The organism is Enterobacter sp. EC_50 (assembly GCF_019584525.1).
Taxonomy (GTDB): domain Bacteria; phylum Pseudomonadota; class Gammaproteobacteria; order Enterobacterales; family Enterobacteriaceae; genus Enterobacter; species Enterobacter roggenkampii.
In genome coordinates this window covers 113316-170986 of the sequence record NZ_VDAF01000003.1, presented here as the reverse complement: position 1 = coordinate 170986, position 57671 = coordinate 113316, and the positions used below count along the sequence as shown (strand labels likewise).

The following is a 57671-nucleotide window of genomic DNA, read 5'->3' as shown; positions in this document are numbered from 1 at the left end:
GGCTGGCGTACAGCTGGATCTGGAAGAAAATAATCGCAAACAGCGTGACGTTAATCAGCCCGAACGCATAATTGCTGATCTTCTCAAGGCTTGCCAGCCAGATACACAATAATCCCGCCAGCGTACCAACGGCCTCAATCCATGACAGGTCATAGCCACCTGCACCAATCGGTATATGAACCAGAATGTTCTGTGTGCTAAAAAAATCCATCTTTTCCCCGGGGCGTAGTCAATTAAGTACGTAGTGTAGCCGCAAAATCCAGCATGCGGTTAAGCGGAATTAACGCGCCTTCACGCAGGCCAGCATCCACGTGGATTTCATGCGCCGCACCACCGGTTTCTAACCCTTCGGCAATCGCTTTCAGGCCGTTCATCGCCATCCACGGGCAATGCGCACAGCTGCGGCACGTTGCCCCCTCGCCTGCGGTAGGCGCTTCGAGAAGCTCTTTCTCCGGCACGGCCTGCTGCATCTTGTAGAAGATACCGCGATCGGTCGCCACGATAAGCTGCTTGTGAGGCAACGTTCTGGCCGCGTTAATAAGCTGGCTGGTTGAACCCACCGCATCCGCCATGCCGACAATCGACTGCGGAGATTCAGGGTGCACAAGAATGGCGGCGTCAGGATAAAGCGCCTTCATGCGCGCCAGCGCCTGCGTCTTGAACTCATCATGAACGATACAGGCGCCCTGCCAGCAGAGTACGTCAGCCCCCGTCTGCTTCTGAACATAGTTGCCGAGATGGCGATCAGGCGCCCAGATAATCTTCTCACCCAGGCTGTCCAGATGTTCAATCAGCTCAACGGCGATGCTTGACGTGACCACCCAGTCTGCCCGCGCTTTCACTGCTGCCGACGTGTTCGCGTAAACCACCACGGTCCGGTCAGGGTGGGCATCACAGAAGGCCGTGAATTCGTCAATCGGACAGCCGAGATCCAGGGAACACTCCGCGTTAAGCGTGGGCATCAGAATGGTTTTTTCCGGGCTCAGGATCTTTGCCGTTTCGCCCATAAAACGCACGCCGGCCACCAGCAGCGTGGAAGCGGGATGTCGTGCACCGAAGCGCGCCATCTCCAGTGAGTCAGAAATGCAGCCGCCGGTCTCTTCCGCCAGCTGCTGAATTTCCGGGTCGGTGTAGTAATGGGCCACCATCACCGCGTCGCGCTCTTTAAGAAGACGTTTAATCTTCTCGCGGTAGAACTGCTTTTCGTCCTGGCTCAGCGGGACAGGCTTAGGCGGAAACGGATAGATTGCGGCTTCAGGATCAAACATCACACTCATTATGGCTTCTCGTTTTACGGGCTTAACAATATTGCCTTTCATTTGCCTGACATAGCAAAACGCGTGGCAATTGTGTTTTGTATACTAAACAAGATAGCGAATCTGGCGTGAAAAGTCACCGGGAATAGATGGGCGGAGCATTTGTTGTACCGCAGATAGCAAAAAGGCGCCTTTAGGGCGCCTTTCTACACTGGTGGGTCGTGCAGGATTCGAACCTGCGACCAATTGATTAAAAGTCAACTGCTCTACCAACTGAGCTAACGACCCCTTGCGGGATTTTTTTCTTCGAAGTGGTGGGTCGTGCAGGATTCGAACCTGCGACCAATTGATTAAAAGTCAACTGCTCTACCAACTGAGCTAACGACCCATTCGGGTGCTGACTTCGAAGATTTTTACTCGGTACCACTTTAAGTGGTGGGTCGTGCAGGATTCGAACCTGCGACCAATTGATTAAAAGTCAACTGCTCTACCAACTGAGCTAACGACCCGAGTGGTGGGTGATGACGGGCTCGAACCGCCGACCCCCTCCGTGTAAAGGAGATGCTCTACCAACTGAGCTAATCACCCACTCTGTACTGCCGGAACTGCGTTAAGTGGTGGGTCGTGCAGGATTCGAACCTGCGACCAATTGATTAAAAGTCAACTGCTCTACCAACTGAGCTAACGACCCACTTTTATGCTGCTTTCACGTTGTTTGATATCCCGTGGCAACGGCGGCATATATTACTGATTTAAGAATTCTGCGCAACAAAAATTTCGATGAAGATCACTTAACTGCTTAGTAATCATGCTGCACGACCAGAAATAACGCGATTTCTGGTCATGCTATAATCATCCCATCGAATTCAGACGTTTTTGCGCCTGCTTAGCACCTTCGGTACCCGGGAATTTTGCGACCACCTGCTGATAAACCGCTTTGGCTTTCGCCGTGTCGCCTTTGTCCTGCATGATCACGCCAACCTTATACATCGCATCTGGCGCTTTCGGCGATTTTGGGTAATTTTTCACCACTGAGGCAAAATAAAACGCCGCATCGTCCTTTTTACCCTTGTTGTAATTCAACTGACCGAGCCAGTAATTGGCATTTGGCTGATAAGTGGAATCAGGGTATTTCTTAACAAAGCTCTGAAACGCAGCAATCGCGTCATCCTGACGAGATTGATCCTGCACCAGGGCAATGGCCGCATTGTAGTCCGTATTCGCGTCACCGCTCTGTACAGGCGCGCCTGTTGAGGCAGACGTATCAGCAGATGGCGCTGGCGTAGACGTCGCCGCACCGCTCTGATCGCCTGCGGCTGGTTGCGCTGCTGCACCACCACCGCTGCTCAGGCTATCTATCTGCAACAAGATTTGCTTCTGACGTTCCACAACCTGATTAAGCTGATACTGGCTTTCCTGAATCTGACCGCGGAGAGAGTCAATATCATTCTGGTTATCGGAAAGTTGTTGCTGGAGTTGGGTTAAAAGCTGGCTGTGAGCGTTAGAAATACGCTCGAGTTGAGTGACCCGGTCTTCTACCGAGCCTGAGCCGACACTACTGATTGGTGCCTGAGCAAAAGCGGCCCAGGGGGCCGCTATTCCAACCAGTAACGACAGACTCAACAGATGATGTCTGAAGTTACTGCTCATGCAATTCTCTTAGTAAACCAGTACGGCACGACGGTTTTTGGAGTAAGCCGCTTCGTCGTGACCCAGTACTGCAGGTTTTTCTTTACCGTAAGAAACGATGGAGATCTGGTCAGCAGAAACGCCTTTACCCTGCAGGTACATTTTAACAGCGTTAGCACGACGTTCACCCAGGGAGATGTTGTACTCTGGGGTACCACGTTCGTCCGCGTGACCTTCTACGGTGACTTTGTAAGATGGGTTGCTACGCAGGAAGTTAGCGTGCGCATCCAGCATCGCAGCGAAGTCAGAACGGATGTCGTATTTATCCAGATCGAAGTAAACGATGTTGTTCTGCTGCAGCTGCTGCATCTGAAGACGCGCCTGCTCTTCAGAAGACATGTTGCCATTGCCGTTCGCGTCCATACCGGTGCCGGCACCCATCATGCCTTCGCCGCTCTGGTCATTGCTGGCGTTCTTGTTAGAAGAACACGCTGCGATTGCCATTACAGGCAGAGCGATCATCAGCCCCTTCAGCACTTTGTTCAGTTGCATTTCTATGATTCCTTTAGTAATCAATTAATTATTATTTACAGATACGGCGACCAGGCAGGTGATTTTACCTGTCCATCAGTTGCCGGAATACGCGCTTTGAAACGCCCATCTGTAGAAACCAGATTCAGCACAGATCCCATCCCCTGAGAAGAGCTGTAGATTACCATAGTGCCGTTAGGTGCCAGACTTGGCGTTTCATCCAGGAACGTTGACGACAGAACTTGCACGCCACCCGCTACCAGATCTTGTTTGGCAATGTGCTGCTGCCCGCCGTTGGAGCTGACCATTACCATAAATTTACCGTCGCTGCTCACGTCTGAGTTCTGGTTCTGAGAACCTTCCCAGGTAATACGCTGCGGAGCACCGCCGTTAATATTGACTTTGTAGATTTGTGGACGGCCGGCCTGGTCAGAGGTAAACGCCAGGTTTTGACTGTCCGGGAACCATGAAGGTTCGGTGTTGTTGCTGCGACCGTCGGTCACCTGACGGATCTGGCCAGAGCCAATGTCCATCACGTACAGGTTCAGGCTACCGGTTTTAGACAACGCAAACGCCAGTTTAGAGCCGTCTGGAGAGAACGAAGGCGCACCGTTGTGACGTGGGAAAGACGCCACCTGACGAACCGCACCGTTTGCCAGCGTCTGGATAACCAGCGCAGAACGGCCGCTTTCGAAGGTCACATACGCCAGCTTAGAACCGTCCGGAGACCAGGCTGGAGACATCAGTGGCTGCGAAGAGCGTTTCACCAGGAACTGGTTGTAGCCATCGTAATCAGATACGCGCAGCTCATACGGGAATTGACCACCGTTGGTCTGCACCACGTACGCGATACGGGTACGGAACGCACCTTTAATGCCGGTCAGTTTTTCAAATACCGCATCGCTGGCAGCGTGTGCCGCGTAGCGCAGGTACTGCTTAGTGACCTTGTAAGAGTTCTGGGCCAGAACGGTACCTGGTGCACCGCCGGTATCCACCAGCTGCCAGGCCACGTTGTAAGAACCGTCCGGATTAGGGGTAACCTGACCCACAACCACGGCATCAATACCCAGTGCAGACCATGCTGCAGGCTGAACTTCCTGCGCGCTACCCGGCTGCTGAGGCAGGCGAGAACGATCTAACGGGTTGAATTTACCGCTGTTACGCAGGTCAGCCGCCACGATGCCACCGGCATCTTCAGGTGCAGCGCCAGGACCGGCCCACTGGAACGGAACAACACCGATTGGGCGTGCCGAGTCCACCCCCTGGGTGATCTCGATACGTACTTCTGCGTGCAGTACTGCTGCCCACAGCATTAAAAAACTAAATGCTACACGTAATGCCTGCTTCATCATATCTCCCTTATCCGGGTAACCTTACCCACGATAATTTAGCAGAATGTTAACAAACTCAAATAGACAAAACTACCCGCACCCTGTGACTAAACCTGGTCTATTTTTCCCCGTTTGCACGGGGAAAATGTAACTTAAGGTTTGAAGTCCAGCGGCGCATTTTTGAAGACTTCGTAGACTGCCTGCGAAGGCGGTTTAGGCATCTTCGCCTGACGCGCTGCAGCCAGGGCCGCAGTACATAAAGCCGGGTCGCCACCTTCAGACTTAATATCCAGCAGCATGCCGTCCGGAGCCAGTTTTATACGCAACGTACACGTTTTACCGGTATAGGAAGACGCATCATAGAATCGGCTTTCAATAGCGGATTTAATCTGCGCGGCATAACCGTTGATTTCAGCCCCTGTCGCACCGTTACTCTTAGTGTTACCACTTCCGGTCGGCGCTGCGTTGTTTCCTTTCGCCCCACCGCCCGTTTTCGGCGCATTCTTACCGGAGCTCAAATCGCCCAGCAGATCGTCAACCCCTGCGGCAGCAGCGGCTTTTTCAGCGGCGGCAGCCTTTTTAGCAGCCGCTTTTTCAGCTGCAGCTTTCTTATCGGCAGCGGCCTTCTCAGCTGCAGCTTTTTTGTCAGCAGCGGCTTTTTCGGCAGCTGCGGCTTTTTCTGCCGCGGCTTTTTCTGCCGCGGCTTTTTCTGCTGCTGCTTTCTCTGCAGCAGCCGCTTTCTTCGCGGCCTCGGCAGCAGCTTTCTTCTCTGCTTCCTGAGCGGCCTTCTTCGCGGCTTCCGCTTCTGCTTTCTTCTGAGCATCAGCTGCGGCTTTCTTCGCGGCTTCGGCTTCCGCTTTCTTCTGAGCATCAGCGGCCGCTTTCTTCGCCGCTTCGGCTTCCGCTTTCTTCTGGGCGTCAGCAGCCGCTTTCTTCGCCGCTTCTGCCGCTAATTTCGCCTGGGCATCAGCCTGTGCTTTCGCGTCCGCTGCGGCTTTTGCTACCGCCTCTTCCGCCTGCTTTTGCTGTTCCTGTGCTTTTTTCGCGGCCTCTTCGGCTTGTTTCTGCTGCTCTGCCTGCGCTTTCGCGGCTTCCTGCGCCTGCAAACGTTCTTTTTCAAGCTGCTTCAGACGTTCCTGCTCGGCAGCCTGCTTTTCACGCAGTTCTTCCGCTTGCTGTTGCGCCTGTTTTTCACGCTGCTCTTCAGCCCGTTTTGCACTCGCCTTCTGCTGCTGTTGGCGATTATAGTTCTGTACTACCGCACCGGGATCCACCATGACGGCGTCAATGGAAGATCCTCCACCGCCGCCGGCTGATGCATCAATATGCTCGTCGAACGAACTCCAGATCAGCGCTGCAAAGAGAATAACGTGCAGCACTGCGGAGACGATTATCGCTCGCTTAAGCTTGTCGTTCTGTTCGGTTGCCTTTGACACTATCGGTTCCCAAAAACTACGCGGATGATCAAATAGGTTGGGTCATTAAGCCAACTGACTTAACACCCGCACTATGTAGCAAGTTCAGCGCTTTAATAATTTCATCGTAGGGTACGTCTTTCGCGCCACCGATTAAGAAGACCGTTTTCGGATTTGACTCCAGGCGACGCTGCGCTTCGGCAATAACCTGCTCAGGTGGCAGCTGATCCATACGATCTTTTTCTACCACGACGCTGTATTGCCCTACGCCGGAAACCTCAATGATAACCGGAGGATCGTCATTGGTGCTCACAGCCTGTGATTCTGTCGCATCCGGCAGATCCACTTCCACGCTCTGGGTAATGATTGGCGCTGTTGCCATGAAGATCAGCAGCAGTACCAGCAGGACGTCCAGCAGTGGAACGATATTGATTTCGGACTTGAGCTCGCGACGACCTCGTCCACGCGATCTGGCCATGGTTTACCCCTTGTTGCTCTCGGTGCTGGTAAACGCCTGACGGTGCAGAATCGCAGTGAACTCTTCCATAAAGTTGTCGTAGTTCAGTTCCAGTTTGTTCACGCGCTGGTTCAGACGGTTGTAAGCCATAACCGCAGGAATTGCCGCAAACAGACCGATAGCGGTCGCAATCAGTGCTTCAGCGATACCCGGTGCAACCATCTGCAACGTGGCCTGCTTCACCGCGCCCAGCGCGATAAAGGCGTGCATGATCCCCCACACGGTACCAAACAGACCGATATACGGGCTGATGGAACCGACAGTACCGAGGAAAGGAATATGCGTTTCAAGGTTTTCCAGCTCGCGGTTCATGGAAATGCGCATCGCGCGCGAGGCACCTTCCACCACCGCTTCAGGCGCATGATTGTTTGCACGATGCAGACGGGCGAACTCTTTGAAGCCGCTATAGAAAATTTGCTCGGAGCCGGTCAGATTTTCACGACGTCCCTGGCTCTCCTGGTACAGACGAGAAAGCTCAATGCCCGACCAGAACTTATCTTCAAACGCTTCAGCCTCACGGCCAGCGGCATTGAGGATACGCGTTCTCTGGATGATGATGGCCCAGGATGCGATTGAAAAACCAATCAAAATCAACATGATAAGTTTAACCAGAAGGCTTGCCTTCAGGAACAAATCAAGGATATTCATGTCAGTCACTGCTTAAACTCCGCGACAATAGACTTAGGAAGCGCACGAGGCTTCATTATGGTTGGATCAACACAAACAATCAGCACTTCAGCTGAGTTCAGTACGGTATTCTCTGCGTTGACTATCCGCTGCGTGAAAACCAGTGAGGTCCCGCGCATTGATGTAATTTCAGTTTGGACTTCGAGCATATCGTCGAGTCTGGCAGGCGCAAAATACTCAAGCGTCATCTTGCGTACCACGAAGGCAACTCGCTCAGCCAACAGCACCTGTTGACTAAAGTGATGATGGCGCAGCATCTCTGTGCGTGCCCGTTCATAAAAAGCAACGTAGCTGGCGTGGTAAACCACACCACCGGCATCGGTATCTTCGTAATAGACACGAACCGGCCATCGAAACAGCGTTGTATTCACTTTACATCCCAGTAATGCAACAAAAGTTAGAGCTTTTAAACTTCGCTACTATACGCGCGGGAAAGATGGTTTGGAATGGGGGAAAGTAAACGGAGAGTAAATTTTTATGGGCTCGGGTAAGCCCATAACGTTAACGGACATTTCTTATTCAGAAGAAGAAGAAAATCAAACCGGCGAGTAGAACCAGATCGGCGATCGGCGGGCAAAAAATTCCCTGCCAGTGAACGGCTTTCGGACGAAAGCCCACGCCGTGGATCACACCTGCGCACACCGCCCACATGATGAGGAAGCCGTGCCAGATTTCAAGCTCGCTGGTTTTCGCTGCAAAGCGCGAAGGGTCCCAGAAGATACAGCCTGCCAGCAGTAATGCCATCACTAAAGAAAGCGCCCGTAACGGGCGCTTATCCATTACCGCGTAAAGTTTCGCGATAATATTCATCAGTGTTTTTCTTCACCCGCTTTGGTCGCTTCAACGTGCTCAAGCGCCAGGGCAGTGATGACACCAAATGCACAGGCAAGAAGCGTCCCTAAAATCCATGCGAAATACCACATATTCAGCTCCTTACTTAATACATAGAGTGGGTATTGCTTTCGATATGTTCTTTCGTGATGCGGCCGAACATTTTCCAGTAACACCAGATGGTGTAGGCCAGAACAATCGGAACGAACACGCAAGCAACATACGTCATCAGGTTCAGCGTCATATGGCTGGACGTTGCATCCCACATGGTCAGGCTAGCATTCAGCATGGTGCTGGATGGCATGACGAATGGGAACATCGCAATACCCGCCGTCAGGATGATGCATGCCAGAGTCAGTGAAGAGAACACGAACGCCAGCGCGCCTTTTTCCAGACGAGACGTCAACATGGTCAGCAGCGGCAGCAGCACGCCCAGCGCCGGGATCGCCCACAGCACAGGGGTAGTGTTGAAGTTCACCAGCCATGCTCCCGCCTGACGCGCCACTTCTTTGGTCAGCGGGTTAGACGGTGCGGTGTGGTTAATGGCAGACGTCACCACGTAGCCATCAATGCCGTACACCACCCACACACCGGCCAGCGCGAAGCAGACCAGCGTAACCAGCGCAGCAACCTGAGCCGTCGCGCGGGAGCGCAGATGCAGCTCGCCCACGGTACGCATCTGCAGGTAGGTTGCGCCCTGAGTGATGATCATCGCCACGCTGACGACACCGGCCAGCAGACCAAACGGATTCAGCAGCTGGAAGAAGTTACCGGTGTAGTAAAGACGCATGTACTCGTCCAGGTGGAACGGTACGCCCTGCAGCAGGTTACCGAACGCCACGCCGATCACCAGCGGTGGAACGAAGCTACCAATGAAGATGCCCCAGTCCCACATGTTGCGCCAGCGGGTATCTTCAATCTTCGAACGGTAGTCGAAACCGACCGGACGGAAGAATAAAGAGGCCAGCACCAGAATCATCGCCACATAGAAACCGGAGAACGCAGCCGCGTAGACCATCGGCCAGGCAGCGAACAGCGCGCCGCCTGCGGTGATCAGCCACACCTGGTTACCGTCCCAGTGCGGGGCGATGGAATTGATCATGATTCGACGCTCGGTGTCATTACGACCGAGGAAACGGGTGAGCATCCCCACCCCCATGTCGAAACCATCCGTGACGGCGAAACCGATCAGCAGAACGCCAACCAGCAGCCACCAGATAAAACGCAATACTTCATAATCGATCATTTGATGACTCCTGTCTTAGCGTGCCGGCTGAGTAGTCGCAGTGGACTGCTCGTAGTGATAGCGACCGGTTTTCAGGCTGCTTGGGCCAAGGCGCGCGAACTTGAACATCAGGAACAGTTCAGCCACCAGGAACAGGGTGTACAGACCACAAATCAGCAGCATGGAGAAGATCAGGTCGCCTGCGGTCAGGGACGAGTTCGCTACCGCCGTTGGCAGCACCTCACCGATCGCCCATGGCTGACGGCCATATTCCGCCACAAACCAGCCGGACTCAATCGCGATCCACGGCAGTGGAATACCGTACAGCGCGGTGCGCAGCAGCCATTTTTTCTCGCCGATGCGGTTGCGAATCACGGACCAGAAGGACGCCGCAATGATCAGCAGCATGATGATGCCGCAGCCCACCATGATACGGAATGCGAAGTACAGTGGCGCAACGCGTGGAATTGAGTCTTTGGTTGCCATCTGGATCTGCGCTTCCGTCGCATCAGAAACGTTCGGGGTATAACGCTTCAGCAGCAGACCGTAACCCAGATCTTTCTTCACGTCGTTAAACTGATCGCGAACGGCCTGGTCGGTAGAACCGGCACGCAGCTGTTCCAGCAGCGAGTAGGCTTTCATACCGTTACGGATACGCTCTTCGTGCTGCACCATCAGCTCTTTCAGACCCGTCACCTGCTTATCAACAGAACGGGTGGCGATGATACCCAGCGCGTAAGGGATTTGAATAGCGAAGCGGTTTTCCTGCGCGTCCTGATCGGGAATACCGAACAGCGTAAAGGCAGCAGGTGCCGGCTGGGTTTCCCATTCGGCTTCGATAGCGGCCAGTTTGGTTTTCTGCACGTCGCCCATTTCGTAACCGGATTCATCACCCAGAACAATAACAGAGAGAATCGCAGCCATACCGAAACTTGCAGCGATAGCAAAGGAGCGCTTGGCGAACGCGAAGTCACGACCGCGCAGCATGTAGTAAGAACTGATACCCAGTACAAACATCGCGCCGCACACATAGCCAGAAGCGACGGTGTGAACGAATTTAACCTGAGCAACCGGGTTCAGGACCAGCTCGGCAAAGCTGACCATCTCCATACGCATGGTTTCGAAGTTGAAATCAGACGCGATAGGGTTCTGCATCCAGCCGTTCGCGACCAGGATCCACAGCGCGGACAGGTTCGAACCTAATGCCACCAGCCAGGTCACCGCCATATGCTGGACTTTACCCAGACGGTCCCAACCGAAGAAGAACAGACCTACAAAGGTGGATTCAAGGAAGAATGCCATCAGACCTTCAATGGCCAGCGGCGCACCGAAGATATCCCCTACATAGTGGGAATAGTAAGACCAGTTAGTCCCGAACTGGAACTCCATGGTCAGACCGGTTGCCACGCCCAGTGCGAAGTTGATACCAAACAACTTGCCCCAGAACTTGGTCATATCTTTATAAATCTGTTTGCCGGAGAGAACGTATACCGTTTCCATGATGGCCAGCAGGAACGCCATACCGAGCGTCAGTGGCACAAACAGGAAGTGGTACATCGCGGTCAAGGCAAACTGTAAGCGCGACAGTTCGACTATATCTAACATCATGACTCCTTGCTCATCGCATGAAGACTCCGAGAGTGAACCCCGTTAGAAAGAGATCCACACGCATGCCCCAATACAAATTATTCGCATCCTTGTCGTCGTTATTACCCTGAAGGAGGATAAAAACGATGACGTGAGGTTACAAATACGTTAATAAAAAACTCAAATTGATACCGCAAATATAATACGCTGCAAAACCCTTACAATAAACAGGTTTTTATTGAATCACATTTACGTTTTTCGACGGTGATCAATTTATAGCAAAATTACCACTTTTCGGCCATTTTGATCGGGAACAATTTAGCGCTTTTCAGCACCTTTTTCCAAGGATTAAACTTTGATTTAAATCAAAAACAAACCTTGATGTTAACTATGTTTAATCGTGGTGAGAATGGTAAAAACCATGTTAATGATATGTGCATGTAAAGATGTGATTGGTTATCGAAGACGAAAAAAAATATAAACAGAAGTGATTTTAATTAACGCGAAACAAAAGCCTCATTTCGATGCGCGGCAAACAATAAAGCATAGTCGGGCCGGGTTATTTTTCCACGGCATTTATGCAACCCTTCGCAATTACATTTATTTTACTTTTGTCACCCCATAACTTAACACTGCGGCGTGACTATTTAATGAAAAAGGCCGCAAACAGTGCAGCCTTTTAATGATATCAGCGATTCTCAGGCAAGAAGAAGGCTAAAGGTTCGCGACTGTCCCGGTCTGAACGCCCCGACAATCCCTTCGTCTTCACCGTGGTCCATCAGCCGTTCATTCATGTCCGTTTCGCAGCACCGCTTCACCGCCGGATTGACGGATAGCGTCGCGTCACATGCACTGGACTGTGAAGGGTTGAACAGACGAAGAATGAGCTCATCACGATCTTCCGCTTTTTTGATCGCACTGAGTACGCATCCCGTTGGCGAAAGCGCTAACAGGCTGTAACTTTCCGGCATGGTCAACGACGCGCGATTCAGCTTCATTGCATCCCAGGGGATCTTGTTATAACACTGCACCGGCGTTAACCACGATTGAGCCTGCTGCGCGACACCCGCGTTTTCCGGCGTGCCGCTGAAGCTGAAGAGGCTAAAGCGACAGCTTAGCGGACCACGCACCTGAGCGTCCGGGACCGGCATTTTGATACCGGATGGTCTGCCGGGGCGCAGGAGCAGATCTTCTTTGCCGAGTACCCCCACGCCGCGCAGCAAGGTCAGAGCAAATGCCTTTTGTTCATCGCCCACGACTTCAAATTCACGCAGCCCCTCGGTAAATAGCGCAAGCCCGTTTCGTTTTTCCTGCAGGACGGCGTAGTTGAGTAAATTCCAGACGGGAACCGGCGCTTCTTTCCACCCCTCCTCCTGCCAGTTTTGCATCGCCGCGTCCTGCACCGGACGAGAGATCGTGCCAAACTGCGTATCCGCTAACACCTCCCGGGTCGCAAACGGCGTTGGGATGAGCACGCGAACGCGGTGGTCGTCGGCCTGATTATCCAGTCGCACCGCCACGTCAATGCGTCTGCTGTTGCGGCTTAGCGTAATTTCAAATTCAGCGCCGAGGTAGCCGTTTCGCTGGCGCGCCGCGCGTTCCGCCAGGTTCGCCGGAACGGCGATTCGATGGCGGATAACTGCCCTGCTCTGCCAGCCTTCATGCGTAACCTCAAATTCATGCTCGCCCTGCGCGGAAGTGAGTCTCCACTCTTCCCGCGAAGGCGAGTAGTCGTACTCATCGCCATCATCCGAGCTCTCTTCGATTTCCAGCACGCGGTCATAAATAAGCCCGGTTTCTTTATCGCGCAGGCGCAGCGAACCATCGTCATTTACGTCAATCTGCCAGAAGGCGTTTTCAAGTAAGGAGGCGGTATTTTCCCCCGGAGAGAGCACCTTCCCGGCCACGTTAGGTTCGATAAACAGCGTACGGTAGCCCATCGACGGCAATATCTGGCTGAGCTGAATATCAAACTCCATAAACGGTTCGTAATTGCCGTAGTGAACAATCTGTCGGTCAATGAGGCCCGGGTCGAGCTCGCGCGCGCTGCGGATGAAATACGGGATCTCGTTGCCTTTGTCATCCCGCAGACGGAACTGGCTGGCGCGCAGTCGAATCGTGGTGTTCATCACCTCCTCACGCGGCCAGGGCATCAGATTGAACATCACCAGCTTATCGGCATCGCTTTGCGGCATGTTGTCGACAATCTTGCGCATATAGAAACGCGCCAGGTTGTCTGCCATGTCCTCAGCCAGCTCGAAGCGGGAGACAATCTCGCGATGCACCTTGTCGCTGCAGCAGCAGCCGATGCTGTCGTGAGCGTGGTTTTTGAGGATCTCTTTCCACATCTTCTCCAGCAGGCCGTGGTGGTAGTCGAAGCCCAGCGTCCAGGCAAGCGTCGCCAGCGGCTCGAGGATGTTGACAATTTTGTTCTCAATACGCGCATGGGCGATTTTGATATCCATGCGCGTGGAGCCGATGGTCCGGTGCACGCGCATGTATTTCCCGTCGATAAACTCACCTTTTAAGGTCGCCAGGTCATCGCGGTGCGCGTCGATGCAATCAAAGACCTCCTCAAACCGGCTCATCACAAATTGACGCTGCGGATAGATTTCACGCAGCTTCTCCATCACCGCGAAAATGTTCTGCTGCAGCGGCATCTGGTCGTGGCCGTTGGGCAGCAAAATCGCTTTAGTAACGGACGCCTTTTCCAGAACCTCGAAATAGCTGTCGAGCCGTTTTCGCAGCCCCGCTTCGTCCTCCGGTAAGTACTTACCAATCGCGTAGCCCAGCGGCAGCACCTGTGCCGTCACTTCACTGCCGTCCTGGCTCTGCCAGAGAAATTCGGTTTTATCGGTCCCGTGGCGTTCAGAACAACCGCGCCAGAACATCGTGCGGGTAATGCCAAACCCGTTATAGATATGCGGAAGCTGGCCGGACATGCCAAACGAATCCGGCAGATAGCCGATCTTCATCGGCTCGCCGAAGGCCATACAATCCCGGATGCCGTACATCAGGTTGCGGACAATCGACTCGCCGCTCACGATCGTGGTATCGGTCTGGGTATACCAGGGGCCGATAATCAGCTTTCCACGCTCGACAAGCGCCTTCACGCGAGAGCGGTTTTCGGGCACAACGGCAAAATAATCCTCCAGAACAGCCGTCTGTCCATCGAGAACATAGTATTTGTACTCATCATCCTGCTCCAGCCGGGTCAGGATCTCTTCCATATTATTGACCAGAAGAATACGCGACTCTTCGGTGGTGAAGTACCACTCACGGTCCCAGTGCATATGCGGCGTGATATGAACGCGAGATACAGCTTTCATCTTCGTTTCCTGTTTGTGCGTTTTTACGATAAGGCGTCTTCAGTGACGTAGTTGCCCTTTTTTACCGCCTGGCGTCGCCAGAGCAGCAGAACCAGGGTGGAGATAGCGGTCCCCACCAGCGCCGCGCCAAACCAGCCCGCCGCAGCAACCACACCGCCCAACCCGGCATCGTGAAGTAAAAAGAGAGAGAAAATCCCGGCCCCCGGCGTAGACAACCCGATCCCCATCGCACCGACAGCCGCGCCTGTCACCATGGATCCGAGTACAAATGAGCCAATGACGCGAAGCGGGTCTTCAATCGCCATCGGAATCGCCCCTTCGGTAATGCCCGCGAGGCCGAGCAGCCAGGTCGATTTACCGGTTTCAATTTCAAACGACTTAAACAGCTTCGGTGCCAGCATCGTTGACGCCGTGACGGTGAAGGCTGAGACCATTTTGACGGAAGCAAAGATCGCATAGGGACCGTATACCCCGTTCGCCATCGCCCCCAGGCAAAACGCGTAAGAGGCTTTGTTGACCGGGCCACCCAAATCGAATGAGCACATAAACCCGAGGATTGCCCCCAGAAGCAGCGCATTCGCGCCGGAGAGACCGTTAAGCCAGACGGTGAGCGTGTTATTAAGCCAGGCCACCGGTTCGCCAATCACAAACAGCATCAGGCTGCCCGCGCCCAGCACGCCAATCACCGGATAGAGATAAAAAGTCAGAAAGCCGTTGTAGCGGCTACTGAGCCGGATGTGGTTTTTCACCCAGCGCATCAGATAGCCCGCGATCAGCCCGCCGACGATAGCGCCGAGAAAACCAGAGCCGATCATGTTGGCAGCCAGACCGGCCGCAAAGCCCGGCGTCAGCGCGGGTTTATCCGCCAGCGAGTAGGCGGTGTAGGCCGACAGGACAGGCACCATCAAAATGCCGAGCATGCCGCCGCCAAGCTTGCGGTACATCCACAGCCACGAGTTTTCCTGGTCAAACAGGTGCTGCAGGCCAAGGATTTGCGCCAGCAGTACCGATACGGCCAGCACCGTACCGCCGGCGACGATCAGCGGCACCGCAAAAGAGATGCCGCTGAGAAGCGCCTGCTTGAGTTCAGTTTTAACGCGCTTTTTCGTTTCGGTATCGGCCTGCGCATGGCGCGCATCGGTAGAAGGCTTTAGCGCCAGCGCGCGCTCAATCAACGCTTCAGCATGACGCAGGGGTTCCGCAACGGGCACGGAAATGGCGGGGATCCCCTGAAAGCGCTCGCTCTCTTTGATCGCCACTTCTGCGGCAAAAATACACGCTTTCGCCTCCAGCAACTGCTGGGCAGGAATGCGCCCTTCTATACCATTCGCCCCCTGCTTTTCGACCACCACGTTGACGCCGAGCTTACGTCCCGCTTTTTCCAGGTACTCTGCGGCCATATAGGTATGCGCGATCCCCGCCGGACAGGCGGTGACACAGACGACGGTTGGTGCATTCACCCGCGTAGCAGCCTCGTCTTCCTTCGAGACACCGTTCAGCGCATCAAGCAGATCCTCTGCCGTCTCAGCAGCCATAACGCGTTCCCGGAGGGCATCATCGGCCAGGCGAGACGTCAGCGCCGTCAGCACCTGGATATGCGTGGATCCCGCTTCAGCTGGCGGGATGGCAAGCAGGACGATCAGCTCTACCTGTTCAGGGCCGTCCACCCCCTCCCACTCCAGCGGTTCGCGCAGCGTAGCAACCGCAAAAGCCGCTTCGTTCACCGCGCTCGATTTACCATGCGGGACAGCCAGCCCTTCACCCAGCGCGGTCGGCCCCTGAGATTCGCGGCGGTAGACCTCCGCCAGAAATGCATCGCCATCGGTAATTTTGCCCAGCGCCACCAGCCGCATTGTAAGCTGGCGAATGGCCTCATCACGGCTGGCATAGTGTGCCTGCACGCAGACAGCACTGGTGTGGGTCAGAGTCGTCAGGTTCATAAGATCCTCACACATACGTTGTTATTGTCTGGCGGCAATTGTGGCAGGTCATACAATACATTTATGTGATCATTTTCACTAACAACGCAAATTTGTATTTAAGTTGTATTATTTACAAATTTTAAGCGGGAGGCATAATTCCATGAAAAGGTATTAGAAAGGCAGATTCGATGGGTAACAAACCGATGTACCGGCAAATAGCCGATGCGCTTCGCGAAAAAATCAGTGCGGGAGAGTTAAAGCCTGGCGATGCGTTACCGACGGAATCCAGCCTTCAGGAGGCATTCAACGTGAGTCGCGTCACGGTGAGACAGGCGCTGAAGCTGCTTACGGAAGAGCAGATCGTCGCGAGCATTCAGGGCAGCGGCACCTACGTAAAAGAAGAGCGCGTCAATTACGACATTTACCAGCTCACCGGGTTTTACGAAAAACTGGCGGACCGGAACGTGGATACCCACAGTGAGGTGAGCATTTTCGAAGTGCTGAAAGCCGATGCAAAACTTGCCGAAAAGCTGAATCTCTCTCATGACGATAAAGTCTGGCACGTCAAACGCGTCCGCTTTATCAAACAAAAACCGGTAAATCTGGAAGAAACGTGGATGCCGCTGGCCCTGTTCCCCGACCTCACCTGGGAAGTGATGGAGAATTCGAAATACCACTACGTTGAGCAGATCAAAAAGCTGGTTATCGATCGCAGCGAGCAGGAGCTGGTGCCGATCATGCCGTCAGAGGAGGCGATCGCCGCGCTGTCGCTCGATCCGGCAAAGCCGATCCTGGAAAAAGTCTCCCGCGGGTTTCTGAAGGACGGGCGGGTATTTGAATACAGCCGCAACGTGTTCAATACCGATGATTACAAGTTCACGCTAGTCGCCAGACGCAGGCAATAAAAAAGGCCGCTTTACAGCGGCCAACCATGTCGAAACGGACATTTTTATACTGCAACGCCCCCCTTTCGGGAAGCAGAGAGGACTTACTTAATGATGGATTTCAGTGCTTCGCCGATGTCCGCCAGGCTGCGAACGGTCTTCACGCCTGCGGCTTCCAGCGCTGCGAATTTCTCATCAGCCGTACCCTTACCACCGGCAATGATCGCGCCTGCGTGACCCATACGCTTGCCTTTCGGCGCAGTCACACCCGCGATGTAACCCACTACTGGCTTGGTCACGTGTTCTTTGATGTAAGCAGCCGCTTCTTCTTCCGCGCTACCACCGATCTCACCGATCATCACGATCGCTTCGGTCTGTGGATCTTCCTGGAACAGCTTCAGGATGTCGATGAAGTTAGAGCCCGGGATCGGGTCACCGCCGATGCCCACGCAGGTGGACTGGCCGAAACCGTAGTCGGTGGTCTGCTTAACCGCTTCATAGGTCAGGGTACCGGAACGGGACACGATGCCCACTTTACCCGGCTTGTGAATGTGGCCCGGCATGATGCCGATTTTGCATTCGCCCGGGGTGATAACGCCTGGGCAGTTCGGGCCGATCATACGCACGCCAGCTTCATCCAACTTCACCTTCACGGTCAGCATATCCAGCGTTGGGATACCTTCGGTGATGGTGATGATCAGTTTGATGCCTGCGTCGATCGCTTCCAGAATAGAGTCTTTGCAGAACGGCGCCGGAACGTAGATCACGGTCGCGGTTGCGCCCGTCGCTTCTACGGCTTCACGCACGGTGTTGAACACCGGCAGGCCCAGGTGGGTGGTGCCGCCTTTACCTGGCGTTACGCCGCCAACCATCTGCGTGCCGTAGGCAATCGCCTGTTCGGAGTGGAAAGTCCCCTGGCTACCGGTGAAGCCCTGGCAGATAACCTTGGTATCTTTATTAATTAAAACTGACATTATTTCCCCTCCACTGCGGCAACAACCTGCTGAGCTGCATCCGTCAGACTTTTCGCTGCAATAATATTCAGGCCGCTGTCAGCCAGTTTTTTCGCGCCGAGTTCAGCGTTGTTACCTTCCAGACGCACAACCACCGGAACGTTAACACCCACTTCTTCTACCGCACCGATGATACCGTCGGCGATCAGGTCGCAACGGACGATGCCGCCGAAGATGTTAACCAGAACGGCCTTCACGTTGTCGTCGGAGAGAATGATTTTGAACGCTTCGGTTACGCGCTCTTTGGTTGCGCCACCGCCCACGTCGAGGAAGTTCGCTGGCTCACCGCCGTGCAGCTTAACGATGTCCATGGTGCCCATCGCCAGGCCCGCACCGTTAACCATGCAGCCGATGTTACCGTCCAGCGCCACGTAGTTCAGTTCCCACTGTGCTGCCTGCGCTTCACGCGGGTCTTCCTGAGACTGGTCGCGCATTTCGCGCAGATCCGGCTGGCGGAACAGCGCGTTGCCGTCAGCGCCCAGCTTGCCGTCGAGGCAGATCAGATCGCCCTGGGTCGTGATCACCAGCGGGTTGATCTCGATCAGCGCCAGATCGCGCTCCAGGAAGATGGTCGCCAGACCCATGAAGATCTTGGTGAACTGCTGAACCAGTTTACCTTCCAGACCCAGCTTGAACGCCAGCTCGCGACCCTGGTAAGGCATTGGGCCCGCCAGCGGATCGATAGCCACTTTGTGGATCAGGTGCGGAGTCTCTTCCGCCACTTTTTCGATTTCCACGCCGCCTTCGGTAGACGCCATGAACACCACGCGACGGGAGCTACGGTCAACCACCGCGCCCAGATACAGCTCTTTCGCGATGTCGGTTGCCGCTTCAACCAGGATCTGGTTAACCGGCTGGCCGTTCGCGTCTGTCTGGTACGTTACCAGACGCTTGCCGAGCCAATGTTCAGCAAACGCACGAATCTCTTCTTTGCTCTTAACAACCTTCACACCGCCCGCTTTACCACGGCCACCAGCGTGAACCTGACACTTAACTACCCACGGGCCGGAACCGATTTTAGATGCGGCTTCTTCTGCTTCACGCGGGGTAGTACAGGCATAACCCACCGGAGCCGGTAAGCCATACCGGGCAAACAGCTGTTTGGCCTGATATTCATGTAAGTTCATGTGTTCTATCCATCCTTCAGGGTAATCGTTATCTTCAAACCTGTAGACCGGCGCAGCGTGTGCCGGTCTACGGGGCAGGTGATGCTAAATCGTGACTAGACGTCCAGCAGCAGACGCGTTGGATCTTCGAGCAGCTCTTTAATGGCTACCAGGAAGCCCACGGACTCGCGGCCGTCGATCAGGCGGTGGTCGTAAGAGAGCGCCAGGTACATCATCGGCAGGATCTCAACTTTACCGTCTACCGCCATAGGACGATCTTTGATGGCATGCATACCCAGGATCGCGCTCTGCGGCGGGTTAATGATCGGGGTAGACATCAGCGATCCGAAGACGCCGCCGTTGGTAATGGTGAAGTTACCGCCGGTCAGGTCGTCTACGGTCAGCTTGCCGTCGCGGCCTTTCACGGCCAGTTCTTTAATGTTTTTCTCGATGTCGGCCATACCCAGGGTATCCACATCACGCAGAACCGGGGTCACCAGGCCACGTGGGGTCGAAACCGCCATGCTGACGTCGAAGTAGTTGTGGTAAACCACGTCATCGCCATCGATGGACGCGTTCACTTCCGGGTAGCGTTTCAGCGCCTCAACCACCGCCTTCACGTAGAAGGACATAAAGCCCAGACGGATACCGTGACGTTTTTCAAACGCGTCACCGTACTGCTTACGCAGGTCCATGATTGGCTTCATGTTCACTTCGTTGAAGGTAGTCAGCATCGCGGTAGAGTTTTTCGCTTCCAGCAGACGCTCGGCCACGCGCTTACGCAGGCGAGTCATCGGCACGCGTTTTTCGCTGCGAGCGCCCAGAGCAGGCTGTGCTGCCGGTGCTGCCGCAGGGGCTTTCGCTTCCGCCTGAGCAGGCGCTTTCGCCAGATGCTTGTCGATGTCTTCACGGGTCAGACGACCGCCCACACCGGTGCCTTTAATGGCTGCCGGGTCAAGGCTGTGTTCCGCCAGCAGGCGACGGATCGCCGGGCTGAGGGCGTCGTTAGACTGCTCTTCCAGAGAGGCCTGCTGGCGCTGCGCTGGCGTAGACGCTTTCTCTTCAGACTTCGCGCTGGACTCTTTGCCCGCGCTGTTGCCTTCACGCAGGCGACCCAGGATCTGACGAGAGGTGACGGTGGTGCCTTCGTCTTCCAGCACCGCGTCCAGAACGCCATCCGCCGAAGCCGGTACTTCCAGTACCACTTTGTCAGTTTCGATTTCTACCAGCACTTCATCGCGCTTAACGGCATCGCCTGGTTTTTTGTGCCAGGTAGCGACGGTCGCATCTGCTACAGATTCAGGCAGGTCGGGAACAAGAATATCTACGCTACTCATTATGTATCCTTTAATTAATCGACGTTCAGCGCGTCATTGACCAGATCTTGTTGCTGCTTCTGGTGAACGGACATATACCCTACCGCCGGAGAGGCGGAGGCCGGGCGACCTGCATAGCGCAGGGCTGACCCAAATGGAATCACTTCACGGAAATGATGCTGGCTGCAGTACCATGCGCCCTGGTTGAGCGGCTCTTCCTGGCACCAGACAAAATCATGAACGTGAGCGTACGGTTTCAGCGCTTCCTGCACCGCCTGGTGCGGGAACGGATAAAGCTGTTCGATACGCACGATGGCGACATCTTTCTGATCGTTCTTACGGCGCTGTTCCAGCAGGTCGTAATAAACCTTACCAGAACACATCACCACACGCTTCACGGCCTGCGGATCCAGCTCGTCAATTTCACCGATGGCTGGCAGGAAGGTACCGTTCGCCAGCTCTTCCAGGCTGGACACCGCCAGCGGGTGACGCAGCAGGGATTTCGGCGACATGACCACCAGCGGACGACGCATACCGCGCAGCGCCTGACGACGCAGCATGTGGTAAACCTGCGCCGGGGTCGACGGCACGCAAACCTGCATGTTCTGCTCGGCGCAGAGCTGCAGATAACGTTCCAGACGCGCGGAGGAGTGCTCCGGACCCTGGCCTTCATAGCCGTGCGGCAGCAGCATCACCAGGCCACACATACGGCCCCATTTCTGCTCGCCGGAGGAGATGAACTGGTCGATAACCACCTGCGCACCGTTGGCGAAGTCACCGAACTGCGCTTCCCAGATGGTCAGGGTGCGCGGTTCTGCCGTGGCGTAACCGTATTCGAAAGCCAGTACCGCTTCTTCAGACAGCACGGAGTCCCAGACCTTGAACTGGCCCTGACCGTTGTGCACGTGCTGCAGCGGGGTGTAGGTTGAACCGTTAGACTGGTTGTGAACCACCGCGTGACGGTGGAAGAAGGTGCCACGGCCCGCATCTTCACCGGACAGACGAACAGGAATGCCTTCGTCAACCAGCGTCGCGTAAGCCAGCGTTTCCGCGCCGCCCCAGTCGAACAGCTTCTCGCCTGCCGCCATGGCCTGACGGTCAGCATAAATTTTCGCCACGCGAGACTGCATCTCGATAGCGTCCGGCACGGTGCTGATGCGTTTAGCCAGCTCCTGCAGGCGCTTCATCTCCACCTTGTTCGGATAGCTCTCATCCCACTCGTGGTTGAGGTACGGCGACCAGGTAAAGGAGTGCATGTTCATCGGGCGCAGCTCTTTCACTACGCATTCACCCGCGTCCAGCGCGTCGCGGTAGAGGTTGACCATTTCGGTCGCATCTTCCAGCGTCGCCACTTTGTCGCTTTCCAGCTTGTCAGCATAGATTTTGCGCGGGGTCGGGTGTTTTTTGATTTTCTGGTACATCAGCGGCTGGGTTGCACTTGGCTCATCCGCTTCGTTGTGGCCGTGACGGCGGTAGCAGAAGAGGTCAATGAACACATCGCGTTTGAAGGTGTTACGGAAGTCCAGCGCCAGACGGGTCACGAAAGCCACGGCTTCCGGGTCATCCGCGTTAACGTGGAAGATCGGCGCCTGAACCATCTTACCGATGTCGGTGCAGTACGGGGTAGAACGTGCGTCAAGCGGGTTAGAGGTGGTGAAGCCCACCTGGTTGTTGATCACAATGCGAACGGTACCGCCCACTTCATAACCACGCGCTTTGGACATGTTCAGGGTTTCCTGCACCACGCCCTGCCCTGTCACCGCCGCATCACCGTGGATGGTGATTGGCAGAACTTTGTTGCTGCTCGGCTCGTCCAGACGATCCAGACGCGCGCGCACGGAACCGATAACCACCGGGCTGACGATCTCGAGGTGCGACGGGTTAAACGCCAGCGCCAGGTGAACCAGACCGCCTTCGGTTTCGATATCTGACGAGAAGCCCATGTGGTACTTCACGTCGCCGGTGCCGAGGTGTTCTTTATGTTTGCCTGCGAATTCGTCGAACAGGTCCTGCGGTTTTTTACCCAGCACGTTGACCAGTACGTTCAGACGACCACGGTGTGCCATGCCCAGCACCACTTCACGGGTGCCGCTCTTGCCTGCGTGACGAATCAGCTCTTTCAGCATCGGCACCAGGGCGTCACCGCCTTCCAGCGAGAAGCGTTTTGCGCCCGGGAACTTCGCGCCCAGATAGCGCTCAAGGCCTTCCGCTGCGGTCAGTTCGCTGAGGAAGCGTTTTTTCTCGTCAGCCGAGAAGGTCGCGTGGCCCGCTACGGATTCGATGCGCTGCTGGATCCAGCGCTTCTCTTCGGTAGAGGTAATGTGCATGTATTCCGCGCCGATGGAGCCGCAGTAGGTTTGCTTGAGCGCGTCAATCAGATCGCCCAGCTTCATCGTGTCTTTGCCGATGGCAAAGGAACCTACGTTAAAGCTTTCCTGGAAATCGGCCTCGGTCAGATCGTGATACGCCGGATCGAGATCGGCCACACGGTCTTGTTTCCACAGTCCCAGCGGATCGAGATTCGCATGCTGGTGACCACGGAAGCGATAAGCGTTGATAAGCTGCAGGACTTTAACCTGCTTCGCATTGGTGTCAGGGTCGGAAATCGCAGAAGAGTAACGTGAGGCATCCTTCGCCAGACGACGGAAATAATCACGTGTTTTGGAATGGAATTGATCCGGTTTGACCCCTGTACCAGGCAACTGCTGGAACATGGAACGCCAGTTTGCGTCCACTGAGTCAGGATCGGTTAAGAAGTCTTCATAGAGCTGTTCTATCCAGCTCTGGTTGGCACCAGAGAGGTAAGAAGAGTCCAGCCAGGCTTTCATTGCGCCGTTCTGCATCGTGATCCCTTAAGCATTTTTATGCTTACTTTCGCCGTAGAAACTACCACGCACACCACGTGTACGTGCCGGGGTTCACCTGCGAGCTCTTTTCATTTGGCCCGCGAAGGAACCTTTAGAAACTGTCTGGACTTCAGGGTAGTACAGGGCAGTTTTTAAAGGTTTCTGCATTTTGCCCGGTGGCGCTACGCTTACCGGGCCTACAGTTTCGTAGGCCGGATAAGCGCAGCGCCATCCGGCAACGTTACTTACGCACTGCGCTGCAGCAGCATCGACTTAATATGGCCGATGGCGCGCGTCGGGTTCAGCCCCTTCGGACACACACTGACGCAGTTCATGATGCTATGGCAGCGGAATACGCTGAAAGCGTCACTCAGTCCTTCCAGACGGCTGTCGGTTTCGGTGTCGCGGCTATCGATCAGGAAGCGATAGGCAGCCAGCAGACCGGCCGGGCCGATAAACTTGTCCGGGTTCCACCAGAACGACGGGCAGGACGTAGAACAGCATGCGCAGAGAATACACTCGTACAGACCATCGAGTTTTTCACGCTGCTCAGGAGACTGTAAGTGCTCACGAGCCGGTGGATTTTGCCCATTATTCAATAAGTAAGGCTTAATCTTCTCATATTGTGCATAGAATTGCCCCATGTCTACCACCAAATCACGCACGACCGGCAGGCCTGGCAGAGGACGGATAACAATTTTCTGACCAGGACGCTGCAACGCTGAAATTGGCGTGATGCAGGCCAGGCCATTTTTGCCGTTCATGTTCACACCGTCAGAACCACACACCCCTTCACGGCAGGAGCGACGGAACGAGAGGGTTGGATCTTTTTCTTTCAGCTGGATTAAGGCATCCAGCAGCATCATGTCGCGACCTTCTTCCGCTTCCAGGGTGTAGTCCTGCATGCGCGGAGCGTCATCAACATCCGGGTTATAACGATAAACTGAGAATTCGAGTTTCATTATCCTGTCTCCGCATTAGTAAGTACGAATCTTCGGCGGGAACGCCGGACGCAGTTTCGGTTCCATGTTGACGCTACGACGCGTCATGGTTTCCGACTCTGGCAGATACAGGGAATGGCACAGCCAGTTTTCGTCATCACGTTCCGGGAAGTCGAAGCGGCTATGCGCGCCACGGCTTTCGGTACGGAAGTTTGCCGACATCGCGGTCGCGAACGCGGTTTCCATCAGGTTATCCAGCTCCAGGCACTCAACGCGCTGGGTGTTGAACTCGCTGGAGGTGTCGTCCAGACGGGCATTTTTCAGACGCTCGCGGATCGCTTTCAGCTGCTCAAGACCTTTGGCCATCGCGTCGCCTTCGCGGAATACCGAGAAGTTGTGCTGCATGCATTCCTGCAGCGCTTTACGGATTTCCACCGGATCTTCGCCGTTACGGTTGCCGTTCCAGCGGTTGAGGCGCTCAAGAGAGGCATCAATTTCGTCGGCGGTCGCGTCACGCAGCGCGCCCTGCTCGGCAATGGATTCCTGCAGATGCAGACCCACTGCGCGACCAAACACCACCAGATCCAGCAGCGAGTTGCCGCCCAGACGGTTTGCGCCGTGTACGGATACGCAGGCAATTTCGCCCACCGCGAACAGGCCAGGAATGACCACGTCTTCGCCCTGCTCGTTCACGGTCAGCGCCTGACCGGTCACTTTGGTCGGAATACCGCCCATCATGTAGTGGCAGGTTGGGATAACCGGAATCGGCTCTTTCACCGGATCGACGTGCGCGAAGGTGCGGGACAGTTCCAGGATGCCCGGCAGACGGGACTCCAGCACTTCTTTACCCAGGTGGTCGAGCTTCAGCTTGGCGTGTGGACCCCAAGGGCCGTCACAGCCGCGGCCTTCACGGATTTCGATCATGATGGAACGCGCCACCACGTCACGACCCGCCAGGTCTTTCGCATTCGGGGCATAACGCTCCATGAAGCGCTCGCCGTGTTTATTCAGCAGGTAGCCACCTTCACCACGGCAGCCTTCTGTTACCAGCACGCCTGCACCGGCGATGCCGGTTGGGTGGAACTGCCACATCTCCATATCCTGCACCGGCACGCCCGCGCGGATAGCCATACCGACACCGTCACCGGTGTTGATGTGGGCGTTGGTAGTGGACTGGTAAATACGGCCTGCACCGCCGGTCGCCAGCACGGTTGCGCGGGCTTTGAAGTAGACCACTTCACCGGTTTCGATGCACAGCGCGGTACAACCAACGATGGCGCCATCGGCGTTTTTCACCAGATCCAGCGCATACCATTCGGAGAAGATGGTGGTGTGGTTTTTCAGGTTCTGCTGATACAGGGTGTGCAGCAGCGCGTGACCGGTACGGTCAGCCGCCGCCGCGGTGCGTGCCGCCTGCTCGCCGCCGAAGTTTTTCGACTGGCCGCCAAACGGACGCTGATAGATGGTGCCATTTTCCAGACGGGAGAACGGCAGACCCATGTGGTCCAGCTCCAGAATCGCTTCCGGGCCAGTTTTACACATATATTCGATGGCATCCTGGTCGCCGATGTAATCGGAACCTTTTACCGTGTCATACATGTGCCATTCCCAGTTATCTTCATGGGAGTTACCCAGCGCAACGGTAATACCGCCCTGCGCAGACACAGTATGGGAACGGGTTGGGAAGACTTTAGAGAGCAGCGCACAGCTCTGGCCACTCTGGGAAATTTGCAGTGCGGCACGCATACCTGCGCCACCGGCACCAATCACAACAGCATCAAATTCTCTGACTGGCAGTTTCATTACACACCCCACACCACAACGAATCCATAAATAACGTAAACCACCAGTGCAACGACAATGGCCAGCTGCAGTGGAAGGCGAATCGCCAGCGGTTTAACGTAATCGGTCAACACCTGCCACATGCCAATCCAGGCATGAATAAGGATGGAGAAAAGGGCCAGCAGGGTGAACACTTTGGTGAAGGCGGATCCGAAGAACCCACTCCAGATTTCCCACGTCAGCGTGCCGCTGGTCGCGAAGAAACCGATCATATAGATGATGTAGAGGGTGAGAACGATGGCGGTAGCACGGACCAGAATGAAGTCATGTACGCCGTTGCGTCCTAATGCGGAGGCGTTGCTTACCATACGAGAACTCCTGCGAGAAGTGAAAGCACGACTGTAATCACAAATGAAATGTTAGCGGAGCGTTTCCCGGCTTCGAAGGTCTCTTCCAGGTAGCCAAAGTCCATCAGCATATGGCGAACACCCACCACAACGTGGTACGCCAGTGCGGTCAGAATGCCCCACATGATGAATTTCACGAAGAAGCTGTTCATGATGGCAGAGGCCTGGAGGAATCCTTCAGGGGAAGAGAGGCTGGTGCCCAGTAACCACAGCAGAATACCGACCGCCACAAACGTAATCACACCAGAAACACGGTGCAGAATGGACGCTATTGCTGTTACGGGGAACCGGATCGTTTTCAGATCCAGATTGACAGGTCTTTGTTTTTTCACATTTCTTATCATGAATAACGCCCACATGCTGTTCTTATTGTTTCCTTCCTCCGGACTGCGATGCGGGTCAGACAGCGTTCCTTTTCTATAACTGCGCGTCATGCAAAACAGTGCTTCCAGATGCTTAAACGACACATTACAACGCTGGGTGGCTCGGGATTGCAGGGTGTTCCGGAGACCTGGCGGCAGTATAGGCCGTTCACAAAATCATTACAATTAACCTACATACAGTTTGTCGGGTTTTCTCTGGAACAGTGATCAGGGTCACGATAACAACATCTTTTTAATTTTTAATCATCTGATTTGACAAATGTTAAACAATATTGTTACAAACGTCATCAGAAAAGGCATATAATGCGCAAAAGTTATGAGGTCTCTCTTTCACCTGACAAATAGTTATGTAACAGTGTGATGGTATTGACCGAAGTTATCAGGACAGTTATTAGTGATATACAGGTTTGAATAATTCGGACTGCAAAAACGCTGATTTGCTGTTGTTTCACTGATATTTCATTCGTTTACCTGCAAGGCGCCATAGCTCTGTACCCTGGTTTGTCCTCGTGAGCTGAGCGGTAAGCCAAATAACAATCTGGTAACGGTGATTAACAGCTGAAAGCAAATCCGGTAAAGCGCAGTCTTAAGCATAAGGCGCTAAGGAGACCGTAAATGGCTGATACAAAGGCAACGCTCACCCTAAATGGTGACACTGCTATTGAACTGGATGTGCTAAAAGGCACGCTCGGTAAGGATGTTATTGATATCCGTACGCTGGGTTCCAAAGGGGTATTCACCTTTGACCCTGGATTTACCTCTACCGCATCTTGCGAATCCAAAATCACCTTTATCGACGGTGACGAAGGTATCCTGCTCCATCGCGGCTTCCCTATCGATCAGTTAGCCACCGAATCCAACTACCTGGAAGTGTGCTACATCCTGCTGAACGGCGAAAAACCGACGCAGGCACAGTTCGATGAATTTAAAACCACCGTGACCCGTCACACCATGATCCATGAGCAGATTACCCGTCTGTTCCATGCGTTCCGTCGTGACTCTCACCCAATGGCGGTGATGTGCGGTATTACCGGTGCGCTGGCAGCGTTCTACCACGACTCCCTTGACGTGAATAACCCGCGTCACCGTGAAATCGCCGCTTACCGTCTGCTGTCCAAAATGCCGACCATGGCGGCGATGTGTTACAAATACTCTATCGGCCAGCCGTTTGTGTATCCGCGTAACGACCTCTCCTACGCGGGCAACTTCCTGCGCATGATGTTCTCCACGCCGTGCGAAGAGTACGAAGTGAACCCGGTTCTGGAACGCGCGATGGACCGTATTCTGATCCTGCATGCTGACCACGAACAGAACGCCTCGACCTCAACCGTTCGTACCGCAGGCTCTTCAGGCGCGAACCCGTTCGCCTGTATCGCTGCGGGCATCGCCTCCCTGTGGGGACCGGCGCACGGCGGCGCGAACGAAGCGGCGCTGAAGATGCTGGAAGAGATCAGCACCGTTGAGCACATTCCTGAGTTCGTGCGTCGCGCGAAAGACAAGAATGACTCCTTCCGCCTGATGGGCTTCGGTCACCGTGTTTACAAAAACTATGACCCGCGCGCCACCGTGATGCGTGAAACCTGCCACGAAGTGCTGAAAGAGCTGGGTACAAAAGATGACCTGCTGGAAGTGGCGATGGAGCTGGAACACATCGCGCTGAACGACCCGTACTTCATCGAGAAGAAACTCTACCCGAACGTCGATTTCTACTCTGGCATTATTCTGAAAGCGATGGGCATTCCGTCTTCCATGTTCACCGTGATCTTCGCCATGGCCCGTACCGTAGGCTGGATTGCGCACTGGAACGAAATGCACAGCGAAGGCATGAAGATCGCCCGTCCTCGTCAGCTGTATACCGGCTACGAGCAGCGTGATTTTAAGTCTGACCTGAAGCGCTAAAAGTTAAGCCCGGTGGCGCTACCGCTTACCGGGCCTACAAATGCGAAACGTAGGCCGGGTAAGGCGTAGCCGCCACCCGGCTTGTTTATTTTTGACAATGTGGACACCAGTAAAAGGGTCTCGAAGAGAGCATAATCCTGTCGATAATCCCGCCGCACCGCTCGCACTTCTTCCCCGCCCGATGAAACACCTTGAACCGGAACAGCGCCCCGTGGTGCTTGTTTTCATCTACGATGCCACGCGTGTTGTACGACAGCCGCGGGATGTCCAGCAGCGCGTGGGACAGCGCCTCCAGCTGTTCATCGCTCAGCTGAGAAGCTTTGTGCTGCGGTGCCAGCCCGACTTCCCAGAGGATCTCCACCCGCAGGTAGTTGCCAAGCCCGGCGAGAAAGGCCTGGTCAAGGAACAGGCCGGAAAACTGCCGGTTGCGGAATGGGGGCGATAGCAGTCGGGCCTTCACGTCGCTCGCCGTCAGGCGCATATCCAGCACGTCCGGCCCAACCCGCTGTAAGAACGGGTGCGTGAGCAACTGCTCAGGCGTTAACATTTCGATATCAGAGGCGCTATAGAGCAGGATCGCCTTATCCGCCGTTTGCAGCCTGACGCGCAGCACGCGGGTCGTTTGCGGCTGTTCACCCGCCTCCACCACGCGCCACACGCCGTAAAGCTGGTTATGGCTATATAACGTCAGGTTATGGGAAAAGTGCGTGAGCAACGCTTTGCCGCGCGTTTCAATATGCGTTACCGACTGCCCTACCAGCTGTGATTCAAACGGTTTCAGTTGAGGAAAAGCAAACCAGACCTCCGTCAGCGGTTTGCCCTTTATCGCCGCCTCGAGGCTATCCGCCGCGCGGCGGATCTCCGGGCCTTCTGGCATTTTTCTGTCCTTTTATGATTAATCTGCGCTGACAAGAATGCCCTCTTCAGCGAACGCGGCCCGCAGGCGGCGCGCGAACTGGAGCGCATGCTCGCCATCGCCGTGTAAACATACCGTATCAGCCTGAACGTGCGCCGTTGTGCCATCCACGGCGGTCACTCGCCCGTAGCGCACCATCTCCAGCGTCTGCGCCAGCGCTTTCGCTTCATCGGTAATCAGCGCACCGGCTTGCGTGCGCGGAACCAGACTGCCGTCCGGCATGTATCCCCGATCGGCAAACACCTCCTGCCGCGTGGTCAGCCCCAGCCGTTCTCCGGCACGAATAAGCTCACTGCCCGCCAGGCCGACCAGAATCAGCTGCGGATTACAGTCCCGCACCGCACGGGCAATCGCCGCCGCCAGTACCGGGTCTTTTGCCGCCTGGTTATAGAGCATACCGTGCGGCTTCACGTGACGCAGTACGCCCTTCCCGGCGCGAACCATCGCCTCCAGCGCGCCAATCTGGTAGAGCACCTGCGCGTAGACCGTCTCAGGCGGCAGGTCCATCGCGGTGCGGCCAAAGTTATCCCGGTCAGGGAAGCTCGGGTGAGCGCCAATCGCCACGCCATTTTTGATGGCATGACGCACGCTCTCCAGCATGGTTTGCGCATCGCCCGCGTGAAAGCCGCAGGTAATATTGACCGAAGAGACCAGCGTCATTAGCGCCGCGTCGGCGCTGCCGCCCTCGCCCAGATCGGCGTTTAAATCAATCTTTACCATCGAGCCTCCACGCCAGCTGTTCGAGATAGCGCTGCTGATCCTGCCGCGCCTTTAGCGCTTCCTCCAGCGAACACTGCACGAAGTGAATCGGCTGACCGAGGGGAATTTGCGCCAGATGGTAGCGATCGGCTTCAATAATGCAGGCAATTCGCGGATAGCCCCCCGTCGTCTGCGCGTCGTTCATTAAGACGATCGGTTGCCCGTTGCCTGGAACCTGAATAACGCCGGGCAACAAACCGTGGGAGAGCAGTTCCCGGTCTGTGGTCCGGATCAGCGGCTGCCCCTGCAGACGATAGCCCATTCGGTTACTCTGCGGACTAAGCTTCCACGGCGCGCGCCAGAAAGACTCTTTTGAGGCCTCGTCGAACTCATGATATTCCGGCCCCGGTAAGGCGCGGATCTGGTTTCCCCAGAGAAGTTGTTTCACCCCCTGAGCCGTCGAGAAGTGACGCGAAGAGGGCTTAATCGCCAGTCGATCGCCATCGCGCAACAGACGTCCTTCGTGACCGCCTATCCCGGCTTTCTGATCGGTACTGGATGAGCCCAGCACCTCAGGCACATCAATGCCGCCAGCCACCGCGAGATAGCTACGCACGCCGTGCAGAGGACGCTTTAAGGTCAGGCGCTGCCCGGCTTTCGCCCGCAGACGCCAGCCGGTCCACACCGCTTTGCCGTCCAGCGTGGCATCACAGCCTGCGCCGGTGAGCGCGAACCAGGTCTCCTGACCAAACTCAATGACACACTGGCCGAGCGTAATTTCGAGCGCCGCCGTGCTGCCGGGGTTGCCCACCAGCACGTTAGCGATTTCCAGTGCTGGACGGTCCAGCGCGCCACAATAGCTCACGCCGGACTGGCGCATGCCAAAGCGCCCGGCATCCTGTACGGAGGTGTAAAGCCCGGCGCGAATAAGCGTTAACATACCCCCTCCTTCTGCGGGATAAAGCGAAGGGTGTCGCCCGGGCGCAGGAGTATTGGCGACGCCAGCGCGGGGTCAAATAACGGGGTGGCGGTATGCCCAATAAGCTGCCAACCACCGGGCGAAGCCAGCGGATATACGCCGGTCTGCTCGCCACCAATCGCGACCGTCCCCGCCGGTACGCTCAGGCGCGGTTCAGCGCGGCGCGGCGTATGCAGCCGGGGAGATAATCCCCCCAGATACGGGAATCCGGGCTGGAATCCCAGGAACCAGACGACGTAATCCACCGAACTGTGCAGCTCAACCACCTGCTTTTCGGTGAGCCCGCAATGGTCTGCGACCACACCAAGATCCGGTCCCCCCGTACCGCCATAAACGACCGGGATCTCAATGGCACGCGATTCCGGCTCCAGCGCCTCGCTCTCTTCCCACCAGCGCTGTAAACGCTCGATGGCATCCAGCGCCAGCGTATGCGGACTACGCAGCACCACCGTGATGTTATTCATCCCCGGAATGGCTTCAACCACGTCCGGCAGATCGACCAGACGCTGGGTTAGCCGCCAGATACGCTTTTGCGTGGCAAGGGTCACCGGCGGCTCGAGCTCCAGAACCACTGCCGTTTCTCCCAGAAGATAACAACGCGCTCGCTGCACTCAGGCACCTCTCATCAGGCCGGATTAGGGATATCAATAAAGGTTACATCCAGATCGGTATTTTCCGTCAGCCACTCGCTGAGGGCCCGAATGCCGCCGCGCTCGGTGGCATGATGACCGGCCGCGTAGAAATGCAGCCCCTGTTCACGCGCCGAGTGAATGGTCTGCTCGGAAACCTCGCCGGTGATAAAGGCATCAACACCGAAACGCGCGGCGCTGTCGATAAAGCCCTGCCCGCCCCCGGTGCACCAGGCAACGCGTTTTACCAGGTCCGCGCCCGTATCGCCGCACCACAGCGGGCGACGCCCCAGGCGCGCTTCAATCCACGAGGCCAGCTCCAGTCCGGGAACCGGCATCGCCAGCTCGCCCCACGGCACCAGCGGCTCGATTTCGCCCATTACGGTTATCCCCAACAGCTGCGCAAGCTGAACGTTGTTGCCCAGTTCCGGGTGTGCGTCCAGCGGCAGGTGGTAACCGTACAGGTTGATGTCATTTGCCAGCAACGTTTTCAGGCGGTTGCGCTTCATGCCGCGAATAATCGGTGATTCGTTTTTCCAGAAGTAGCCGTGATGGACAATCACCGCATCGGCTTCCTGACGGACAGCCTCGTCCAGCAGCGCCTGGCTTGCCGTGACGCCGGTGATAATTTTCTGCACCGTTTCGCGCCCTTCTACCTGCAGGCCATTTGGGCCGTAGTCGCTAAAGGAGGCGGTATTGAGTTTTTCGTTAATCAGGCGTTCCAGTTCACTGTTTTTCATCTTTATGCTCTCAAACTTTTCGGGCGGCTTCGTACGCCGCCAGCGTGGCGGTGCGCGCCTGTTTATGGTCAACAATCGGGCGGGGATAATCGAGCTTTACGCCCTGTTTATCCGCCCATGCCCACGGGTCGTGGATCGCTTTCGCAGGAACGTTCCTGAGCGCGGGCAACCAGCGGCGGATAAAGTCGCCGTTGGCATCAAATTTTTGCCCCTGAGTGGTCGGATTAAAAATCCTGAAATAGGGAGCCGCATCGGTGCCGGTAGAGGCCGCCCACTGCCAGCCGCCGTTATTCGCAGCGAGATCGCCGTCGATCAGCTGAGAGATAAAATAGCGCTCTCCGATACGCCAGTCGATAAGCAGATCCTTCACCAGAAAGCTGGCGGTAATCATTCGCAGGCGGTTGTGCATCCACCCGGTTTCATTCAGCTGGCGCATGGCGGCATCAACAATCGGATAGCCCGTTTCCCCTTTTTGCCAGGCCTGTAAACGTGCCGCATCGTGCTGCCATTTTACGTTGTCGGTCCAGGGGATGAACGGACGATGCTTACAGAGATCGGGATGATACGTCATCAGATGGCGATAGAATTCACGCCAGATGAGTTCGTTCAGCCACACCGAACCCGCCCCACCGTCCATCGCCTGCGGCTGCTCGGCCAGAAGACGATGTAAACACTGGCGAGGAGAGAGTACGCCCAGCGCCAGGCTTGCCGATAAGCGGCTTGTCCCTTCAATCGCCGGGAAATCCCTGCGCGCGTCGTACTCTCCCGCGCCCTGTTTGCAAAACTGGCGCAGCTTCGCCATTGCTGCCTTCTCGTTTGCGGGGAACAGAAGCTCATCGAATGCCTGTTGGGGATAGTTAAACGTTAATTCAGGCAGCGTGGTTATAGCTTCCCCTCTGGCTGCGGGTGCGGGTACGCACTCCGGCAGCGCCTCTTTCAGACGTTTAACAAAAGCATTTTTAAACGGTGTGAACACTTTATACATTTCATGGCCGCCGGTTATGACGCTGCCCGGTGCCAGCATTACGCTGTCATCAAATCCTTCACAAACCACCTCGCCCAGAATGTTCTCCAGTTGGCGATCCCGCAGCCGTTCGTTCAGCTCGTACTGGTAGTTATAAAAAAGATGCGTGACGCCGTTCTGCTGACATACCTCCCGCAACATCTTAAGCTGCGCGGCAAAGTCACTGACCTCTTTGTAGATCAGCGGGATACCTTTTTCAGCCAGTGAGTGTTGCAGATCGTTCAGATGCGATTTGAGGTAAGCCGCCTGCCGCGGGGCCATATCATGCTGCTGCCACTGTTCAGGCGTAGCGATAAAAAGCGCCAGCACGCTGGCGTCATCGGAACGGCAGGCTGCCGCGAGTGCGAAGTTGTCATGTACGCGCAGGTCCGCGCGAAACCAAACCAGATGGGTGGGCATAAAACTCCAGGCAAATATCCATTATGTCCGTAAGGGCATGCCGTAAAAGGAAAAAGCATGCATTGAACTACTTTGCCATGAAGTGTAGACGGGATGAAATAAAAAAGGCCGCCCAAGGCGGCCTTACAGACTGATGACAAGGTGCATGCTGTGCATTTCGCCCGGCGGCGCTACGCTTGCAAGGGCCTACAATGAAACATGCAATGCATTGATCTCTTTGCCCTGTGTTTGCCGGGTAAGCGCAGCGTCACCCGGCAAGAAAGACGGCAAATATGTGCCTGTAAACCCTGACGAGGGGCTATCGCTCCCCCGGCGTTTTTTTCTGGGTGTCGTCTTAGTATCAGTAAAAATCGCAGGTCGCTTTCTCGGCCTGATCCATCCACACCGGCTTCTCGCTGGTTTTCGCCCAGACGCGGTGCAGATAGCTATAAAAACGTGCACGATCTTTCCAGAACAGCATCACCGGCAGAGCCAGCACGCCAGCCACTACGGCGAAAGCGCGGCGCATGAACACGATATGAGCCGGAAACTCTTTATAAAGATCCATATTTTTCTCCCCTATAGTTGGCCGGAAACGTCATCCGGAAAATTCAAAATCTGTGACCTGGCTAAAATAATATCGCTTTGTTTGTAATTTTACTACTCATCCGACCACTTATTTTCGTCCGTTTAGCCAAAATTTACATTCACGCCGTAATTAAGTTACAAAAAAGTTAACGAATTACTTATCAATAGTTAAATTGTGGGCTTTGCCATTTTTATACTTTTTTTACACCCGCCCTTCTCATTTTTGCGAAATCTTTGCGCCATAAATCCTACCGTTAGCACAACAACAAAAGTCACCCGGAGGTGGATTGTGAGTGCAGGTCTTATTGCCGGCATCGTGCTGGTGTTCCTGTTATTGGGTTATCTGGTTTATGCCCTGATTAATGCGGAGGCATTCTGATGGCTGCTCAGGCGTTTTTGCTTATTGCCAGTTTCTTAGTGGTGTTGTTCGTCCTGGCAAGGCCACTGGGCTCGGGGCTGGCACGGCTCATCAATAACGTTCCCCTGCCCGGCACGGGAAGCGTTGAAAAAGGGATCTGGCGCGTACTGGGTATAGACGATCGGGAGATGAACTGGCGTGACTATCTGATCGCCATTCTGCTGCTGAATATCGTTGGCCTCATCGCGCTTTTTGCCATGCTGATGTTGCAGGGTGTCCTGCCTTTGAATCCGCAGCAGTTACCGGGCCTGTCCTGGCATCTCGCGCTAAACACGGCGGTCAGTTTTGTCACCAACACCAACTGGCAGTCCTATGCCGGTGAAACCACGCTCAGCTACTTCAGCCAGATGGTCGGGTTAACCGTGCAGAACTTCCTCTCTGCCGCCAGCGGTATTGCGGTGATCTTCGCGCTAACGCGGGCGTTTGCGCGCCAGAAAGTGAGCACGCTGGGTAACGCGTGGGTGGATCTGACGCGCATTACGCTGTGGATCCTGCTGCCGATTGCGCTGCTGATCGCGCTGTTCTTCATTCAGCAGGGCACCCTGCAAAACCTGCTGCCTTACGCACCTTATACCTCGCTGGAAGGCGCAAAACAGCTCCTGCCGATGGGGCCAGTGGCGTCGCAGGAAGCCATCAAAATGCTCGGAACGAACGGTGGCGGCTTCTTCAATGCCAACTCGTCGCACCCGTTCGAAAACCCGACCGCCCTGACCAATTTTGTGCAGATGCTGGCGATTTTCCTGATCCCCGCCGCGCTCTGCTTTGCCTTTGGCGACGTGGTCAACGATCGCCGTCAGGGGCGTACCCTGCTCTGGACCATGTCGCTTATTTTCGTGGTCTGTGTTGCGCTGGTGATGTGGGCCGAATGGCAGGGTAATCCGCACTTCCTCTCACTGGGTGCAGATAGCGCAATCAACATGGAAGGTAAAGAGAGCCGCTTTGGCATTCTCGCCAGCAGCCTGTATGCGGTGGTCACCACGGCAGCGTCGTGCGGGGCCGTCAATGCCATGCATGATTCCTTTACGGCGCTGGGCGGCATGATCCCGATGTGGCTGATGCAGATTGGTGAGGTGGTGTTTGGCGGCGTGGGCTCCGGTCTTTACGGCATGCTGCTGTTCGTGCTGCTGGCGGTGTTTATTGCCGGTCTGATGATTGGCCGCACCCCGGAGTATCTGGGTAAAAAGATCGACGTTCGCGAAATGAAATTAACCGCGCTGGCAATTCTGGTCACCCCGGCCCTCGTGCTGCTCGGCACCGCGCTGGCGTTGATGACCGAGGCTGGACGCAGCGGCATCTTTAACCCTGGCATTCACGGTTTTAGCGAAGTGCTGTATGCCGTCTCCTCTGCCGCCAACAACAACGGCAGCGCCTTTGCAGGCCTAAGCGCCAACTCTCCATTCTGGAACTGTCTGCTGGCGTTCTGCATGTTTGTGGGTCGCTTCGGGATCATTGTGCCGGTCATGGCGATAGCCGGATCGCTGGTGAACAAAAAAATCCAACCGACCACCACCGGAACGTTACCGACCCACGGCGCGCTGTTTATCGGCCTGCTGACGGGCACCGTGTTGCTGGTCGGCGCCCTGACCTTTATCCCCGCCCTCGCGTTAGGCCCGGTCGCGGAATACCTCTCTTTACGCTGATTTTGCGGAGAAATTGTCATGAGTCGTAAACAACTGGCCCTGTTCGAACCGTCATTAGTTCGCCAGGCGCTCATGGATGCGGTGAAAAAGCTGAGCCCGCGCGTGCAGTGGCACAACCCGGTGATGTTTATCGTCTGGGCGGGAAGCGTCCTGACCACCGCCCTGGCGATTGCCATGGGAACGGGCCATATGCCGGGAAATGCGATGTTTACCGGCGCCATCAGCCTGTGGCTGTGGTTTACCGTGCTGTTCGCCAACTTTGCGGAAGCGCTGGCGGAAGGCCGGAGCAAAGCCCAGGCCAACAGCCTGAAAGGGGTGAAAAAGACCGCCTTCGCACGCAAGCTACGTGAACCGAAGTACGGTGCCCAGATGGACCACGTTCCGGCAGATGAACTGCGTAAAGGCGATGTGGTGCTGGTGGAAGCCGGTGACATCATCCCTTGCGACGGCGAAGTTATTGAAGGGGGCGCATCGGTGGATGAGAGCGCTATTACCGGCGAATCCGCGCCGGTGATCCGTGAGTCCGGCGGCGATTTCGCCTCCGTGACGGGCGGGACGCGCATTCTCTCCGACTGGCTGGTGATCCAGTGCAGCGTTAACCCGGGTGAAACCTTCCTCGACCGGATGATCGCCATGGTGGAAGGCGCACAGCGCCGTAAAACGCCAAACGAGATTGCCCTGACCATCCTGCTGGTGGCCCTGACCATTGTCTTCCTGCTGGCAACCGCGACGCTGTGGCCGTTCTCTGCCTATGGCGGTACCGCGGTCACCGTCACGGTGCTGGTGGCGCTGCTGGTTTGTCTGATCCCCACCACCATCGGCGGCCTGCTGTCGGCCATCGGCGTGGCCGGCATGAGCCGTATGCTCGGTGCCAACGTCATCGCCACCAGCGGGCGTGCGGTAGAAGCCGCCGGTGACGTGGATGTGTTGCTGCTGGATAAAACCGGCACCATTACCCTCGGTAACCGCCAGGCGTCGGATTTCTTACCCGCCCCGGGCGTGGATGAAAAAACGCTGGCGGATGCCGCCCAGCTCTCCTCGCTTGCCGATGAAACCCCGGAAGGCCGCAGCATTGTGATCCTCGCCAAGCAGCGCTTTAACCTGCGCCAGCGCGACGTTCAGAGCCTGCACGCCACGTTCGTGCCCTTCACGGCGCAAACCCGCATGAGCGGCATTAACATTCAGGATCGCATGATCCGTAAAGGCTCGGTTGACGCCATCCGCCGCCACATCGAGGCCAACAACGGCCACTTCCCGCCGGAAGTGGACAGCCTGGTCGAAAGCGTGGCCCGTCAGGGGGCGACGCCGCTGGTGGTGGCCGAAGGCGCGCGCGTGCTCGGGGTCATTGCCCTGAAGGACATCGTCAAAGGCGGCATCAAAGAGCGCTTTGCCCAGCTGCGTAAAATGGGGATCAAAACGGTGATGATCACCGGGGATAACCGTCTTACCGCCGCGGCGATTGCTGCCGAAGCGGGCGTGGATGATTTCCTTTCCGAAGCCACACCGGAAGCCAAGCTGGCACTGATTCGTCAGTATCAGGCGGAAGGCCGTCTGGTGGCGATGACCGGCGACGGGACCAACGATGCTCCTGCCCTCGCGCAGGCCGACGTGGCGGTGGCGATGAACTCCGGTACCCAGGCCGCAAAAGAGGCGGGCAACATGGTCGACCTCGACTCTAACCCGACCAAGCTGATTGAAGTGGTGCACATCGGCAAGCAGATGCTGATGACGCGCGGTTCGCTGACCACGTTCAGTATCGCCAACGACGTGGCGAAGTATTTCGCCATCATTCCGGCCGCGTTTGCTGCGACCTATCCGCAATTAAACGCCCTGAACGTGATGCACCTGCACTCTCCGGCCTCGGCCATTCTGAGCGCAGTGATTTTTAACGCCCTGATTATTGTCTTCCTGATCCCGCTGGCGCTGAAGGGCGTGAGCTATAAGCCGCTCACGGCGGCCGCCATGCTGCGCCGCAACCTGTGGATTTACGGCCTGGGCGGGCTGGTGGTGCCTTTCATCGGTATCAAGGCTATCGACCTGCTGTTGACCCTGTTCGGGCTGGTTTAAAAGGTGAATCAAATGACGATGTTACGCCCCGCTATACTTTTGTTTATTCTGCTGTCTCTCATTACCGGCGGGCTGTACCCGCTGGTAACCACCGCGCTGGGCCAGTGGTGGTTTAAGGATCAGGCCAACGGCTCGCTGATTATACAAAACGGCGAAAACCGCGGTTCACGCCTGATTGGTCAGAACTTTACGGATGCTCGCTACTTCCAGGGACGCCCTTCCGCCACTGCCGAAAGCCCGTATAATCCGATGGCATCCGGCGGCAGTAACCTGGCGGGCAGCAACCCCGAGCTGGACAAAGCCGTCGCTGAGCGCGTGGCAGCCCTGCGCGCCGCGAATCCGCAGGCCAGCCGTGACGTTCCCGTGGAGCTGGTAACCGCCTCGGCCAGCGGACTGGACTACAGCCTGACGCCAGCAGCCGTGGCATGGCAGATCCCGCGCGTCGCCGCTGCCCGTCAGCTGACCGTCGAACAGGTGAGCCAGTTGGTGGCAGAGCACACGCAAAAGCCGCTGGTCAGCTTCATCGGCATGCCCGTGGTAAATATTGTTGAGCTGAATCTGGCGCTGGACGCGCTAAGGAAAAACTAAATGACCGACGAGCCCATGCGCCCGGATCCGGACAGGCTGCTCGAACAAACAGCTGAAGCCCATCGCGGCAAACTGAAAATTTTCTTCGGCGCCTGCGCGGGCGTCGGGAAAACCTTCGCCATGCTGACGGAAGCCCAGCGGCTTCGGGCGCAGGGGCTCGATATTCTGATCGGCGTGGTTGAAACCCACGGACGTAAAGAGACGGCATCACTGCTGAAGGGGCTGGCTACCCAGCCGCCCCGCCGCATCAGCCATCGCGGTCGGTTAGTCACCGAATTCGATCTCGATGCCGCCCTCGCCCGCCGTCCCGCCCTTATCCTGATGGACGAACTGGCGCACAGCAATGCGCCAGGCTCACGCCATCCCAAACGCTGGCAGGATGTTGAAGAGCTGCTCGAGGCCGGCATTGATGTGTTCACCACGGTTAACGTTCAGCATCTTGAAAGCCTGAACGACGTGGTCAGCGGCGTGACCGGCATTCAGGTGCGCGAGACGGTGCCCGACCCGTTCTTTGATTCTGCCGATGAGGTGGTGCTGGTTGACCTGCCTCCTGACGATTTGCGCCAGCGCCTGCACGAAGGCAAAGTCTATATCGCCGGCCAGGCCGAGCGCGCCATCGAACATTTCTTCCGTAAAGGCAACCTGATTGCCCTGCGCGAGCTGGCCCTGCGCCGAACCGCCGACCGGGTGGACGATCAGATGCGCGCCTGGCGCGATTTACAGGGACAGGAACGCGTCTGGCACACGCGGGACGCCATCCTGCTGTGCGTGGGCCACGGCAGCGGCAATGAAAAGCTTGTCCGCACCGCCGCGCGCCTGGCGGCCAAATTTGGCAGCGTCTGGCATGCGGTGTATGTTGAAACGCCGCAGCTGCACGCGCTGCCCGAAAACCAGCGTCGTGCGATCCTGAGCTCGCTGCGCCTGGCGCAGGAGCTGGGCGCGGAAACCGCCACCCTTTCCGATCCGCAGGAAGATAAAGCCATTCTGCGCTACGCGCGCGAGCATAACCTGGGGAAAATCGTCATCGGCCGTCGTCAGCATCGGCGCTGGTTTAGCCGAGAATCCTTTGCCGACAAGCTGGCCCGTCGCGCGCCGGATCTGGATCTGGTGATCGTGGCGCTGGATGACAAACCTACCCCCTTACCCAATCGCGCGCCGGACAGCCGTACCTTCAGCGATAAATGGCGCATTCAGCTTCGCGGCTGTCTCGTCGCCGTCGTGCTCTGCGCCCTGATTACCGTGATTGCCAGCCAGTGGCTGATTGCGTTTGATGCCGCCAACCTGGTGATGATCTACCTTTTGGGCGTGGTGGTGGTGGCGCTCTTCTACGGGCGCTGGCCGTCGGTCCTGGCGACGGTGATCAACGTCATCAGCTTCGATCTGTTCTTTATTGCCCCCCGCGGGACGCTGGCCGTCTCGGACGTACAGTACATCCTCACCTTTGCCGTCATGCTCACCGTCGGGCTGGTGATCGGCAATTTGACGGCGGGCGTGCGCTATCAGGCGCGCATCGCCCGCTATCGCGAACAGCGCACGCGCCATCTCTATGAGATGTCGAAATCGCTGGCGGTGGGCCGCACGCCGCTGGATATCGTGCAGACCAGCGAGCAGTTTATCCGCTCGACGTTTCATGCCAGCAACCTGATTTTACTCCCGGACGAACACGGCAAGCTGCGCCCGCTGACCTCCGCCACAGGCATGACGCCCTGGGACGAAGCCATCGCGCGCTGGAGCTTTGACAAAGGCTTACCGGCGGGCGCAGGGACCGACACCCTCCCCGGCGTGCCCTACCAAATTCTGCCCCTGCGCAGCGCCGATAAAAATCAGGGGCTGGTCATCGTGGAGCCTTCTAACCTGCGCCAGCTGATGATCCCCGAACAGCAGCGTTTACTGGAGACGTTTACGCTGCTGGTTGCCAGCGCGCTGGAACGACTGGCCCTCACCGCCAGCGAGGAACAGGCCCGGCTGGCGAGCGAGCGTGAAAGCATTCGTAACTCGCTGCTGGCGGCGCTGTCTCACGATCTGCGTACCCCGCTCACCGTCCTGTTTGGTCAGTCAGAAATTCTGACGCTGGACCTGGCGGCGGAAGGCTCTAAACATGCACTCCAGGCCAGCGAGATCCGCCAGCACGTGCTGAATACCACGCGCCTGGTGAATAACCTGCTCGACATGGCGCGTATCCAGTCGGGCGGATTTAACCTCAAAAAAGAGTGGCTCACGCTGGAAGAGGTGGTGGGCAGCGCGCTGAAAATGCTCGAACCCGGCCTGGGCGGGCGACATATTGCGCTGAACATGCCCGAGCCCCTGACCTTAATTCATGTTGATGGTCCGCTGTTTGAACGGGTGCTGATCAACCTGCTGGAAAATGCCGCCAAATATGCGGGCGCCAGCGCGCAGATTGGGGTGGATGCGACGGTGGACGACGGCGCGCTTCGCCTTAACGTCTGGGATACCGGCCCGGGCATTCCTGCCGGGCAGGAGTTGGCTATTTTCGAGAAATTCGCGCGCGGCAATAAGGAGTCGGCCATTCCGGGCGTGGGGCTGGGGCTGGCCATTTGCCAGGCGATCATTGACGTCCACGGCGGGGCCATTTCCGCGGAGAATCGTCCGGAAGGCGGTGCGCGTTTTTGTGTTACACTTCCTCTGGAAACCCCGCCAGAACTTAATGAATTACCAGAGGATTTGTGATCAACGTTCTGATTGTTGAAGATGAGATCGCCATTAGCCGTTTTCTGCGCGCTGCGCTGGAAGGAGACGGTCTGCGCGTCCATGATGCAGGTACGCTTCAGCGGGGGTTAATTGAAGCCGCCACCCGCAAGCCGGACCTGGTGATCCTCGATCTGGGTCTCCCGGACGGTGACGGCATCGATTTTATTCGTGAAGTCCGTCAGTGGAGCCAGATGCCGATCCTCGTGCTCTCCGCCCGTACTGAAGAGACGGATAAAATCGCCGCGCTGGATGCCGGGGCGGATGACTACCTGATTAAACCGTTTGGCATCGGCGAGCTACAGGCTCGCCTGCGCGTGGCGCTGCGTCGCCACAGCGCCACCACGCCTGCCGATCCAACCTACACGTTTGGGGATATCCGGGTTGACCTGGCCGCGCGGCGCATTGTGCGCGGCGAAGAGGAAATTCACCTCACGCCCATCGAATTTCGCCTGCTCGCCGTGCTGCTCAACAATCACGGCAAGGTTCTCACCCAGCGCCAGCTGTTAAGTCAGGTGTGGGGGCCCAACGCCGTGGAACATAGTCACTATTTACGCATATATATGGGGCACCTTCGTCAGAAACTCGAAGTCGACCCCGCTCGCCCTCGCCATTTATTAACTGAAACCGGTATCGGTTATCGGTTTATGCTCTGAATAACTATTCATTTTATTTTTTAAATAAAATAAAAACCTCTCAGAAAATATTTCATAAATAATCCAATCGATATTTTTTGGGTTATTTATGCCCATTTAAAACATTTGCAATACATCCTGTTAACCCGATATCAACAAATCAGAATTTTGATCTGAGATATTCATCAAAAACGACTATTTATTTCTAAAATGATCGGTTAACGGTGATCTCCTTCACAGTTAATCGCGTTTTCCTGGATAAAATGACCGTGCTTTCAATTACTGAAAGGAAAATAAATCATGGAAAACAACAATCGTTTAATGCCCCATATAAGGCGGACAACACATATCATGATGTTTGCCCACCGAAACTGCTTTGACTTTCATCTCTTTAATGCCCGGTAGTCCTTCGACTTCTGGCGCACTCACTTACAGGTTATCCTGAAACCTCTTATTTTACAGGCCATTGCCTGTGAACGCGTGCGCTCATTCATTTTGATTCAGACCCATCCGCACCGGGCGGACTGAATTTCAATCATCAAAAAAGCAATGTACTGATTTTAATCAGCGGCCACCCTTTGCTTTTTTTCCGGAAAATTATCGATTTCTTTTTTGCAAGAAATCGAGGGACGCTTATTACCTAAAATAAAGAGAGAAAGATGAAAAGTTTAAAAATCGCAGCCAGCCGCGCCTGTCCTGATTGCTTTACCACCCAGCGTGAACTGGTGGATGTCCGGGCCTCGGATTATATCGACGTTGCCGCTATTGTGCTGGCGGTCAGTGATATTACCGACGGCATACTGGAAGAAATAGAAGCCACCGGATTTGGCATTCCTGTTTTTGTCGCGACGCATAAAGAAGAATTCATTCCGGCAGATTATTTATCGCGCATTCATGGCGTATTTGAGTATTCAGACACCAGCAACGACTTTTATGGACGACAGCTGGAGGCGGCTGCCCTGAAGTATGAAACCCAGCTGCGTCCGCCGTTTTTCCGCGCCCTTGTCGACTATGTAAAACAGGGCAACAGCGCGTTTGACTGCCCGGGGCATCAGGGCGGCCAGTTCTTCCGCCGCCATCCTGCCGGTAATCAGTTCGTTGATTTCTTTGGCGAGACGCTTTTCCGCGCCGATCTGTGCAACGCCGACGTGGCAATGGGCGATCTGCTGATCCACGAAGGCGCGCCGTGCATCGCACAGCAGCATGCGGCGAAGGTCTTTAATGCCGATAAGACCTATTTCGTGCTCAACGGTACCTCGTCATCCAACAAAGTGGTGCTGAACGCCCTGCTCACCCCGGGCGACCTGGTGCTGTTCGACCGTAATAACCACAAATCCAACCATCACGGTGCCCTCCTCCAGGCAGGCGCAACGCCGGTCTATCTGGAAACCGCGCGCAACCCGTACGGCTTTATCGGCGGCATTGACGCCCACTGTTTTGAAGAAAGCTATCTTCGCGAGCTGGTGGCAGAAGTCGCACCCGGCCGTGCACGCGATGCGCGTCCGTTCCGTCTGGCGGTGATCCAGCTGGGCACCTACGATGGCACCATCTACAACGCCCGCCAGGTGGTGGATAAGATTGGGCACCTGTGTGATTACATCCTGTTTGACTCGGCCTGGGTGGGTTACGAGCAGTTTATTCCAATGATGGCCGACTGCTCGCCGCTGCTGCTGGAGCTGAACGAAAACGACCCGGGGATTTTGGTTACCCAGTCGGTGCATAAACAGCAGGCCGGCTTCTCCCAGACCTCGCAAATTCACAAGAAAGACAGCCACATCAAAGGTCAGCAGCGCTATGTCCCGCATAAGCGGCTGAATAATGCCTTTATGATGCACGCCTCCACCAGCCCGTTCTATCCGCTGTTTGCCGCGCTGGACATCAACGCCCGTATGCATGAAGGCCAGAGCGGCCGCAACATGTGGATGGACTGCGTGGTGAACGGGATTGAGGCGCGAAAACTAATCCTGGAGAACTGCCGGTATCTGCGCCCCTTCGTGCCGGAGACGGTGGATGGCCGTCCGTGGGAAAGCTGGGACACGGCGGAGATTGCGACCGATCTGCGCTTCTTCCACTTCGTACCGGGTGAAAACTGGCACGCTTTTGAAGGCTACGCCGAGCATCAGTATTTTATTGACCCGTGCAAGCTTCTGCTGACCACGCCGGGCATTAACGCCCGCACCGGGGAGTATGACGACTTCGGCGTGCCTGCCACCATCCTCGCCAACTTCCTGCGTGAAAACGGCATCGTGCCGGAGAAATGCGATCTCAACTCGATCCTGTTCCTGCTCACGCCTGCGGAAGATATGGGCAAGCTGCAGCAGCTGGTGGCGCAGCTGGTGCGTTTCGAAAAACTGCTCGAGAGCGATGCTCCATTAAAAGAGGTGCTGCCTTCCATCTGCAGACAACATCCGGAACGTTACGCGGATTACACCCTGCGCCAGATATGCCAGGAGATGCATGACCTGTACGCCCGTCACAATGTCAAACAGCTGCAGAAAGAGATGTTCCGCAAGTCTCACTTCCCGCGCGTGATGATGAACCCGCAGGACGCGAACTACGCCTATCTGCGCGGAGAAGTGGAACTGGTCTCCCTGCGCGACGCGGAAGGCCGCATCGCCGCGGAAGGCGCCCTCCCTTATCCACCGGGAGTATTGTGCGTGGTTCCAGGGGAGGTCTGGGGCGGCTCTGTGCTGCGCTACTTCGCCGCGCTGGAAGAAGGCATCAACCTGCTGCCGGGCTTCGCGCCGGAGCTGCAGGGTGTGTACGTCGAAGAGTGCGAGGGCCGCAAACAGGTTCGCTGTAACGTCATCAAACAACCCGCCGCTCAGTCCGCGCTGCTGAAAGGAGAGAAATTATGAGTAAGTCCAATAAGATGGGCGTGGTGCAGCTGACCATCCTCACCATGGTGAACATGATGGGTTCAGGGATCATTATGCTGCCCACCAAGCTTGCCGAAGTAGGAACCATTTCAATTATCTCCTGGCTGGTGACCGCCGTCGGCTCGATGGCGCTGGCATGGGCGTTTGCCAAGTGCGGGATGTTCAGCCGCAAGTCAGGCGGCATGGGGGGCTACGCCGAGTATGCCTTTGGCAAGTCGGGCAACTTTATGGCCAACTATACCTACGGGGTGTCACTGCTGATCGCCAACGTGGCGATTGCCATCTCCGCCGTGGGCTACGGTACGGAGCTGTTTGGCGCGACGCTTAGCCCGGTACAGATTGGCCTGGCCACCATCGGCGTGCTGTGGATCTGCACCGTGGCTAACTTTGGCGGGGCGCGTATCACCGGACAGCTCTCCAGCATCACCGTCTGGGGCGTGATTATTCCAGTCGTCGGCTTGTGCATCATCGGCTGGTTCTGGTTCAGCCCGACCCTGTACGCCAACTCCTGGAACCCGCACCATGTGCCGTTCTTCAGCGCAGTCGGCTCTTCTATCGCCATGACGCTCTGGGCCTTCCTGGGCCTGGAATCCGCCTGCGCCAACGCAGAAGTGGTTGATAACCCTGAAAAGAACGTGCCGATTGCGGTCCTCGGCGGTACGCTGGGCGCAGCGGTGATCTATATCGTCTCGACAAACGTCATCGCGGGCATCGTTCCGAACATGGATCTGGCCAACTCCACGGCGCCGTTCGGGCTGGCCTTCGCGCAGATGTTCACGCCGGAAGTCGGGAAAGTGATTATGGGTCTGATGGTCATGTCATGCTGCGGTTCACTGCTTGGCTGGCAATTCACCATCGCACAGGTATTTAAATCTTCGGCTGATGAAGGTTACTTCCCAAAAATCTTCTCCCGCGTCACCAAAGCCGATGCACCGGTGCAGGGCATGCTGGCGATTGTTATCTTCCAGAGCGGATTGTCGCTGATGACCATTAGCCCGTCGCTGAACAGCCAGTTCAACGTGCTGGTCAACCTGGCGGTGGTGACGAACATCATTCCGTATATTCTGTCGATGGCGGCGCTGGTGATTATTCAGAAGGTTGCGAAGGTGGATCCGCGCAAGGCGCGTGCGGCCAATATCGTGGCGCTGATTGGCGCAATCTACAGCTTCTATGCGCTCTATTCCTCCGGACAGGAAGCGATGCTGTATGGTGCGATGGTGACCTTTATGGGCTGGACGCTGTACGGTCTGGTGTCACCACGGTTTGAATTGAAGAATAAGCACAGTTGAAAAAAAGCCCGGTGGCGCTAGCGCTTACCGGGCCTACGATCGTTGTTGTAGGCCGGGCAAACGCAGTGCCGCCCGGCACACAAACCGCACTTACGCGTTTTTCAGCACTTCGCTGACAATCTCTACCGCTTCTTTCTCAATCTGCTGACGATGCTCAGCGCCGAGGAAGCTTTCGCAATAGATTTTATACGCATCTTCCGTACCGGATGGACGCGCAGCGAACCAGCCGTTTTCGGTCATCACTTTCAGACCACCAATAGACGCACCGTTACCCGGTGCCGCCGTCAGACGCGCGGTGATCGGATCGCCCGCCAGGGTGCTTGCACTGACCATCTCCGGAGAGAGTTTGGACAGGGCCGCTTTCTGGGCAGACGTTGCGCTGGCCTGAATACGGTTATAGCTTGGCGCACCAAAGCGTGCTGCCAGGTCGTTGTAATGTTCCTGCGGGTTTTTACCGGTGACCGCGGTGATTTCCGCCGCCAGCAGGCACATGATGATGCCGTCTTTATCGGTTGACCACGGCGTGCCGTCGAAGCGCAGGAAAGAGGCCCCCGCGCTCTCTTCACCACCGAAGCCAAAGCTGCCGTCGTGCAGACCGTCAACAAACCATTTGAAGCCCACAGGTACTTCCACCAGCTTGCGGCCCAGCGCCTCGACCACGCGGTCGATCATCGCGGAGGACACCAGCGTTTTACCGACAGCCACCTCTTTGCCCCACTGCGGACGGTGCTGGAACAGGTAGTTGATCGCAACAGCCAGATAGTGGTTCGGGTTCATCAGCCCGGCAGGAGTGACGATACCGTGACGGTCGTAATCCGGGTCGTTCGCAAACGCCAGATCGAATTTATCACGCAGCGCCAGCAGGCCCGCCATCGCGCACTCGGAGGAGCAGTCCATACGGATCGCGCCGTCTTTGTCCAGGTGCATAAAACGGAAGGTCTGATCGACGTGATCGTTCACGATGGTCAGATCCAGCTTGTAGTGCTCGGCAATACGTTTCCAGTATTCAATACCGGAGCCGCCCAGCGGATCCACACCCAGCTTCAGGCCGGCTTTCTGGATGGCCGCCATATCGACGATCTCCGCCAGCCCTTCCACGAACGGCTGAACCAGATCCTGCTCTTTTACGTGGCCGGACGCCATGGCCGCATCCAGAGAGATGCGCTTCACGCCTTTCAGGCCGTCAGCCAGCAGGGCGTTCGCACGATCTTCCACCACTTTGGTGACGTTGGTGTCTGCCGGGCCACCGTTAGGCGGGTTGTATTTGATGCCGCCGTCTTCCGGCGGGTTGTGGGATGGCGTGATCACGATACCGTCAGCCAGCGCGCCACCTTTTTTGTTGTGCACCAGGATGGCGTTAGAGACCGCAGGCGTTGGGGTGAAGCCGTTGTTCTCCTGAACAATCACATCGACGCCGTTCGCAGTCAGAACTTCCAGCACGGAGATAAAGGCCGGTTCAGACAGCGCATGGGTATCTTTCCCCACGTAGCACGGACCGGTAACGCCATTTTTAGCGCGCTCTTCCGCAATGGCCTGAGCAATGGCCAGAATGTGCGGTTCGTTAAAGCTGTGGCGAGCCGCGCTGCCGCGGTGACCAGATGTACCAAACTTCACTGCGTGTTCTGCGTTGCCCACGACCGGCTTCAGCACGTAATACTGCGCGGTCAGCTGAGCGACGTTAATCAAATCGCTTTGTTGTGCAGGTTGGCCTGCACGGCTGTGATTTGCCATTACCGGGTCCTTCTGATGCAAGGGTTAAATTGTACCGCAAACCTTCTCAATCAATTCCGCCGGGAACTGCATGGACTGCATGATGTGTTCAATCATGCTGCACTTGCGGCCCGTATTGGTATTGGTGATCACCCAGTATGGGGTGCCAGGAACATGTTTGGGTTTGGTTTGATTGCCATTTTGCAGCAGCGTCTGCTCGTCGCCCGCGAAGTAGACGCGAGTACGACCGTGCAGCGACTCGGTCGCTTCAGCAAACGCTTTGTTATCCAGTGAATAAAGTGTAGACAGCACCAGCATAAAGCGGTTAACCGCCTTTTTTTGCTCCGCATATTCATCGGAAAGCAGCAGCTCGCGCATCGCGCGCACTTTATCTTTTGCCGGTGTCACGGCAGGTTTTGCTTGTGCAACAACGCTTGGCTGAGACACGACATCTTTGGTGACTGGGGTAGCAGGCTGTGAAGCGGCGGAAATTTTAAGCATGCGCCGTAAAATGTCGGACGCGCTCTCCCCGATATGCCGCGTCTGGCTGGCAATATACTGATAGAGTTCGTCATCAACTTCGATTGTTTTCATCTTAATCCAGTGCGATATCTTATCTGAATACAAGTCATTGGGATTATAAGGTCAAATCCCAACAGCGGATAGCGTCAAACCAGGTTGGCGGCAAAAGTCAGATTAAACTGGAACCTTGCAGCCGGGCGGCAGAATGGTCAACATGATACCCTAACCTGACATACGTAAAAAAAGAACTTTGCCATGAAATTGAATACCCGAGCGCAAACTGCACAATCGCCGAACAATAATTCTCCCATCGTACTGGTTCACGGGCTTTTTGGCAGCCTGGATAACCTGGGCGTGCTGGCGCGCGATCTGGTTACCGACCACGATATTCTTCAGGTTGATATGCGCAATCACGGTCTTTCCGGCCGTTCCGACGAGATGACCTACGCCGCGATGGCGCAGGATCTGCTGGATACGCTGGATGCCAACGACTTGCAAAAGGTGACCCTCATCGGGCATTCAATGGGCGGTAAAGCGGTGATGGCCCTGACGGCGCTGGCCCCGGAGCGTATTAACGGCCTGGTGGTGATTGATGTTGCGCCCGTGGATTACGACGTCCGCCGTCACGACGAAATTTTTGCCGCCATCAATGCGGTCACCGAGGCGGGTGCCGCGACGCGTCAGCAGGCAGCTACCGTCATGCGTGAGCATCTTGATGAAGAAGGCGTCGTCCAGTTCCTGCTGAAGTCGTTTGTTGACGGGCAATGGCGTTTTAACGTGCCGGTGCTCTGGAACCAGTACAACAATATTGTGGGCTGGCAAACCGTACCCGCCTGGCCACACCCTACCCTCTTTATTCGCGGCGGCAACTCCCCTTACGTTACCGACGCGTACCGCGACGCCATACTGGCGCAATTCCCGCAGGCTCGCGCCCACGTCATTGCCGGAGCCGGACACTGGGTGCATGCGGAAAAACCTGACGCCGTGCTGCGCGCCATTCGCCGCTATCTTGCTGATACTGCAAATTGATTAAAAAGAGAGCGACTGGAAGGCTGCGGGCTTCCAGTCGTTGGCGCGCCGTTTTTGGTGATGTATGATGGCGCGCTTATCGCCCGGGCATTAGCAGGGCGGCGTGTTTCCCCCGAAGTCTCAGAATCATGGCCAAAGAACAAACGGACCGTACGACACTAGATCTGTTCGCGAATGAGCGTCGCCCGGGACGACCGAAGACGAATCCGCTTTCGCGCGATGAACAGCTGCGTATCAATAAACGCAATCAGCTTAAACGCGATAAAAATCGTGGGCTTAAGCGTGTCGAACTGAAGCTCAACGCCGACGCGGTCGATGCGCTTAACGAGCTGGCCGACGCGCGAAATATTAGCCGCAGCGAGCTCATTGAAGAGATGTTGATCGCCCAGCTTGAGATGCTGCGCAGCCAGGCATAAGTCTGAAAATTCCCTTAATTACCCTTTTCATGTAGCACAGAGTGCAGTCCTGCGCGATAGCTGTTTCCGCAGGGTTGCCAGTTCTGCTATTATTGCCCTTATCCGTGGCCGAATTGCGCCACCATACTATTAAGTTTCAAGAGGTTATTTTACTCATGGCAATCATCGGCATTTTCTTTGGCAGTGATACCGGCAATACCGAAAATATCGCGAAAAACATTCAAAAACAGCTCGGTAAAGACGTTGCTGATGTGCATGACATCGCCAAGAGCAGCAAAGAAGATCTCGAAGGCTATGACATTCTGCTGCTGGGTATTCCGACCTGGTACTACGGCGAAGCCCAGTGCGACTGGGATGATTTCTTCCCGACGCTGGAAGAAGTGGACTTCAACGGTAAGCTGGTTGCCCTGTTTGGCTGTGGCGACCAGGAAGACTACGCCGAGTACTTCTGTGACGCGCTGGGTACCATCCGCGACATCATTGAGCCGAATGGCGCTGTGATCGTCGGCCACTGGCCAACCGCCGGTTACCACTTCGAAGCGTCCAAAGGCCTGGCCGATGACGACCATTTCGTGGGTCTGGCCATCGACGAAGACCGTCAGCCAGAACTGACTGCAGAGCGCGTCGAGAAATGGGTTAAGCAGATCCGTGAAGAACTGCACCTGGACGATATTCTCAACGCCTGATTTTTATCGCGGCGCAACGGCGGTTGCGCCCGCGCACCAGGTCAAACCGATTAAATTAATTGCTACAATCTTTTAACTTTTTCGCCCAGACCTGTACAATGTCTCCCTGATAAAATGTGGTTTTCCACCGAGCAAGTTTGTTGGTGATACCCCATTTTTATAAGCATATTTTGCCTGAGACTTGCAGTTTTCATTTAGCCATGGCAGTTCTATAATGAGACGCATTATCCCGGGTGCATTTTCTGTCACTTCCTACAGAAGTGAATCGTTTAGCAACAGGACAGATTCCGCATGACTGACAACAATACCGCATTAAAGAAGGCTGGCCTGAAAGTTACGCTTCCTCGGTTAAAAATCCTCGAAGTGCTTCAGGGTCCAGACAATCACCATGTCAGTGCGGAAGACCTTTATAAACGTCTTATCGACATGGGTGAAGAGATTGGGCTGGCTACCGTCTATCGCGTGCTGAACCAGTTTGATGACGCGGGCATTGTCACCCGTCATAATTTCGAAGGTGGTAAATCTGTCTTCGAACTGACCCAGCAGCAGCACCACGATCACCTGATCTGCCTCGACTGTGGCAAGGTCATTGAATTTAGCGATGACTCTATCGAAGCGCGCCAGCGTGAAATCGCCGCGCGTCACGGCATCCGTCTGACCAACCACAGCCTGTACCTTTATGGTCACTGCGCTGAAGGCGATTGCCGCGAAAATGAACATGCGCATGACGCAAAATAAGTGAGTGTTCATACTCTGAGCCAGCCGTAAGGTTGGCTTTTTTTTGCCAGAAAAAAGCCCGGTGGCACAGTGCCACCGGGCGTAAAGAAACTTATTTATTATTATTGCGTATCTCGTTCCAGATCTTATCGCAACGCTTCGCCACTTCCTGATCGTTACCGGTTTTACGTGCCTGGATACAGGCCTGGTAATCCATCACGCGGACATTCTCCTGCGTCGCGAACTGCTCGTGCGCTTTCTCTTTCTTCAGCACGTTCAGCACGCTCTGGCAGGCTTCAATTTTCTCCGGCGATCCTTCCGCAGTATTAATGCAGGCGCTGTAGGCCTCCTTGAGGCGGGAGTCCTCTTTCGGTGCCTGAGTCTGGGCACACGCCACCAGCCCCGATGCCAACAGCGCGACGATTACGATTTTTTTCATCATTTGCAGTCTCCGGTCCGGCGGGATCTAACCCGCCGGACGATTCATCAGAAGATGGTGAACGGTGCGATAACCATGAATTTCACGTCACGTTCATCCTGGAAGATGTTGCCGTAACCGCCCGCGTAGCTCGGGATATCGGAGTGGTTGTCGTACTGGGTGAAGTGCAGTTTGAACATCGTGCCTTTCGCGCGGCCATCCTGCAGGGTATAGATAGCATCCAGGCTGTAGGAAGACTCTTTCAGGCGATAGTTTGGATCGTAGTAAGCATCCGGTGTTGCCATGTCGGCAGGTTTTGCATCCCAGGCGTAAGCGTAAGAAGCGCCCACGGCCCAGCCCGGCAGGTTCCAGTTTTTCAGGTCATACATCGCGCCGAAGAAGACCGCTTTCTCACCGTCGGCGTTGAAGTCGGAGCGGTTATCCCACCAGATATCAAGACGACCGTTGGAGGAAGCATAGGTCGGGGTCATACGCTGCAGGAAGTAGCCCTGCTGCCCTTCTGCTTTCACCCATGTGCCTTCCAGACGCAAATCAACCTGACCGACCTTGTAGCCGAAGGTTAACGCCTGCAGCCACGCGGTGCCGTCGTAGATATCATTGACGCCACCGTTACTGACTTTGTCGCGCGTACCGTAGAACTGGTAGCTGGTACTCAGCGGGCTACCCGCAATATCAAACTTATAGCTGGCCTTGGCAAAGTATTGATCGATATACCCTTGCGCCTGGCCGAATGCCGCTTCGAGAACCAGATCGTTTTTGAAGTCGTATTTCGCACCCAGCGAGTGGAGGTAATCGACTTTGGTTTTCTTATCGTTCTGGTAGAACTTGTCCATTTCAATGTGCCACGGTGCTTTGTACTCGTTGGTCCACATATAGGAGAAGCTCAGCGCACCTGCGTCACCGTAGTCAAAGTTAGCCCCGGCTTCTGCACCCTGATAGGTACCCGGCATAAAGCTCCAGTGTGGGGCTAACAGCGTCTGGCCGGTTGGCTGAATATAGCCCCCACGCGCCCAGACCGGGCCGTATTTGAATTTCGCTGCGGCTTTGTAAAGGCTGATACCGCTCTTATCCCCGGACCAGTCTTCATCATAGGCTTTGTTGCTGGAGGAGAAGGCGATTTCGTTCGGGTGGCCGCTGTCGCCGTTTTCCGCCATTTCGATCGCGGTGAACGCGGCGATATCCAGACCGAACATATCCGCGGCGTAGCCTGACTGGAAGTCCAGGTTGGCGTTCCAGGTGGAGTGCGAGAGGTTGGTTTTGTATTTATCTTCAGTGACGTCTTTACGGTCACGCTCACGCTGCCAGTAATAAATACCGCCCGTGAGGGTAGAATCTTCGATGAAACCCGCTGCTTTTGCCTCTGGCGCAATCACCAGGCCCGACATTGCTGTCACACCGGCAATAGCCAGCGCCAGCGCACTACGTTTGCCACTGAGCGTACGCATAGATTATTCCTCTTTGACGAATTAAAACGCCTGAAACGGCGTAAATAAAAAAGACCAAATGGTCAGGGGTAGTGTTAAATACCCTCGAATTAACTACCGTCTTTAGGTTATTTTTCGCGACGCGAATTATCAATGCTTTTCAGCGGGCAAAAGTCAGGATTATGACGAAGTGCACATAATTGGTAGTGCTTTGTAACATTTACAGGAAGGCGAGGAATGACGGGAAATTCTCAGCTATTTCAGTGTCCAGGCGTGGGATCGGTTTCCTTTTTTATAACCCTTTTGAATTTCGTAATGGCACAAACTTTTTTTTAAAAAATAAGTAGCACCTCATTGACCTGTTATTTTCATGACGCCACTTTAACCCCTGGCTTAATACTCTGATCGTTAAATAAAAAAACGCCGCATAATGCGGCGTTTGTTTCTCATTGACCAGAGCAGCAATATTATTCGCCGATCTTCGTCCAGGTATCACGCAGACCCACGGTACGGTTAAATACCGGTTTTTCCGCCGTGCTGTGACGGCTGTCCAGGCAGAAGTACCCTTCACGTTCGAACTGGAACGCTTTGCCTGCTTCAGCCGCTTTCAGAGAAGGCTCCGCATAACCCTGCTTGATCACCAAAGATTCCGGGTTGATGGTCGCCAGGAAGTCTTCCGCCGCACCTGGGTTAGGCACGCTGAACAGGCGATCGTACAGACGAATCTCTACCGGCAGCGCGTGGGATGCGCTCACCCAGTGGATAACGCCTTTCACCTTGCGGCCATCCGCCGGATCTTTACTCAGCGTCTCAGCGTCATAAGAACAGAAGATGGTGGTGATATTCCCTTCCGCATCTTTTTCAACGCGCTCGGCTTTGATGACGTAAGCATTACGCAGACGCACTTCTTTACCCAGCACCAGACGCTTGTACTGCTTGTTGGCTTCTTCACGGAAGTCAGCGCGGTCAATCCAGATCTCGCCGCTGAACGGCACGTCGCGGCTTCCCATTTCCGGTTTGTTCGGATGGTTAGGCATGGAGACCAGCTCGCTCTCGCCCTGCGGATAGTTTTCGATAACCAGCTTCACCGGGTCGATAACAGCCATCGCGCGCGGGGCATTTTCATTGAGGTCTTCACGAATGCAGGATTCCAGAGACGCCATCTCAATGGTGTTGTCCTGCTTGGTCACGCCGATACGCTTGCAGAACTCACGGATTGACGCCGCGGTGTAGCCACGGCGGCGCAGACCAGAGATGGTTGGCATACGCGGGTCGTCCCAGCCCTCAACGTGCTTGTCGGTGACCAGCAGGTTCAGCTTACGCTTGGACATCACGGTGTATTCCAGATTCAGACGAGAGAACTCGTACTGACGCGGATGCACAGAAATGGTGATGTTATCCAGCACCCAGTCGTACAGACGACGGTTGTCCTGGAACTCCAGCGTACACAGCGAGTGGGTGATGCCTTCCAGCGCATCGCTGATGCAGTGGGTGAAGTCGTACATCGGGTAGATGCACCACTTGTTGCCGGTCTGGTGGTGTTCTGCGAACTTGATGCGGTACAGCACCGGATCGCGCATCACGATGAACGGAGACGCCATATCGATTTTGGCACGCAGGCACGCTTTGCCCTCTTCGAAGCCACCGGCACGCATTTTTTCAAACAGCGCCAGGTTCTCTTCCACGCTGCGATCGCGGAACGGGCTGTTTTTACCCGGTGCGGTCAGCGTACCGCGGTATTCACGGATCTCATCTGCAGACAGTTCGTCTACATACGCCAGACCTTTGTTGATGAGCTCTACCGCGTAGGCATACAGCTGATCAAAATAGTCAGAGGAGTAGCAGATATCGCCAGACCAGTTGAAGCCCAGCCATTGCACGTCATTTTTGATGGACTCAACGTATTCGATGTCTTCTTTTACTGGGTTGGTGTCATCGAAACGCAGGTTGCACTGTCCCTGGTAGTCTTGCGCAATGCCAAAGTTCAGGCAGATGGACTTCGCATGCCCGATATGCAGGTAGCCATTCGGCTCCGGCGGGAAACGGGTATGAATTGTGGTGTGCTTACCACTGGCCAGATCTTCATCGATGATCTGACGAATAAAGTTACTCGGGCGGGCTTCTGCCTCACTCATCGTGGATTCCTCAAAGCGTAAACAACGTATAACGGCATATGATCTTATAAGCCGGACGTAGTGACAACCCTTAGTTACGGAAAATACGTATCAGATGAAAATAATGGGGGCATTTGCTGCAAAAAAAAGCGGCGGAGGATATCCCCCGCCACTTAAGGCATGACTCTACTCAGGAGCGATTACTTGCCTTTAATCTCATACAGCGGGGTTTGACCCGCAACAACCTGACCTTTCGCCTGGATGACCAGACCGCTGAAGTCGTCAATGTTGCTGCAAACCACCGGGCTAATCATGGAACGCGCGTTGGCATTCAGGAAGTCCAGATCTATTTCCAGAATCGGCTGCCCGGCCACCACTTCAGCGCCCTCTTCCACCAGGCGAGTAAAGCCCTGACCATTCAGCGCAACGGTATCGATACCCATGTGGACAACGATCTCCGCACCCTTTTCGGTTTCGAGGCAGAACGCGTGGTTGGTGTTGAAGATTTTCACGATGGTACCGGCAGCAGGAGACACCACGGTTTTATCCGTTGGTTTCACCGCCACACCGTCACCGACCGCTTTGCTGGCGAACGCTTCGTCAGGTACCTGCTCAAGGTCAACGACATCACCCGTTACCGGAGAGACCAGCGCGGCCACCGTCACGGCGTTTGCCACAGCCTGCGGTTTCGCTACCGGGGCAGCCGTCGACGCAGGTGCGCTGTCGGTTGATGCCGCCGCGACCGGACCGCGGGCAACCACTTTCTTCATTTCGTCACCGATGGATTCCGCTTTGGCACCCACGATAACCTGGATAGTTTGTTTGTTCAGTTTAACCACGCCCGATGCACCAAGGCGTTTACACATTGCGTCGCTGACGCGCGCCGAGTCACCTACCGTCAGACGCAGACGGGTGATGCAGGCATCAATGGCTTTCAGGTTGTCAGTCCCCCCAACGGCAGCGATATAGCTGGTCGCCAGCTGGGTCAGACCCTCTTCGGTGTTGCTGTTGGCTTCGTTGGTGACCACTTCGTCTTTGGTGTCTTCGCGGCCCGGCGTTTTGAGGTTAAACATACGAATAACCGCAGTGAACAGCACGAAGTAGATGACGAAGAAGACCAGACCCATTACCACCAGCATCCAGACGTTCTTGCTTGCCGCCGGCAGGTTGTACATCAACACGTAGTCGATCGCGCCTGCAGAGAAGGAGAAGCCAGCATGGATGCCCAGCAGGGTCGCCACAAACAGGCTGATACCGGTCAGGACCGCATGCATGAGGTACAGCACCGGCGCCAGGAACATGAACAGGAATTCCAGCGGCTCGGTTACACCGGTCAGGAACGCGGTAATCGCAACGGACAGCAGCATGCCGCCAACCATTGGGCGACGCGCTTTTGGCGCAGCCAGGTACATTGCCAGCGCAGCGCCCGGCAGACCAAACATCATGATTGGGAAGAAGCCAGACATGAACATGCCTGCGGTGCCGTCACCCGCGTAGAAGCGGTTGATGTCGCCGTGGAATACGGTGCCCGCAGCATTGGTGAACTCACCAATCTGGAACCATGCGATAGTGTTCAGCACCTGATGCAGACCGGTTGGGATC

51 protein-coding genes and 5 tRNA genes (2 of these 56 cut by a window edge) are annotated in these 57671 nt (G+C 55.7%); 15 read left to right on the top strand and 41 right to left on the bottom strand.

Annotation, left to right across the window (positions count from 1 at the left end; all coding sequences use genetic code 11):
- The 20 genes from pnuC to mngA all read right to left on the bottom strand — a co-directional run.
- On the bottom strand, window positions 1-211 hold the 5' portion of the coding sequence (pnuC, locus tag FHC48_RS04135; RefSeq protein ID WP_023293003.1) for a nicotinamide riboside transporter PnuC. It extends 509 nt beyond the left edge of the window; only the first 211 of its 720 coding nucleotides appear in the window; the start codon lies at window positions 209-211; its stop codon lies off the left edge, out of view.
- Between the two features lie 22 nt (window positions 212-233).
- On the bottom strand, window positions 234-1277 hold the full coding sequence (gene nadA / locus FHC48_RS04130; RefSeq protein ID WP_032656266.1) for a quinolinate synthase NadA: 1044 nt from the start codon (window positions 1275-1277) through the stop codon (window positions 234-236).
- A 191-nt stretch (window positions 1278-1468) separates the two neighbouring features.
- Window positions 1469-1544: transfer RNA gene (locus FHC48_RS04125), tRNA-Lys, on the bottom strand.
- Between the two features lie 24 nt (window positions 1545-1568).
- Window positions 1569-1644 (bottom strand) — tRNA-Lys (locus FHC48_RS04120).
- A 45-nt stretch (window positions 1645-1689) separates the two neighbouring features.
- Window positions 1690-1765, bottom strand: a tRNA-Lys gene (locus FHC48_RS04115).
- Window positions 1766-1768: 3 nt separating this feature from the next.
- Window positions 1769-1844 (bottom strand) — tRNA-Val (locus FHC48_RS04110).
- A gap of 27 nt (window positions 1845-1871) precedes the next feature.
- Window positions 1872-1947: transfer RNA gene (locus FHC48_RS04105), tRNA-Lys, on the bottom strand.
- Between the two features lie 161 nt (window positions 1948-2108).
- On the bottom strand, window positions 2109-2906 hold the full coding sequence (cpoB, locus tag FHC48_RS04100) for a cell division protein CpoB (RefSeq protein ID WP_021241013.1): 798 nt from the start codon (window positions 2904-2906) through the stop codon (window positions 2109-2111).
- 9 nt (window positions 2907-2915) lie between these two features.
- Window positions 2916-3437, bottom strand: coding sequence for a peptidoglycan-associated lipoprotein Pal (pal, locus tag FHC48_RS04095; protein ID WP_003858578.1), 522 nt, complete (start codon window positions 3435-3437; stop codon window positions 2916-2918).
- 35 nt (window positions 3438-3472) lie between these two features.
- Window positions 3473-4765 carry a Tol-Pal system beta propeller repeat protein TolB gene (tolB, locus tag FHC48_RS04090; protein ID WP_008501103.1) on the bottom strand — a complete coding sequence of 431 codons (1293 nt, stop codon included), beginning with the start codon at window positions 4763-4765 and terminating at the stop codon, window positions 3473-3475.
- A gap of 134 nt (window positions 4766-4899) precedes the next feature.
- A complete protein-coding gene (gene tolA, locus FHC48_RS04085) occupies window positions 4900-6183 on the bottom strand; it encodes a cell envelope integrity protein TolA (RefSeq protein ID WP_059365181.1) in 1284 nt (427 codons plus the stop codon).
- 28 nt (window positions 6184-6211) lie between these two features.
- A complete protein-coding gene (gene tolR, locus FHC48_RS04080; protein ID WP_003858589.1) occupies window positions 6212-6640 on the bottom strand; it encodes a colicin uptake protein TolR in 429 nt (142 codons plus the stop codon).
- Between the two features lie 3 nt (window positions 6641-6643).
- Entirely contained in the window at window positions 6644-7336 is a 693-nt protein-coding gene (gene tolQ / locus FHC48_RS04075) for a Tol-Pal system protein TolQ (RefSeq protein WP_008501101.1), read from the bottom strand.
- Entirely contained in the window at window positions 7333-7737 is a 405-nt protein-coding gene (ybgC, locus tag FHC48_RS04070; protein WP_003858593.1) for a tol-pal system-associated acyl-CoA thioesterase, read from the bottom strand. The genes tolQ and ybgC overlap by 4 nt, the downstream gene beginning before the upstream one ends.
- Before the next feature lie 148 nt (window positions 7738-7885).
- A complete protein-coding gene (ybgE, locus tag FHC48_RS04065; protein WP_023618885.1) occupies window positions 7886-8176 on the bottom strand; it encodes a cyd operon protein YbgE in 291 nt (96 codons plus the stop codon).
- The gene (gene cydX / locus FHC48_RS04060; RefSeq protein WP_003858598.1) at window positions 8176-8289 is read right to left on the bottom strand and encodes a cytochrome bd-I oxidase subunit CydX; all 114 of its coding nucleotides are present in this window, start codon (window positions 8287-8289) and stop codon (window positions 8176-8178) included. Before cydX ends, ybgE begins: the two co-directional genes overlap by 1 nt.
- Before the next feature lie 14 nt (window positions 8290-8303).
- Window positions 8304-9443 (bottom strand): cytochrome d ubiquinol oxidase subunit II, encoded by a 1140-nt coding sequence (gene cydB / locus FHC48_RS04055; protein ID WP_008501099.1) that lies wholly within the window; start codon window positions 9441-9443, stop codon window positions 8304-8306.
- Window positions 9444-9458: 15 nt separating this feature from the next.
- Window positions 9459-11027 (bottom strand): cytochrome ubiquinol oxidase subunit I, encoded by a 1569-nt coding sequence (gene cydA, locus FHC48_RS04050; RefSeq protein WP_008501098.1) that lies wholly within the window; start codon window positions 11025-11027, stop codon window positions 9459-9461.
- Between the two features lie 680 nt (window positions 11028-11707).
- Entirely contained in the window at window positions 11708-14338 is a 2631-nt protein-coding gene (mngB, locus tag FHC48_RS04045) for a mannosylglycerate hydrolase (protein WP_059365180.1), read from the bottom strand.
- 23 nt (window positions 14339-14361) lie between these two features.
- Entirely contained in the window at window positions 14362-16278 is a 1917-nt protein-coding gene (mngA, locus tag FHC48_RS04040) for a PTS 2-O-a-mannosyl-D-glycerate transporter subunit IIABC (protein WP_059365179.1), read from the bottom strand.
- A 170-nt stretch (window positions 16279-16448) separates the two neighbouring features.
- Between mngA and FHC48_RS04035 the strand changes: the two genes are divergently transcribed.
- Window positions 16449-17165 carry a GntR family transcriptional regulator gene (locus tag FHC48_RS04035; protein WP_059365178.1) on the top strand — a complete coding sequence of 239 codons (717 nt, stop codon included), beginning with the start codon at window positions 16449-16451 and terminating at the stop codon, window positions 17163-17165.
- Window positions 17166-17248: 83 nt separating this feature from the next.
- Here FHC48_RS04035 and sucD read toward each other — a convergent pair whose 3' ends face one another.
- From sucD to sdhC, 8 genes are all read right to left on the bottom strand, one after another.
- Complete coding sequence (gene sucD, locus FHC48_RS04030; RefSeq protein ID WP_008501094.1) at window positions 17249-18118, bottom strand: succinate--CoA ligase subunit alpha; 870 nt, start codon at window positions 18116-18118, stop codon at window positions 17249-17251.
- The gene (gene sucC, locus FHC48_RS04025) at window positions 18118-19284 is read right to left on the bottom strand and encodes an ADP-forming succinate--CoA ligase subunit beta (protein ID WP_006809579.1); all 1167 of its coding nucleotides are present in this window, start codon (window positions 19282-19284) and stop codon (window positions 18118-18120) included. Before sucC ends, sucD begins: the two co-directional genes overlap by 1 nt.
- 95 nt (window positions 19285-19379) lie before the next feature.
- On the bottom strand, window positions 19380-20600 hold the full coding sequence (gene odhB / locus FHC48_RS04020; protein WP_008501093.1) for a 2-oxoglutarate dehydrogenase complex dihydrolipoyllysine-residue succinyltransferase: 1221 nt from the start codon (window positions 20598-20600) through the stop codon (window positions 19380-19382).
- A 14-nt stretch (window positions 20601-20614) separates the two neighbouring features.
- The gene (sucA, locus tag FHC48_RS04015) at window positions 20615-23422 is read right to left on the bottom strand and encodes a 2-oxoglutarate dehydrogenase E1 component (RefSeq protein ID WP_008501092.1); all 2808 of its coding nucleotides are present in this window, start codon (window positions 23420-23422) and stop codon (window positions 20615-20617) included.
- A gap of 248 nt (window positions 23423-23670) precedes the next feature.
- Window positions 23671-24387, bottom strand: a complete 717-nt coding sequence (gene sdhB / locus FHC48_RS04010) for a succinate dehydrogenase iron-sulfur subunit SdhB (protein WP_008501090.1) — start codon at window positions 24385-24387, stop codon at window positions 23671-23673.
- 15 nt (window positions 24388-24402) lie between these two features.
- Window positions 24403-26169 (bottom strand): succinate dehydrogenase flavoprotein subunit, encoded by a 1767-nt coding sequence (sdhA, locus tag FHC48_RS04005; RefSeq protein WP_220418764.1) that lies wholly within the window; start codon window positions 26167-26169, stop codon window positions 24403-24405.
- A complete protein-coding gene (sdhD, locus tag FHC48_RS04000; protein ID WP_008501088.1) occupies window positions 26169-26516 on the bottom strand; it encodes a succinate dehydrogenase membrane anchor subunit in 348 nt (115 codons plus the stop codon). Before sdhD ends, sdhA begins: the two co-directional genes overlap by 1 nt.
- The gene (sdhC, locus tag FHC48_RS03995; protein WP_020684965.1) at window positions 26510-26914 is read right to left on the bottom strand and encodes a succinate dehydrogenase cytochrome b556 subunit; all 405 of its coding nucleotides are present in this window, start codon (window positions 26912-26914) and stop codon (window positions 26510-26512) included. Before sdhC ends, sdhD begins: the two co-directional genes overlap by 7 nt.
- A 639-nt stretch (window positions 26915-27553) precedes the next feature.
- Between sdhC and FHC48_RS03990 the strand changes: the two genes are divergently transcribed.
- Window positions 27554-28837 (top strand): citrate synthase, encoded by a 1284-nt coding sequence (locus FHC48_RS03990; RefSeq protein ID WP_059365177.1) that lies wholly within the window; start codon window positions 27554-27556, stop codon window positions 28835-28837.
- An 85-nt stretch (window positions 28838-28922) separates the two neighbouring features.
- Here FHC48_RS03990 and nei read toward each other — a convergent pair whose 3' ends face one another.
- The 7 genes from nei to FHC48_RS03955 all read right to left on the bottom strand — a co-directional run bounded on the left by nei (window position 28923) and on the right by FHC48_RS03955 (window position 34770).
- Window positions 28923-29714: an endonuclease VIII gene (gene nei / locus FHC48_RS03985; protein WP_059365176.1), complete on the bottom strand. Its 792-nt coding sequence runs from the start codon at window positions 29712-29714 to the stop codon at window positions 28923-28925.
- A gap of 18 nt (window positions 29715-29732) precedes the next feature.
- Window positions 29733-30473: a 5-oxoprolinase subunit PxpA gene (gene pxpA / locus FHC48_RS03980; protein ID WP_220418765.1), complete on the bottom strand. Its 741-nt coding sequence runs from the start codon at window positions 30471-30473 to the stop codon at window positions 29733-29735.
- Window positions 30460-31392, bottom strand: a complete 933-nt coding sequence (gene pxpC, locus FHC48_RS03975) for a 5-oxoprolinase subunit PxpC (RefSeq protein WP_021241019.1) — start codon at window positions 31390-31392, stop codon at window positions 30460-30462. The genes pxpA and pxpC overlap by 14 nt, the downstream gene beginning before the upstream one ends.
- Window positions 31386-32042: a 5-oxoprolinase subunit PxpB gene (gene pxpB, locus FHC48_RS03970; RefSeq protein WP_021241020.1), complete on the bottom strand. Its 657-nt coding sequence runs from the start codon at window positions 32040-32042 to the stop codon at window positions 31386-31388. Before pxpB ends, pxpC begins: the two co-directional genes overlap by 7 nt.
- Window positions 32043-32056: 14 nt before the next feature.
- On the bottom strand, window positions 32057-32800 hold the full coding sequence (locus tag FHC48_RS03965; RefSeq protein WP_021241021.1) for a type 2 GTP cyclohydrolase I: 744 nt from the start codon (window positions 32798-32800) through the stop codon (window positions 32057-32059).
- 10 nt (window positions 32801-32810) lie between these two features.
- On the bottom strand, window positions 32811-34223 hold the full coding sequence (gene phrB, locus FHC48_RS03960; RefSeq protein WP_059365175.1) for a deoxyribodipyrimidine photo-lyase: 1413 nt from the start codon (window positions 34221-34223) through the stop codon (window positions 32811-32813).
- 340 nt (window positions 34224-34563) lie between these two features.
- Window positions 34564-34770, bottom strand: a complete 207-nt coding sequence (locus FHC48_RS03955) for a YbfA family protein (protein ID WP_008501079.1) — start codon at window positions 34768-34770, stop codon at window positions 34564-34566.
- A 309-nt stretch (window positions 34771-35079) separates the two neighbouring features.
- Here FHC48_RS03955 and kdpF point away from each other — a divergent pair, with 309 nt between their 5' ends.
- The 9 genes from kdpF to potE all read left to right on the top strand — a co-directional run bounded on the left by kdpF (window position 35080) and on the right by potE (window position 47012).
- Window positions 35080-35169 (top strand): K(+)-transporting ATPase subunit F, encoded by a 90-nt coding sequence (kdpF, locus tag FHC48_RS03950; protein WP_014069365.1) that lies wholly within the window; start codon window positions 35080-35082, stop codon window positions 35167-35169.
- Window positions 35169-36848 (top strand): potassium-transporting ATPase subunit KdpA, encoded by a 1680-nt coding sequence (gene kdpA, locus FHC48_RS03945; protein ID WP_045352572.1) that lies wholly within the window; start codon window positions 35169-35171, stop codon window positions 36846-36848. Before kdpF ends, kdpA begins: the two co-directional genes overlap by 1 nt.
- A gap of 18 nt (window positions 36849-36866) precedes the next feature.
- The gene (gene kdpB / locus FHC48_RS03940) at window positions 36867-38915 is read left to right on the top strand and encodes a potassium-transporting ATPase subunit KdpB (RefSeq protein ID WP_023326916.1); all 2049 of its coding nucleotides are present in this window, start codon (window positions 36867-36869) and stop codon (window positions 38913-38915) included.
- A 12-nt stretch (window positions 38916-38927) separates the two neighbouring features.
- Window positions 38928-39503 carry a potassium-transporting ATPase subunit KdpC gene (kdpC, locus tag FHC48_RS03935; RefSeq protein WP_023326915.1) on the top strand — a complete coding sequence of 192 codons (576 nt, stop codon included), beginning with the start codon at window positions 38928-38930 and terminating at the stop codon, window positions 39501-39503.
- Window positions 39504-42191, top strand: coding sequence for a two-component system sensor histidine kinase KdpD (gene kdpD, locus FHC48_RS03930; protein ID WP_059365173.1), 2688 nt, complete (start codon window positions 39504-39506; stop codon window positions 42189-42191).
- Window positions 42188-42865, top strand: coding sequence for a two-component system response regulator KdpE (gene kdpE, locus FHC48_RS03925; protein WP_008501074.1), 678 nt, complete (start codon window positions 42188-42190; stop codon window positions 42863-42865). The genes kdpD and kdpE overlap by 4 nt, the downstream gene beginning before the upstream one ends.
- A 279-nt stretch (window positions 42866-43144) precedes the next feature.
- On the top strand, window positions 43145-43249 hold the full coding sequence (speFL, locus tag FHC48_RS03920; RefSeq protein ID WP_003858645.1) for a leader peptide SpeFL: 105 nt from the start codon (window positions 43145-43147) through the stop codon (window positions 43247-43249).
- 254 nt (window positions 43250-43503) lie between these two features.
- Window positions 43504-45702 (top strand): ornithine decarboxylase SpeF, encoded by a 2199-nt coding sequence (speF, locus tag FHC48_RS03915; RefSeq protein WP_059365172.1) that lies wholly within the window; start codon window positions 43504-43506, stop codon window positions 45700-45702.
- Window positions 45699-47012: a putrescine-ornithine antiporter gene (gene potE, locus FHC48_RS03910; RefSeq protein WP_008501072.1), complete on the top strand. Its 1314-nt coding sequence runs from the start codon at window positions 45699-45701 to the stop codon at window positions 47010-47012. The genes speF and potE overlap by 4 nt, the downstream gene beginning before the upstream one ends.
- A 90-nt stretch (window positions 47013-47102) precedes the next feature.
- Here potE and pgm read toward each other — a convergent pair whose 3' ends face one another.
- Together pgm and seqA are read right to left on the bottom strand one after the other, a co-directional pair.
- Window positions 47103-48743, bottom strand: coding sequence for a phosphoglucomutase (alpha-D-glucose-1,6-bisphosphate-dependent) (gene pgm / locus FHC48_RS03905; protein ID WP_023343591.1), 1641 nt, complete (start codon window positions 48741-48743; stop codon window positions 47103-47105).
- A 24-nt stretch (window positions 48744-48767) separates the two neighbouring features.
- Complete coding sequence (seqA, locus tag FHC48_RS03900; RefSeq protein ID WP_008501070.1) at window positions 48768-49316, bottom strand: replication initiation negative regulator SeqA; 549 nt, start codon at window positions 49314-49316, stop codon at window positions 48768-48770.
- 183 nt (window positions 49317-49499) lie between these two features.
- Between seqA and ybfF the strand changes: the two genes are divergently transcribed.
- From ybfF to fur, 4 genes are all read left to right on the top strand, one after another.
- Entirely contained in the window at window positions 49500-50273 is a 774-nt protein-coding gene (gene ybfF / locus FHC48_RS03895; RefSeq protein WP_059365171.1) for an esterase, read from the top strand.
- Window positions 50274-50401: 128 nt separating this feature from the next.
- Complete coding sequence (ybfE, locus tag FHC48_RS03890) at window positions 50402-50689, top strand: LexA regulated protein (RefSeq protein ID WP_008501068.1); 288 nt, start codon at window positions 50402-50404, stop codon at window positions 50687-50689.
- A gap of 155 nt (window positions 50690-50844) precedes the next feature.
- Window positions 50845-51375, top strand: a complete 531-nt coding sequence (gene fldA, locus FHC48_RS03885; protein ID WP_008501067.1) for a flavodoxin FldA — start codon at window positions 50845-50847, stop codon at window positions 51373-51375.
- A 291-nt stretch (window positions 51376-51666) separates the two neighbouring features.
- A complete protein-coding gene (gene fur / locus FHC48_RS03880) occupies window positions 51667-52113 on the top strand; it encodes a ferric iron uptake transcriptional regulator (RefSeq protein WP_008501066.1) in 447 nt (148 codons plus the stop codon).
- 91 nt (window positions 52114-52204) lie between these two features.
- On the opposite strand, the gene chiQ is transcribed toward fur, so the two are convergent.
- The 4 genes from chiQ to nagE all read right to left on the bottom strand — a co-directional run.
- Window positions 52205-52531 carry a ChiQ/YbfN family lipoprotein gene (gene chiQ, locus FHC48_RS03875; RefSeq protein ID WP_025912725.1) on the bottom strand — a complete coding sequence of 109 codons (327 nt, stop codon included), beginning with the start codon at window positions 52529-52531 and terminating at the stop codon, window positions 52205-52207.
- Window positions 52532-52578: 47 nt separating this feature from the next.
- Entirely contained in the window at window positions 52579-53976 is a 1398-nt protein-coding gene (gene chiP / locus FHC48_RS03870; protein WP_059365170.1) for a chitoporin ChiP, read from the bottom strand.
- 446 nt (window positions 53977-54422) lie between these two features.
- Window positions 54423-56090, bottom strand: coding sequence for a glutamine--tRNA ligase (gene glnS / locus FHC48_RS03865; RefSeq protein ID WP_059365169.1), 1668 nt, complete (start codon window positions 56088-56090; stop codon window positions 54423-54425).
- A gap of 179 nt (window positions 56091-56269) precedes the next feature.
- A protein-coding gene (gene nagE, locus FHC48_RS03860; RefSeq protein WP_059365168.1) for a PTS N-acetyl glucosamine transporter subunit IIABC crosses the window boundary here: on the bottom strand, window positions 56270-57671 show its 3' portion. The gene runs 551 nt beyond the window's last position; the window shows 1402 of its 1953 coding nt (coding positions 552-1953); its start codon lies beyond the right edge, outside the window — the gene reads right to left on this strand; its stop codon occupies window positions 56270-56272.

Coding starts and splice junctions, on each gene's coding strand:
- FHC48_RS04035 (WP_059365178.1), top strand. CDS start 16,449: ATGGGTAACAAACCGATGTACCGGCAAATAGCCGATGCGCTTCGCGAA.
- FHC48_RS03955 (WP_008501079.1), bottom strand. CDS start 34,770: ATGGATCTTTATAAAGAGTTTCCGGCTCATATCGTGTTCATGCGCCGC.
- speF (WP_059365172.1), top strand. CDS start 43,504: ATGAAAAGTTTAAAAATCGCAGCCAGCCGCGCCTGTCCTGATTGCTTT.
- speFL (WP_003858645.1), top strand. CDS start 43,145: ATGGAAAACAACAATCGTTTAATGCCCCATATAAGGCGGACAACACAT.
- sucC (WP_006809579.1), bottom strand. CDS start 19,284: ATGAACTTACATGAATATCAGGCCAAACAGCTGTTTGCCCGGTATGGC.
- chiP (WP_059365170.1), bottom strand. CDS start 53,976: ATGCGTACGCTCAGTGGCAAACGTAGTGCGCTGGCGCTGGCTATTGCC.
- sdhB (WP_008501090.1), bottom strand. CDS start 24,387: ATGAAACTCGAATTCTCAGTTTATCGTTATAACCCGGATGTTGATGAC.
- chiQ (WP_025912725.1), bottom strand. CDS start 52,531: ATGAAAAAAATCGTAATCGTCGCGCTGTTGGCATCGGGGCTGGTGGCG.
- FHC48_RS03965 (WP_021241021.1), bottom strand. CDS start 32,800: ATGAAAAACAGTGAACTGGAACGCCTGATTAACGAAAAACTCAATACC.
- pxpA (WP_220418765.1), bottom strand. CDS start 30,473: ATGGTAAAGATTGATTTAAACGCCGATCTGGGCGAGGGCGGCAGCGCC.
- kdpA (WP_045352572.1), top strand. CDS start 35,169: ATGGCTGCTCAGGCGTTTTTGCTTATTGCCAGTTTCTTAGTGGTGTTG.
- cpoB (WP_021241013.1), bottom strand. CDS start 2,906: ATGAGCAGTAACTTCAGACATCATCTGTTGAGTCTGTCGTTACTGGTT.
- mngA (WP_059365179.1), bottom strand. CDS start 16,278: ATGAACCTGACGACTCTGACCCACACCAGTGCTGTCTGCGTGCAGGCA.
- odhB (WP_008501093.1), bottom strand. CDS start 20,600: ATGAGTAGCGTAGATATTCTTGTTCCCGACCTGCCTGAATCTGTAGCA.
- pxpC (WP_021241019.1), bottom strand. CDS start 31,392: ATGTTAACGCTTATTCGCGCCGGGCTTTACACCTCCGTACAGGATGCC.
- pal (WP_003858578.1), bottom strand. CDS start 3,437: ATGCAACTGAACAAAGTGCTGAAGGGGCTGATGATCGCTCTGCCTGTA.
- kdpD (WP_059365173.1), top strand. CDS start 39,504: ATGACCGACGAGCCCATGCGCCCGGATCCGGACAGGCTGCTCGAACAA.
- ybgE (WP_023618885.1), bottom strand. CDS start 8,176: ATGAATATTATCGCGAAACTTTACGCGGTAATGGATAAGCGCCCGTTA.
- mngB (WP_059365180.1), bottom strand. CDS start 14,338: ATGAAAGCTGTATCTCGCGTTCATATCACGCCGCATATGCACTGGGAC.
- pgm (WP_023343591.1), bottom strand. CDS start 48,743: ATGGCAAATCACAGCCGTGCAGGCCAACCTGCACAACAAAGCGATTTG.
- glnS (WP_059365169.1), bottom strand. CDS start 56,090: ATGAGTGAGGCAGAAGCCCGCCCGAGTAACTTTATTCGTCAGATCATC.
- sdhD (WP_008501088.1), bottom strand. CDS start 26,516: ATGGTAAGCAACGCCTCCGCATTAGGACGCAACGGCGTACATGACTTC.
- sdhA (WP_220418764.1), bottom strand. CDS start 26,169: ATGAAACTGCCAGTCAGAGAATTTGATGCTGTTGTGATTGGTGCCGGT.
- nadA (WP_032656266.1), bottom strand. CDS start 1,277: ATGAGTGTGATGTTTGATCCTGAAGCCGCAATCTATCCGTTTCCGCCT.
- cydB (WP_008501099.1), bottom strand. CDS start 9,443: ATGATCGATTATGAAGTATTGCGTTTTATCTGGTGGCTGCTGGTTGGC.
- kdpC (WP_023326915.1), top strand. CDS start 38,928: ATGACGATGTTACGCCCCGCTATACTTTTGTTTATTCTGCTGTCTCTC.
- FHC48_RS03990 (WP_059365177.1), top strand. CDS start 27,554: ATGGCTGATACAAAGGCAACGCTCACCCTAAATGGTGACACTGCTATT.
- ybfF (WP_059365171.1), top strand. CDS start 49,500: ATGAAATTGAATACCCGAGCGCAAACTGCACAATCGCCGAACAATAAT.
- nei (WP_059365176.1), bottom strand. CDS start 29,714: ATGCCAGAAGGCCCGGAGATCCGCCGCGCGGCGGATAGCCTCGAGGCG.
- cydA (WP_008501098.1), bottom strand. CDS start 11,027: ATGTTAGATATAGTCGAACTGTCGCGCTTACAGTTTGCCTTGACCGCG.
- sucD (WP_008501094.1), bottom strand. CDS start 18,118: ATGTCAGTTTTAATTAATAAAGATACCAAGGTTATCTGCCAGGGCTTC.
- kdpB (WP_023326916.1), top strand. CDS start 36,867: ATGAGTCGTAAACAACTGGCCCTGTTCGAACCGTCATTAGTTCGCCAG.
- phrB (WP_059365175.1), bottom strand. CDS start 34,223: ATGCCCACCCATCTGGTTTGGTTTCGCGCGGACCTGCGCGTACATGAC.
- tolB (WP_008501103.1), bottom strand. CDS start 4,765: ATGAAGCAGGCATTACGTGTAGCATTTAGTTTTTTAATGCTGTGGGCA.
- fldA (WP_008501067.1), top strand. CDS start 50,845: ATGGCAATCATCGGCATTTTCTTTGGCAGTGATACCGGCAATACCGAA.
- potE (WP_008501072.1), top strand. CDS start 45,699: ATGAGTAAGTCCAATAAGATGGGCGTGGTGCAGCTGACCATCCTCACC.
- fur (WP_008501066.1), top strand. CDS start 51,667: ATGACTGACAACAATACCGCATTAAAGAAGGCTGGCCTGAAAGTTACG.
- tolR (WP_003858589.1), bottom strand. CDS start 6,640: ATGGCCAGATCGCGTGGACGAGGTCGTCGCGAGCTCAAGTCCGAAATC.
- ybfE (WP_008501068.1), top strand. CDS start 50,402: ATGGCCAAAGAACAAACGGACCGTACGACACTAGATCTGTTCGCGAAT.
- cydX (WP_003858598.1), bottom strand. CDS start 8,289: ATGTGGTATTTCGCATGGATTTTAGGGACGCTTCTTGCCTGTGCATTT.
- seqA (WP_008501070.1), bottom strand. CDS start 49,316: ATGAAAACAATCGAAGTTGATGACGAACTCTATCAGTATATTGCCAGC.
- sdhC (WP_020684965.1), bottom strand. CDS start 26,914: ATGTGGGCGTTATTCATGATAAGAAATGTGAAAAAACAAAGACCTGTC.
- sucA (WP_008501092.1), bottom strand. CDS start 23,422: ATGCAGAACGGCGCAATGAAAGCCTGGCTGGACTCTTCTTACCTCTCT.